The following is a 57,671-nucleotide window of genomic DNA, read 5'->3' as shown; positions in this document are numbered from 1 at the left end:
CGGCGCGCGCGTGCCGCGGGGAGGCGTCCTGCCCCACGAGGGTCCGGGTCCCCTCGTCGAAGAGGTTGCCCCACTTGGTGGCGACGACGACATCGGCCCGCCGCTTGCCGAGGGCCCGGCCGAGCACGCGCTCACTGTGCCCGGCGCCGTAGACGTCGGCGGTGTCGAAGAAGGTGACACCGAGGTCGAGGGCGCGACGGACCGCCCGTACCGACTCGTCGTCGTCGACCTTCCCCCAGCCGAGCGGCTGCCCGCCGGCGTCCTGCCACTCACCGCCGATGGCCCAGCAGCCGAAGCCGAGGGGGCTGACGTCGATACCGCTGCGTCCCAGTGTCCGGATGGTTTCCATACCGGGCGACGCTAGGAGGTGAAGCGCACTTCAGCGCAAGGGGCGTACCCCTGTTTCAGCGCAAGGGGCCGTACTCCTGTTTCACGGGGTTCACGCCTGCCCGGTCTCGAACCGGGAGATCCGGCCGTCGTCGCCGACGGTGAAACTCCAGCGGGTCCGCATCTCGCCCCAGGCGTCGTTGCTGTACCGGGCGAGCAGGGAACGGCCGTCCTCGGACTCCCGGTCGACCTCCAGATGCCCGTGGGAGGAGAAGATCTCACGGTCGATCCAGTCGGTGAGCTCCCGGTCAGAACCGTCGTCCGCCATCGTCGCGCCGGGCGCGAGCAGCGCCAGGAACCCGTCCCGGTCATGGGCGTTGACGGCGGTGACGAAGGCGCGGACGGCCGGGTCGCTGAGTCGGGCGGTCTGAATCGTCATGCCGGCCACCCTCGCACCGCGCACGGGGGGCCGCCACCCGAACGGCGGCGCGGACCGGCCGCCGGGTGTCAGAAGTGCGACGGTGGAAACGCGGGAGGGGATGAATGTCCACAGTTCCAGCCGACTGCACCGGGAGTCTTCGTGACCGCTTACGACCGACGTGATCTGGGCCTGCTGCTGCTCCGGCTGGGCACCGGCGGAGTACTGGCGGCGCACGGCGCGCAGAAACTCTTCGGCTGGTTCGGCGGCCACGGCCTGGAGGGTACGGGCCAGTACTTCGAGTCCATCGGCTACGCCCCCGGCAAGGCGAGCGCGACGGCGGCGGGCCTGGCGGAGGCCGGCGGCGGCGCCCTGCTCGCGCTGGGCCTGGCGACCCCGGCCGCGGGCGCCTCGGCGGCCGGCGCGATGGCGGGCGCGGCGGCCGTGCACACCCCCAACGGATTCTTCAACCAGGGCGGCGGCTACGAGTACGCGGCGGCCCTCGGCCTGACGGCGGCCGGCCTCGCGGTCACCGGCCCCGGCCGCCTCTCCCTGGACCACGCCCTCGGCCACGCGGTCGACCGCAACTGGATGGTCCCGGTGGCCTTCGCGGTGACCGGCCTGGCGACCGCCCTGGTCGTGGGCGCCCGCACCAAGCGGCTGCGCAAGGCGGAGGAGGGCGAACAGCAGGCCCTGTTCGACGAGGAGGCGGCGCTGTACCGCGAGTAGGACGCCCTGTCCCGCGAGGCCGCCGCCATGGCAGGCTGCGCGCATGACCGAGACCACCGCCAACGCCGACCTCTGGCCCTCCGTCGAGGCCCTGCACACCTGGCTGGACACGAACCGCCCGGCCGACGGCCAGGAGGCCCTCCTCCTCCGTATCCTGAAGCTCTCGGAGGAGGTCGGCGAGGTCGCGCAGGCGGTGATCGGCGCGACCGGCCAGAACCCCCGCAAGGGCACCACCCATACGTGGGACGACGTCCGGTCGGAGCTGTGCGACGTGGCGATCACGGCCCTGGTGGCCCTACGAACGCTGACACCGGAGGCACGGGAGGTGTTCACGGCCCACTTGGCGGGGGTGACGCGGCGGTCGCTCGACGCCGGCACGGTGACGGCGACTTCGAGGCACGCTCCGCCTTCGGCACCGCTGTAGCCGCAGGCACGCCCGTCACCCCGGGCAGAGGCGGGGGCAGACGAGTCGGGCTGTACGCCGGGGAGAGTAGTGCGTTCCCCGAGGCTGCGGGCCTCCCACTGCGTCCGTTGCTCAGAAGCCACACGAGATCGCTCTCCTCAGTAGGTAGCGGCAGTGGCTACCACGCCTCCGACCAGCGGGCTGGGTTCACCGTGCCAGACGATGGTGAGCGCGTCCCTGGCCCGTGTCGCGGCGACGAAGAGCAGTGATCGGGCCCGCTTGCACTCCGCCTGGTACCGGGCCGGGTCGGTGCGACGCAATGCCTCCACGGAAGCCCTTGGGACAAGACCCCTTTGCACACCCGCGATGACCATCCGCTGGTATTCAAGCCCCTTGAACCGGTACATCGTGCCGATGTGCACACCCTCGTCACCCCGAGGGCCATCGGCCGTGATTTCGGTGGACACGATGCCGTTCTTTGCCAGCCGGACCGCCACTTGGGTCACCATGTCGTTCGTCGGGACGCACACCGCGATGTCCTCACGACGGATGTCGTGCCAGGCCTTGATCTGCTCGGTGATCGCGTCCAGTTCATCCTCGGAGGAGTCGGTGCGTCGCACCACCGGCTCGCTCCCGTACAGCACCGAGCGGTAGCCGGCCAGGGTCTCCTCGTCGCCGTCCAGATCGTCGTAGCGCTCGTCGCCAAGCACACGGAGGGCGGACTTGAGGATTTCGCGGGTGGTCCGGTAGCTCAGGGTGAGCTTGGCGGAGCGGCCGCGAATGTGTACGCCGAGGCTGCCCAAGGTGACGCGATTGTCATAGATGCGCTGGTGGGTGTCGCCGACCAGGAAGATGTCGTCCGGCCCAGCGGCAACCATGGCCCGCAGCATCTTCCAGTGGGCGGCGGCCAGGTCCTGGGCCTCGTCCACGACGATGTGCCGGTACCGATGCCGCTGCCAGGCGCCCGTTGCCGACTCGGCGTGCACGTTGCCGAGACCACCGCGCTCCTCTTTGTCCCGCGCCGCCGCCTCGATCCGTGCCGTGCGTTCGATCTCCAGACGAGCGGCCCGTTCAGCGACCTGGCGGTGGGTCTCCAGGTTCTTCTCGTCGAGTCTCTGGGTGAACCTTTCGGTCAGCTGCCAGATGTCGGCCCGGTCCGCGCGGGTGATGCTCCTGCCCCGTCCGGCTCGCCGTGCCTTGAAGTATCCGGCCCGGGAGTTGACCGCCTGACCGAGGATGACCTGGGTCCACTCGTCCATCAGGAATTCGGCGTCCCACCTGGTCTCGCCGGTTTCGAGCAGTATCTGCCGCCACTCGTTCAGAGCGCGCGTGTCATCGATACGGCTCTTGACGCTGCCTGGGTCCGCCTCCCGTACCACCCGGGTCGCCACCTGGTCGACGTGCGCGATCTCCACCCGGGCCACGGTCTCGGGGCCACCGAGCGCCAGCAGGCGCGCGCGCAGGTCCGCAGCCAGGTTCTTGTTGAAGGTGGTGAGCAGGATCTGCTTGCTGTTGCCGGGGCCCAGCCTGTCCACGAGGTGCTTCACCCGGTGCAGGGCGACAATCGTCTTGCCGGTGCCGGGACCGCCGCCGACCCGGGCCGGGCCTGAGTACCGGCGGGTCACGAGCCGCTTCTGGGTGGGGTGAAGGAAGACCTTCCATCGTCCGAAGTCACCCTCCTCGATGATGCTTTCGAGGTCCTTGTCCGTCGTGATGACCGTGGTGTCGGTGCGCTCGGCCGCCGCCTGGTAGTCCTCCGGGTCGATGTCGTTGACCTCGACCGGTCTGGTGACCTCTTCGAGAACCTGCTGATACGGGGTGTCGCGCAGCCGCAACAGCACCTCGCCGGTGTGCCGCGGGGCGTACTCGACGAGGCCGAGCAGTTCCTCGTCTGAGGTCAGCCGGGCGACGACCGGGATGAGGGGTTCCGCCACGCCGAGCTCCACGAGCTGTTCCGGCGTGACGTCGGCGAACAGCGGACGCTCCCGCACCGGCTGGGGCGTCGCAGGGGTCGAGCGGGACACCGGCGGGCGTCCCTTGCGCAGCACACCGGACTCGACGATCTCCAGGTCGACGTAGTCGATGCTGCCGGTGACCTGGTTGATCCCGTACGAGAGACGGTCGAGGTTCTCGTACACGTGCCCCCGGTGCTTGACCGCGACCAGCAGCCACTCCGACTCGCTCAGGTGCAGCAGGAGGGCCCGGTAGTCGGCGTTGACGCGCGCGGAGTACAGGCGGTCATGGCCTTCGAGCTGCTTCAGCCGCAGGCTCGGGTGGCGGGGGTTGGCCCGGAAGTCGTGCTGGAACTTGTAGACGGCACCGACGATCGCACGGTCGAGCTTGACGATCTCCCGGTCGGTCTTCTCCAGCAGGCGCAGCGTGACCTTGGTCGGTGCGGCGGGGGTGGGCGTGGTCATCGTTCGTCTGCTCCCGTACGGTCCGTTCCGGCGATACGTCGTGCGAGGTCGGTGGGGTCCCATTGGGGGGCGGTCCGGGCGTCCCAGCCCGCCGTGGCGAATGCCGCGTCGCGGTCGGCCGCCTCGTAGTCTGGGCCGTCGTGCTCACCCGCGGCCAGGACGACGGCCGCTTTCGCGGCGGGCCAGGCCAGTTCGGCCTGCCAGCCGGAGTCGTTCAGCTCGTGGCCTGCCTCGGCCGCTGGTACGCCCATGTCGGCGAGACGGCGGGCGAGGTCGAGCAGCCCCGGTTCCTCCTCGTCGAGGAGGGGCAGAACGTCCTCCCAGGCAGCGTCCCTGGCCACCCGGGGCTGCCCGCCCGCCTGTCCTCCCACGCCCGCGGCGACCGAGAGCTGCGCGGCGTCGAAGAGCGGCAGCTCACTCGCGGCCAGTTGCCGGGCGTCGCCCTCGCCCTCGGCGAGGAACTGGATGAGGTTGCCCCAGTACAGCCAGGCCTGCCAGCGGTGCTGGTGGGCCGCCGGGTCCCTGGTGACGGCCTCGGGGCTGTCGTCCACGACGGCGAGCGCGGTCCAGGCCGCGGCCACGGGGCCCGGCGTCATGTCGACCGCCAGGACGAGCGGGCATCCGCTCGCGTCGGCCACGCGCACCACCTGGACAGGCCCTTGAGCACCGGGCGCGTCCTCCCCGCGAAGGTGCTCGTTGATCCGGGTGGCCGCGTCCTGCACGGTGGTGGCCGTCCGAACCGCTTCCGGCAGCGCGATCAGACCGGACAGGGCGGCCTGAGTGCGCAGTCGCCACCGCCGCAGATCGGGATCGGCGAGGAACTTCAGCAGGGTGACCACCGGGTTCTGCCAGACCGTGTCGCGCAGCTCACGGGGATCGCCGCCGTACTGCCCCTCGAGGACCTGTCCCGCTATCCGCATGGCGTTGTTCTGGTACGGCTCCCAGGCCGGCCGGTCGGAGGCGGCCTTCTCCCCGTCCCAGCGGGCCAGGTCGGTCCAGGTCAGCTGGAACACGATCCAGCCCTCGGCACGGAGGCGGGCCCGGCGGGCCGCGTCCTCGGCGATACGGTTGTGGTCGGCCGAGGCGTGGTACTGGAAGCCGTCGAGATAGACCGCGACGCGCAGGGGTTCGGCGTCCAGCCTGCGGATGACGAAGTCCGGGCGGGTCCAGCCGAGGTCCTCCTGGGGTTTGATCTGCCAGTGGACGACGGTTCGCCCGTCCGGCGCGGTGAGCCTGAGGTCCGTGGCGATGGTGCCGGACGGGTCCTGGGCGTGCCGGACGCTCGCCTGGGTGTCCTTGCGGCGGGCCCAGGCCACGAGGCCTTCCAGGAACCGGGCTTCGAGTTCGCTCTCCACCTGGCGCCCCAGGGGGATCTCATGGGTGGCGGCGACGGGGGCGATCTGCCAGCCCTCGACCGCGTCGCCCAGGACCTCGCGCAGCATGCCGAGCGCTGCCACCCGGCTGACGTGCGCGTACTCAGTGCCCGAGACATGTCGTAGCAGGCAGCGGTGGCAGGCCGCCTTCCCCTCCTCCGTGCAGGGACAGGTGTCGATGCGGTGACGTGCCGCCACGAGGACGTCCCGGAAGGTGGCGGGGTCGGCCAGGCGGTGCAGATAGCCGGTCCCGCCGGGGAGGGTGTCGTACACCACGAGGAAGCGCCGCCGGATCTCGCCGCCGCCGGACTGGTCGGGCATGGAGGCGACGACCGCCTCCAGGTGGTCGGGGTTGCCGCCGTAGGTCTCGGCGATGCCCGCCCGCAGCAGCGCCTTGAAGGAGGACAGCCGCTCCTCCACATGGGTCGTGGCGGCGGGCAGCAGGATACGCAGGGCCTCGGTGTGCAGTTCATGGGCGAGCAGCAGGGAGACATCGCTGTCCGGGCGGCCCCGGCCCCGGAAGCGCGGGCACCAGGGCCGGTGATGGGACCGGTCGGGACGGCGGGCGAGAGACGGGCTCAGGGCGTCCGGGGACTGGTCGGGCGCGGGCCGCCCCTTCGCCGTGGCGCCGCCGCACTGGGTGCACACGTAGAACGGGTTGAGCCGGACGTCCTCGCCCGCGAAGGAGTCGGTGGCCGGGACGTCGAAGCGGGTCTGCCCGAGGTTGAAGGCCCGGACCGCGGCCCGTCGGCTGAAGTCCCAGCCGAAGGTGGCCTGTTGGTGCCGCCACGCGGACTCGATGTCCTCGGTGGGGATGTCCACGGCCGTGACGACCGTGTAGGTGAGCCTCTCGCGGTCGTCGGACTCGTCCCTGACCCGGGCGTCGTCGCGCCGGTCCCGGGAGGTGACGCGGGTGGGCTGGAGCACCCGGTGCAGACAGCCGCGGTCGCCGATGGCGGTGCCGTGGCAGCGCGGGCAGGCGGTCGTGTCGTCCTCGGCCCGGTGCGTGCGGACGTAGCCGCAGCTGGGGCACACCCGCCACACCAGCCACTTGGGGCGTTCGGCACTGCCTATGTCCAGGCCGGAGACCCGGTGCTTGTACCCCTTGAAGTAGAAGAGGTTCCCGGGCGCGTAGTCCGTGAGGGCCAGCCGGGCCGCCCGCTCATGGCTGACGACCTTGCTGTCGTAGGCGGTGGTCCCGTCCTCGCCCTCCTCGGTCCAGGTGAGGGTCGCCTCCAGTTCCGTGCCACCGTCGACCAGGCTGTAGTTGGGCAGCAGGCCGAGGTCGACCAGGGTGCCGTGGGCGCTCTCCCGGCCGATCTCGGCGAACCGGCGGGCGACGGCCGCCCGTTCGGCGCGCAGTTCGCGGTCCTGCCGGACGTGGTCGGGGTCGCCGGCGATGAGCTGGGAGCGGGCCTCGTCGATCGCGGTGAGGCGGCCGCGCAGGTCGGCCAGGCGCTCCTCCCAGGTGGCTGCGGCTCGTTCGACGGCCGGGCGCAGTCCTTCGGTGGCGAAGGAGTGCAGAGCCACGGCTGTCTCCTCGTCCACGGCGGCCACGTCGTCCTCGTCCGTGAAAAGGTCCAGGAACTCCTCCACGAGGTGTGCGCCCCGGGCCAGGGCGGCGTCGGTGAAGTCGTGCAGCCATCCGGTGTCGCCGAACAGCGTGGAGGCCAGTCGGGGCAGCGGGAGAACCTCGGGGGCGCCGTCCTCGTCGGGGCCGCGCAGCAGGCCGCGGGCCGCGAGGTCGACGAGGCGGGCCACGTACTGGCGGCGCAGGATCTCGGCGGCCGACAGGTAGCAGCCCGGCGGGTGGATCTCACCCGCGATCATCTGCCGCGGCTCCTGCAGGTAGTAGAGGTCGCGCGGGCCGCGGTCGACGAGGGTGAGGAGGTAGGCGTTGCCGCTTGAGCGTCCGGCCCGGCCGACCCTCTGCACGTAGTTCGCGGGGCCCTTGGGCAGGGAGGCGAGCACCACGGCCGACAGGGCGCCGATGTCGATGCCGAGTTCGAGCGTGGGGGTGCAGGACAGCACATTGGGGTCGGTGTAGTGGGTGCCGCGCCGGAACTCGGCCTCGACGGTCTCCCGTTCCTTCCGTGTGAGGGCGCCGGTGTGCTCGGCGGTCACCACGGTGTAGGCACCGGTCTCCCGGTACAGGCGCCGGTAGTAGTCCTTGGTGTAGTCGCGCAGACGGGCCACCGACTCGCTGCCGGGCTCGGCGGCGCCTGCGAGCAGTTCGCCGGGGCACTGGTAGCGCGGGCAGGGCTGGCGGTGCCAGTCGTCCAACTGGTCGGGGTGGACCGTCTGCTGCCAGGAGCAGACGGGGCAGCGCGCGTACGCGTCCCCCACGATCTCGTCGGCGAGTTTACGGACCCGGATGTGGCCGGGCTGGAGGCCGTAGACCCGGGTCGCGCCGTCCTTGGCGGTGTGGACGCAGAGGATGCCGGCCTCGGCCAGGCGGGGCAGCAGGGTGCGGACGAACTCGGCGGCCGCGTCACGGGGCAGGCCCAGACAGCGCGTGGTCCAGTCCTGGTACCAGTTCTGTGCCGAGCCGAGGGTGTCGAACTGCGTCTTGTCCTTGGCCCGGTCGAGGAGGAAGGCGGGTGCCGAGATGCCGGGCGGGAAGGCGGGCATGCCCGACGGCCGCCCGCCCCACACCAGCCACCGTCGCACTCCGGCCTCGTCGAGCCAGGGATCGAGCCAGCGGTGGCGTACGGCGCCCCGGATGCGCAGCCGCTCCAGGATGCCGCGGACGTAGCCGCGGAAGCGCTCCTCGTCCGGCACGGTGCCGTCCGGCAGAGCCACCAGAGCCGGAGTCCGCTGGAGCAGGTCCCGGACGATCTCGGTGGCCTGCCCGGGGTCGGGGAGGTCGACCTCGGCCGCGGCTGTGCGGGTCAGTTCCAGGGTGCGGCCCTGGCGGGAGCGCAGGCCGAATTCCAGGACGGCGGCGAAGGACAGCCGCTCGCCGACCAGCTCCCAGGTGGCGCGGCTGCCCTTGCTGCGGCCCGACAGCAGCAGGTCCACGCCGTGGATGTCGTGCAGGGCCGGGGGCGCTACGGCGGCGAGGACGTCACGGTCGACGACCTCGGCCAGACAGTCCGCCACGATGTCGTTGAGCGGCCGCGCGGCCTCCTCGTCCAGTTGGTCCGCCAGCAGGGCGCGCAGGGAGAAGTCGTAGGCCCGGTTGGCGACGAAGCCCGCGCGGTGGGCGGCGTCCTGCACGGAGTCGTTGAACAGCAGCGTGCGCCGCTCCGGGCCGGGCGCCAGCTCACCGCCGGTGAACAGCTGGGTGATGGAGGCGGCGGCCAGGGGGGCGAGTCCGCGGCCGAGGAAGCGGATGGCGTTGCCGGTGGCGCAGTTGGGGCAGCGGTCGTCGGCGGCGGCCTGGTCGTTCATCAGGTCGACACGGACGAACGCGGCGTCCCGGAGCCCCTTGGCGGCATGGACGCCGTAGGCATCGGGCCGTTCGAAGTCCTTGTCGGGGTCGATGGGCCGGATGCGGCCCTGTTCTCCGTCGAGGACGAAGACCGAGCCGCGCCGTCCCGTGTCCTCGGCGGGGGCGAAGGCGGACCGGTGGGCCTCGGCGACCGTGGCGGCGATCAGGGTGCGCACCAGCCGCTTGTCCCTGCTGAGGGATGCCTGCCGGATCTTCGCCGGGCTCATCTCCAGTTCCGCGCGGTCGTGTTCGCGGGAGAGGGCCGCCCAGCCCGACCGTCCGCACTGTCGGCAGTGGACGGCGGGCAGGAAGACGTTCGCCGGCGGCACGGCGGAGTCGAGGGCCGCCGCTGCCTCGGGCTCGTCGGCCACGGGGCCCTCGCCCGTGCCGGTGGACGCCGTCTGTTCCTCTTGGGGCCGGTCCTCGTCCCAGCGGAACTCCGGCCTGGGTCCGATGCCGCGCAGCACGCGCGAGACCGACCGCACCCACTGGTGGACCTCCACCGTCAGCAGCGGTCGCGGCCGTTCCGCCGTGCTGTCCGGGCCCTGCGCCACGGACAGGAGGGCGATGAACCGGGACAGGGCCTGCGCGGCTTCCTCGGGCTGCTGCTGGACGGCCATGCCCCAGTGGTAGGCGTAGCGCGGCAGCGCGTCCATGATCTCGGTGCGGGTCTTGGGCCGTCCGTCGAGGATTTCGAGGACGGCCGCGGTGAGCCGGTGGGTACGCAGGATCTCGCCGAGTTCGACGGGGGTCGGCGGGCGGTCGCGGCGCTCGTCGGGCCGCCGGGTGAAGGCGTCCACGAGGCGGTCCATGGCGTCGGGGTCGCGCAGGGGATCGCCGAGGGTGATGACGTCCTGCGGGGCCGGGAAGGGCAGGGTGAAGTCCGACTTCCCGGCGAACTGCTGGACGGTCATACGGTCCTCGCCGACCACCGAGTCCGGGCCGAACGGCGTGCCGAAGACCTGGGCCGCCACGTCGAGGATGGTGCCGCCGCCCTCCGCCGCCGGCAGGTGCAGGGCCCCCGTCACGGCGGGAGCGCTCTCGCCGAGGGTCGCCGAGGTGGCGACAGGGCACACGTCGCCGAGCGGGCGGCCGGGCCGTGCCTTGCCGGTGGCAGCGCCGAGCCGTCGCATCAGCATGGCGACGTCCGTGCCCTGGGCGCCGTCGTAGGTGTGGAACTCGTCGACCACGACGTAGGCGAGGGCTTCGTCCTGCCACAGCGGGATGTCCTCGGCGCGCTGCAGCAGCAGGTCCAGCATCTTGTAGTTGGTGATGAGGATGTCGGGCCGCCCGCTGCGGATGCGCGCCCGGTCCGTCTGCACGCGCGCGTAGCCGGTGGCGGGCTCGTCGCCGATGTAGAGGGCGGCTGACACGTGGGCCAGACGCGGGTCCCCCAGCTGCTCGTTGAGACGTTGCGCCTGGTCGGTGGCGAGCGCGTTCATCGGGTACAGGAGGATCGCCTTGACGCCGTCGCGACCGGCCGCGCGCTCGCGGCGGCAGTGGTCGAGCACGGGCACCAGGAAGGACTCCGTCTTGCCCGATCCGGTGCCGGTGGTGATCAGGGTCGGCTTGGCGGGCCTGCGCAGGGTGGACAGCCGCTGCCAGGCCTGCGCCTGGTGCCGGTAGGGCTCGAAGCCTTCGGGCACCCATTCGAGAGTCGACTTCCAGGCGTTTCCGGCCGGTTTGAAAGGCGTGCGGATCCGCAGGTACGGGCCGCGGAAGATGCCGTCCCGCTCATGCCGCAGAAAGTCCTCCAGCGCACGCCGTTCACCCTCGTCCGCGAGGGCGAACGTGGTGGTCAGGTATTGCGTGAGGCTGTCCCCGACCTGTTCGGCGGCGAGAGTGGGGCGCACCGGGTGACTCCTTGTCCTGAACGACGGCTGGTACGAAGTCTCCTATACGGCTACGACAGCTCATATGGCGCGAACCAGCAGGTCGGCCGGGATGCCGGCGACCGGCGGCGGTTCCCGGTCCCCCTCGTACCCGAGGTGCACCTCTTCCCGCGCGCGGGTGAGGAGTACGTAGTACGTCATGCGCAGCGCGGCCGCCCCCGGGTCGCCGCTGTCGGTGTGGACGTCGGGCACGAAGACGCTGTCGAACTCCAGCCCCTTGGCGCTGGCCCGGCTGATGACGCGGATCCCCGGCCGCTCCAGGTCGAGGGTGCGGTGGCGGCCCTCGGCGGCGGCACCGACGTACACCTGGGAACGCAGCCGGGGCGCGATGCGCTCCAGGTGTTCGTGCAGGGCGAGTTGCTGCCGTGTCGTGCGCAGGACCACGCCGATGGTGCGCTGCGGATGCCGTTCGGCGTGCGCGACGAGCTGGGACACCAGGGCACGCTGGTCGGCGTACCGCCACAGCCGGGGGACGGGCCCGGTACGGGACGGCAGGGGCGGCGGGGTGGCTCCGGTGTGGAAGCGGGCGGCGAGGGCCGCGACGGGCCTGGTCGAGCGGTAACCGGTCGTGAGCTCGTGGCGGGCGCAGTCCCGCAACGCCGTGCTGATCTCGTCGAGGGTGGACTGGGTGTCGGTGATGCGCTGGCACTCGTCGGCGAAGACGGTGACGGGAACGCCGAGCAGTCGGCACAGCCGGTAGAAGGGGCGGGGCAGGTCCTGCCCTTCGTCCACGACGACGGCGAACGGCTCGCCCGGCTCCTCCACCGCGGCGAGGGCGAACAGTTCGGACCAGTCGAACCAGTCCTCGGCCGCCTGCGGGGCTCCTTCGCCGGTACGGGCCCGGTGCCAGGCCTGGATCCACGCGTGCACGGTGGAGATCTCGACGTCGCCGTGGGCCGCCAGTGTCTGGCGCAGCAGGTTGGACCGGGTGAGCAGATGGACCCGTACGCCGGTGAGGGCGAGCAGGCCGGCGCGCTGGGCGGCGAGCACGCTCTTGCCGGAGCCCGGCGGCCCGGTGACGAGATGGTGTCCCTCGAACGGCAGGTCGCGCAGCAGGTCCTGCTGTCCCTCGCTGAGGTCCAGGTACGTCAGCGTCACCGGTCGCCGTCCTCGATCTCCCGGACGGCGAGCTGCCGGGCCACCGTGATGACGTCCTCGAAGTAGCCGGGGACGCCTGCCCCGCCGACGAGAAGCACCCGGTCGAGCAGCGCGTTGCCGGTCTCGCAGCTGGTCTCGGGCAGCAGACAGCAGGCGTGGCAGGCCGCGCGGTTGAGGTTCGCGTAGCCCTGTCCGCTGTGTTCCGCGCACAGCGGGTCGGCGGAGCACCAGGCGGCGGCCTCGGTCAGCCGCAGCAGGGTCTCGGCGAGCCGGGGCGGCTCGCCCTGGCGGACCAGGCCGCCGAGGGTGCCCTCGGCGTCCCCCGCGGCGGTGTAGACGAGAACGCCCGCCTGCGCGCCGCCGCCGGACCGGGCGTACACGCGCTCGCGCAGGGAGGCTGTGGAGTACCCGGACTCGAAGGAGAGCTGCCGGACCAGGAGGTGCGCGAGCGTGTGCAACAGGATGAACCGGGGCAGGAGTTCGGGCCCGGTGAGGGCTTCGAGCCGGTCCTTCTGGAAGGCCCGGTCGAGGTCGTCCCGGAGCCCGCGCACCCGGTCGCGTACGTTGCGGTCCCGCTCCCACGAGGCCAGTCGGCGCTCGTCGAGGGCCAGGAAGACACCCTCACCGAACACTTCGACAGCGGGCAGCCAACGGGCCCGTCGGCCGGTGTCCACCGGGACGAACCTGGCGGTCGGGGTGACCCGGCTGAAGCCCTGGATGGCGCGCACCTCACGGAGCCGCTCGGCCACGACCACACGCGCGACCTTGTCCCGCAGATCGACCCATGGCGCCTCGGTGTCGTCCTCAAGCCCGAGCCCGGCCTCCCGGATGACGAAGTCCCGGGTGGGTTCCGGCGCGGGAGCGATGAAGGCGGCCCATTCCTCGCTGCTCAGGTCCGGATACACCACTCGGTGGGGGTGTTCGCCGGGCCCGTCGGCCGGAGCGCCTGTCTCCTCCGCGAGCAGGGCGTCGAGAAGGGCGTCATCAGCTCCCGTGTCCTCGGTGATCATCGATCGGATGAGCGGGGCGCGCGGGCCGTCGGGCGCCTTGCACAAAGCGAGCCACATGTCGTGGAGGCGGACCTGTTCGGCGAGTTCGCCGTCCGTGGCGGACTCTCCGTTTTCCGGGATGTCGAGGGCCGAGTGGACGACGGGGTAGTACAGGTTGCCGGCGGTGCGCTGGACGATCTGCACGGGCCCCGGGCAGTCCTTGGCCGCTTCGCTCCGCCGCTGCCACGGGTTACGGCCCGTGCACCGCATCCGCTTGGCCCCGAGGACGTCGAGCAGGTCCCGGGACGCGTCACGGCAACCGTCGGCCGTGCACGCCACCGACAGGGCTTCCAGGCCGGTCGCCCGCTCCTCGTACCGGAACCGCAGGTGGTCGCGGTCGGGACAGGTTTCCCGCTGCTCCGGGGTGAGTTCGGAGTGCGCCCAGTACCACCAGTCGACGTCACCGAGATGGCCCGACGGGCAGATCTGGACGAACCGCATCGGGGTGAGCTGCCGTTGTGGCGAACAGCTGCGGCAGCGCGGCGGCTGGCCGGGCCGCTCGTCGGCCACCCTCCAGTGCGTCATACGCCGGCACGCCGGGCAGAACAGCCAGGCGGGGAAGCGGATGTACGGCGGTCCTGCGGCGTCCGGGATGTCCCAGGCGTCGTGCGGGGCGGGCGGCGCCGCCCGGAAGCCGCTGACGCCGAGGCGCGCGGCGAGCCGGGGCGAGGAAACGGCCTGATGGGCGCGGGGCCAGTCGCCGATGCCCGCGGCGACGAAGGACTCGCCCTGGACGTCGAGGACGGCTCCCACTCCGAAGGGCACCACGGTCTGTGCCTGGCGCACCCGGCGGCGGCTCATGCGTCGGCTCCCTTCACCACGACCTGGCATTCCCGGTCGACGTTGCGCATGGAGTGCGGGGTCTCCCACAGCCCCCCGCCGCGGTCGAAGTCGCGCAGCAGGTTGTGCTGCCCCTTGCCCTGGGTGCGGTAGTGCAGGCGCTTGCCGTCGCTCTGCGCCTGCCGCGCCGCCTCCTGCCAGTCCTGGAACAGCCGGAAGAGGTCGTCGCGGACCCCGGGCGCCGCCTCCGGGTCACTGCGCCGGACCCATTCCACGAGCCGTTCCGCCTGGGTGCTCACGTCGGCGACCCGGTCGAGGACGTCACCGGCCGCGTCCTCGGCGCTGAGCCCGAGGCCGTGCCGCACGAGCACCACGAGGGCCGCGTGCAGGGCGCGTCTGCGGGAGGGCACGGACCAGGGCGTGACGGTGGTCGGCTCGACGTGTCGGTAGAGGGCGGCGTGGTACGTGCCGAAGGTCTCGTAGTGTGAACGGTCGCGCGGCTTGGTGGCGTTGAGGAAGGTCACGACGAGTCCGGACACGCTGTGCCGTCCGACCCGGCTGGTGGCCTGGATGTACTCGGCGGTGGCCTTGGGCTGGCCGAGCATCAGCATCAGGGCGAGGCGCTTCACGTCCACGCCTACGGAGAGCATGTTGGTGCAGGGCAGCAGGGAGATGGCCGCCGGGTGGTCCCAGGGCTTCTCCAACCGGTCGAGGACGAGGGGCTGTTCGCTGCGGTCCAGGCTGCTGGTGAGCTCCTGCACCTGCCCTTCGGTGAGCACTCGCCGCTTGGCGACCGGGCCGATGCCGCCGAGTTGGGCGGGGATGTCGTCGGCCGCGGCGGTGACGGTGCGGCCGAGCTCGCGGAGGCTGTGGTGGTAGGCGACGAGGGTCCAGTAGTCGTCGCGGTGCTCCTCGGACAGCTGCAACGGCCCCTGGAGAAGCGTGGCGGCGGTGGCGACGGTGGCCCGACCGGCGGTGTGCCCCTGTGCCATGACCCCGACGTACAGACGGCCGGGCCGTTCGGTGTCGGGCTCGGCGAAGTAGGAGGAGCGCGCGTCCAGGCCGGCGGGCGGGAAGAGCTGCACGGGCCGCCCGTACAGTCTGCGGACCTGTTCGCCGGAGCGGCGGATGGTCGCCGTGGAGGCGACGATCTTCGGACCCTGCTGGGCGGGCGAGCACAGTTGCAGGATGGCCGCCTCGTACAGCCCGACGGTGGTGCCGAGGGGCCCGGTGAGCAGGTGCAGCTCGTCCTGGATGACGAGGTCGGGCGGCAGCGCGCCGCCGCGGCCGAAGAGCCGTCCGGCGTCCCGTTCCCAGGCGAGCCTGGCGAACTTGTCGACCGTGCCGAGGACGAAGGTCGGGGGCTTGTCATAGAGGTGGGCGTCGACGACGGCGACGGGCAGTTCGTCGTGGAAGGCGCAGTCGTCGCGGGGGCAGAAGAACCGGAAGGACGAGGCACGAGCGTCGATGCCGTAGTCGGAGCGGTCCGGGGACTTGCGTTCGGGCACGATACGGGTGCCGCACCAGGGGCAGCGGTCGAGGATGAAGCGGTCGTCGGGGGTGGCGGCGGCACGCACCTCGTCGAAGGCTTCCACGGCCGACTGGTATGAGTTCGGAGTCGTCGCCTCGCCGACCCACAGCCCGATGGAGAACCGCTCACGCCCGAGCGCCACCGGATCGGTCCGCCTGAGGCGTTCCAGGGCGCATACGGTGGTCGCGGCGCGCTGGAACTGCTGGGTGGTCAGCAGCGACAGCGTGTACCGGCTCAGTACGGCGGTCCCGCCGCCCGAGGTGCCGCGCGGCCGGAGCCTGCGCAGGACCATCACGAAGGCGGCGAGCAGCAGATACGCCTCTGTCTTGCCACCACCGGTCGGGAACCAGATCAGGTCGACCGTCTCCCGGTCGGGATGCGTCGGGTCGGCCGCGCCTTCCACCGCCATGAGGAAGAAGGCGAGCTGGAAGGGCCGCCAGGCGGCTGCCGGGTCGGGGGCCGGATCCAGCTGTACGGCCGCACCTCGGGCGTGCCGCTGTCCGGCCTGGTCGGGTTCGCTGTGCCGCATCTGGAGCGCCATGGCGGCGTTCGCGGCACGGAAGGCCCGCCGCAGGTCCTCGTTCTCCTCGGCGCACAGGGCCTGTACGCCGGTTTCCATGCGTTGCACGGCGGTGCTGATCCGCTCCAGGATGCGCCGGGCAGCGGGCCGGGCCGAGGAGGGGACGTCCGTGGCCCACTGACTGTCGCACCAGTCGCGGTAGCCGTCCACGAACTCGGCAAGTTCTTGGTGGAGTTGAGGAACGGGGAGCGTGTCGTCGGCGAGCCGCTCCAGCAGCAGCACGGGTGCCCGCGGTCCCGCTGCCCGCACCGCGGGCACCTCGGTCTGCGGCATCACCTCGGCGTGGACACGAGTCACCCGACCGTCGCCCGTGCGCTCCTCCCGCACAGCGCAGCCATGGCCGACCGCGTAGGTCTCGACGTGCCGGTACTGGAGGCGGAGTTCCTGCTCCTCCTCGTCGCGACTGGCGAGCCGGACACCGGGGTACGGAAGAACCTCCCCGTCGACCGGCTCGACTTCGAGCCCCACCTGGAACAGCATGCTGTCCCACTGCCGCTCACGCTCGGCGGCGCTGAGGGACTGGCGGGGCGCACGGGCCGTGTTGACGAGGGCGACCGTGACCAGTCTGCCGTGTCCGAACGTCCGCCATGTCACCCGGATCTCACCGCGTCCGTCGAATACGAGGGCGCCCGGCTCCCCCGGCTTGAAGGAGCGCGGCTCGGCGGGAAGCGGGATGCGCTGCCAGCGGCGCCGGCCGTGCTCGTCGCGCTCGGTGAGATAGCGGCCGCCCTCGGCCGTGACGCGGAGTTCGGCGGCTGTGGTGAACAGGGACAGACCGAGAGACGAGGGAAGCCAGGAGTTCGCCTCGGGCACGGGGTCGTCCCGTTGGGCGGTGTCCTCCCGCTGGTCCTCCGCGCCCGGCGCGTCGAGCACCTCGGCGGAGAGCGTCAGCTGCCGGTGCAGGTCGGCGTCCTGGGGATAGAGGGTGCCCATCAGGTACAGCCGGTCGGGCGGGGAGGCCACCGTCTCGTGCTCGCCGCGGGCCGGTCCGACGAGCTGCGTGCGTACGAACGTGACGAGTTCTTCTCTGGGTCCCATGACCCCCGCGTCCCCCATGCTGCCCCCTGGTGACCGAACGTACCGGTCCACAAGATCGTATCGGGCATATGCCGGACGACGCGCGCCGGATCGGAAAATCGCTCACATCCAGCCACGCGCGATGAACACAGCGTTCCCGCATCACAGGACCGATTGTCAGTGCCCTGTGCCACAGTCTCCTCATGACGGCGGACGCACCGGGCACCCGGGGGAACAGGGTGCGTGAACTGCGCGGCACGATGACGACGTTGCTGGCCGATCTGCACGCCCGCGCCCGCGGCGGCCGGGTGGTGGAGGAGGACTTCAGGGCGGTGACGGCGCCGCTGGGGCTGGATGCCGAGGGTTTGAAACGGCTGGAAGTGGCTTTGGCACAGCAGGGGTTGGTCGTCGAGCGGGCAGCCGCTCCCACCCTGGAGAGGGTACGGATCGTCCGGGTCCTGGGGCTCGCCCGCAAGTACGTCGCGGCCGGCCTGGTTCCGGCTCCCGCGTTCGCCGGACTGGTGTCGCTGTGCGGACTGGACGCCGCCGAACGGGAGTTGCTGAGGTCGGCCCTGCGTGGCGAGGGGGTGGCGATCGGCGCGATCCCGGCTCCTCGGCGGGCCGAGGCCGCGCAGACTCCGGAACGGGCCGAGACCGGCGAAGAACCACCGGCGGAGGAACTCGGCGACGAGGGCCGCGTCCTCACGGACCTGGACGCGGCGATGGCCGCCGCGCGGTCCCGCATGGATGAGGACCGTTTCCGGCACACCGCGTGGAAGACGCTGCTGACCGCCGAGCAGGAGGTCGGCCTCAGCGTCCTCCTCAAGGGCGGGCCGGAACACATCGACCACAAACCGGAGGAGACCGACCTTGCGGCCCTCCCCGTCACCGACATCCGCCGCCGCGCCTACGAGACCCTGGTCATGCACAATGTCCGCCTCGTGCACAAGCTGGCGCAGCGGTTGCAGGGCCAGGGTCTGGACTACGAGGACCTGGTGCAGCACGGCGTGCTCGGGGTGATGCACGCGGCCTGCCTGTTCGACCCGAGCAAGGGGTTCAAGTTCTCGACGTACGCGACCTGGTGGGCCCGGCAGGCGCTGGAGCGGGCGCTCGGCAACGAGAGCCGGCTGATCCGTATCCCGGTGCACCTGCACGAGAAGGTGCGCAAGGTCGCGATCGCCGAGGCACGGCTGGCCTCCCAGGGGCAGTCCCTCTCCGCCGGCGCGGTGGCCGTGGCGGCGAACCTCACCGTGGCCGAGGTCGACGTGGTGCGCCGGATCAGCCGGCCCACGGACTCCCTGGACCGCGAGATCGGCGACGGGACGCATCTTGGTGAGCTGGTGGCGACGCTGCATCTGGCCCCCACGCCGGAGGAGGTGCTGTATCCCAAGTACTCCCGGGAGCGTGTGGAGGAGTTGCTGGCCCGTGCCTGCCTGACCGAGCGGGAGGCGGACGTCATGCGGCGGCGCAGCGGGCTGGTGGGCGGCGAGCGGCAGACGCTGGAGGAGATCGGCGAGGAGTACGGTGTCTCGCGCGAGCGCATCCGGCAGTTGGAGACCCGGGCCCGGGACCGGTTGAAGACGGTGCTGGCGGGTGGGGTCCCGGAGCCTCGGGGCAGGCGGGGGCGGAAACGCACGCCGCAGGCACGCGAGGAGGCGCCTCTGACTCCTACTCCCCCGACATCATCGGCACCGCTCGCGCATACCGCTCCGGTTGTGACCAGGGCCAAGCGGCCGAAGGTGCCGGAGGGTCAGGAAACGCTGTTCTGAGCCGACCGACCTGCGTCTTTCACCGCAACGCCCTTGAGGCATCACGGTTCCATTACATTCAGCGAGAACTCTAAAGGTCCCCCTCTGGAATCCACGGTGAGGACAAACATTACTTGTCTTGATTCCGGCGGACCCGTCTACAGCGGCGGCAAATGCGTCAAGGACAAGCTCGAACAGGAAGACGTCACCCGAGTGAGCCTGCCTCTCCCCGACGACGTGGACGCGAACCTCGGCAGGGTCCGCTTTCGTGTCACGCCGAAGGGAAGCACCAGTCCCGAGATCGACGCTTCCTCCGACGTGAAGCTCACCCGCCAGTCCGACGGCTGCGGTGGCGGCGCCTACAACCGGGGCCTCGCCTTCACCAAAGAAGGCGGGCTGACCACGAAAATCCCGTCAAGTGTGACCGCTGCCTGGCGTGATCACCTCCAGGCACTGGCCTCACCTTCCGAATCCTCCTGACACACGCGCCCCTCCACAGCCGGCATCCGGCGGTGGAGGGGCGCTCATCAGTCCAACACCCCACCGCGCTTGCGGCCCGCTACCTCCTTTGCCGCATCGCGCCCCTCTGATGCCGCTGACCGAGGGATGCGCGGCCTTCCACGCGGGTCAGAGGTCCGGGCGGATCTTGCTGCCGATATGCGCGAGCCGGATCGCCCGCTCCTCCGGGACCAGGCGAAAGTGGATGCGGCCCATGCCCGGGGTGAAGCGGGCGTGCAACTCGAAGAGGCGCCGCTCGCCGTCGAGGTCGGTGAAGCGGCAGACCTCTCTGCGCGTCTGGCTCTCCGGAGTGACCTTGGTCTGCCATTCCGGTTCGTGTCGCGTCGCCGGGTCCCAGAGGGCCACCGCCGCCTCCAGCCGCTTCAGGCATTCTCGTACGGGCACGACCCAGCCCGGGTCCAGGCCGGTGAGGTGGCCTTCGGTGCGGGGCAGGAACTGGAGGTGCGGGTAGAGATCGGCACGGTGTTCCCAGATCCGGCGGCCGCTGCCCGCTCTCGCGAGGCGGGTTTTCAGGATCCAGTCGCGATGGTCGTCGACGTGGGTCTTCGCGGAGATGTGCCGGACCTCGACCGAGGCCTCCTCGAACTGCATTGATCCGTCGTCGAGTTCGACGAGTTCGCGGCGTTCGAGAGGGACCGATGACGGAGTCCACTCGGGTGCCACCGCGAGGCTGACGGCGATGCCGTCCATGAAGTGCGCGGCCCCCAGCCCCAGGACGTTCTCGGCCTTGTGGCGGTATTCGAGATGGCCGTCGGCGTCCGGGGCCGGGTAGACGCTCTTGACCGGAGACCTGTTCTGCAGAGCCCGCAGGCGCCGCCACCGATCGCGGTTCTTGGGATCGTCGAGGAACCAGTCGCCGATCGTGTACCCCTGGGCGATCTCCAGCGACTCCCGGGCGACCTCGCTCACCAGAGCCGTCTCGTCCGGGTCCTCCTTGACGACGGCACGCACGGCCTCGACGAAGTCGGCCATGGCCTCGTTGACAAGTAAACGGTCACAGGTCGTCGCCCACGACCGCTCGTTCAGGAACAGCAGCGGCACGCTCTTCCTCCCCCCTTGAGTCGATGCCCTGTCAGTCCAGCAGCTGGTCGAGCGAGTTCTCCCACTCGTCGAAGAACCCCTGGGGCCACTGGGCGAGCATGCCGTCCTTGTCGATGCCCGGAGTGATGACCTCGGCGCCCGAGCCGTTGCCGCGGAAGAAGTGGATGACCGTGTCCTCGGGCCGTAGCGCCTCTTGCTTGACCGCGATCCGCACGCCGTTGAGGACGTGGTCGCTGTGTGTCTCGACGATCAGCTGGGCGCCGGCGGCGGCCGCGGCGGAGATGAGGGCCGCCATCCTGGTCTGTCCCTTGGGGTGCAGATGAGCCTCGGGGTTCTCAAGGAGGATCAGGCTGCCGGGGGTGGCGGTGAGGCAGGCGATCACGATGGGCAGGGCGTAGGTCAGGCCGAACCCGACGTTCGTGGGGCGGCGACGGCGGGTGGCGTTGATGCCCGCGGTGCCGCCGAAGCCGTAGGAGAGGCGGACGTAGTCGGTGCCCTCGATGGCGTCGGCCTGGAGGTTGACGCCGGGGCAGAGCTCCTGCATCCAGGCGACGGTCTGATCGCGGAGTTGGGGTGAGGAGGCGTCGGGGTGGCGCAATGGGCCGTCGGCGACCTCTGTCTCGCCGTAGTGGCGAAGGAAGTTGACGGTGTGTTCGCCGCGTACGCCGAGGAAGCCCCGGTCGATGGCGACCTGGCGGGAGCGTGGATAGGTGACAGCGGGCGTGATGCGGTCGGCGTGCAGGTACTGGAACGGAGCGGCGACGAACGGCAGGGTTCCACCTCTCACCCGCATCCGCATCACGTCCTCGTCGGGCTCTTCCGGATCGTAGAGACCGACGAACTGGAACGGCTCACCTGCGTCGACCAGGAATCCGACCGCGGGACCGCCGACGTCCGGGAGGTCGTCCGCGGGGCCGAAGTCGTCGTGCAGGACGTCTCGCGCACTGCCCAGCTCCACCAGCTCACCGTTGAGCAGCAGTCCCTGCGCACCGTTGTCGACCGACTGACGCAGCAACGCGAGAGCCTGCAGAACACTGCTCTTGCCGGAGGAGTTCAGGCCGGTGAGGAGGGTCAGTGGTCCCAGCGGGAGTTCGAGGCGGCGGAACGCCTTGAAGTTGACCAGGGTGAGTCGGGTGATCACGGGCGCGTGTCTCCGGGTTCGAGGAGGTCTTCGAAGAGTTCCTGTACGGCCTCGAAGCGTTTCCGTACCTTCTTGGGGTCACCGGTGGCCACGGAGATGGACCGCTCGAACTCGGAGTCCTCCATGAGGTCTGCGAACGCTTCCAGAACGTCCAGCTGCCTCAGCCTGTCGTACTGGACCGGGCCGAGCACGGCCAAGTTGACCGCGATGGTCTCGAACAGGGCCTTGTTGATGGGCGACTTGCGCTGCTGGCCCGAACGGTACTTGCGGAAGGCATGGATACCGAAGATCGCCTCGGCCACCGTCATGGCACTGGTGAACTCATGCGCCAGACGAGCCACTCCCTCGGCGTCGAGGCGGTTGATGCGATGCATGGCATCTGCCAGGAACCAGTCGAAATCGCCGGCGCGGTAACCCTCCGGAGCTGTCAGCCGGAAGGCCATGAAGCGCAAGACCATCTCGCGGTCGGCCATCCGGTCCCCGACCACGCTGTGGCCGGTGGCGCTGCGGAACGCCTCGGATTCGGCGAGTCCGGCGAGGAGGGTCCTGGCCCGGCCCGGGATCAGCGCGTGCCGGATCTCCTGCCGGGTGAGGGGTTCGCCACCGGTGTTGATCCGGGCGAAGATGTTGAACATGACCGGCTCGGGGGTGCCCCGCCGGATGACGTGAACGACGACCTCGGTCTCACGCAACCGGATCTGGAGCTTGCCGGAGAGATCGTCGAGGCCCGCTCGTGTGAAGTTGTGGAGGTATTCCAGACCCGACAGCTTCAGCGGTGACGCGTCGACCAACCCGGCGTCGAAGAAGCGTGCGATAGAGGTCAGGCGCTGAATGCCGTCCACGATGACCCAACTGCCGTCCCTTTGCTCGGCCGCGTAGAAGGACGGGATGGGGATGCGCAGGAGCAGCGACTCGATCAGGCGGCTCTGCTGGACGTCCGTCCAGATACCAGCCCGGCGCTGGAAGTCGGCGGCGAGGTCGATCATGTCGTTGCGGAGCCGGGAGAGCAGCAGGTCGACCGTGGTCGTGCGGGTCTCGATGTCGATCTGCTCGGGGTCGAAGGGCGCAGTGATCCGATCGGCGCCCTCGTCGGTGTCCTCCCGTTCGATGTCGGTCACCTGGCCGTCGGAACTGGTCTCCCGGGCAAAGAAGTCATCCAGGTTGAAGCCGTCGTCCCCCGTCCCCACCCGGTACCGCTCGTACACCGACCGCCGGTCCCGTGTACGCCCCTGGCTGCTGTCCTCCAGCCCGGCCATGTCGTCTCGTCGCCCTCGCCTCGTGTCGTGCCCGGTCATCGCTCGGTCCTGGTCGTCTCTCACCCTACCGGCCGTGATCCCGCGGTGACGGATGAGTGCTCGGCGCACTGCGGGCAGGGGTCGGGTGGGACGGGCACCGGGTGGCGGCTCGGCTCATCGTCCGTCGCCGTCGGCCCGTTGTCACCGGTGGACGGACCACCGACGAGAAGTTCCCGAGCGCGGTGCAGGGCTTCCCGGAGCGGCGGGCAGACCAGGGCGACGCTCGCCAGCCCAGCGGCCGCCAGTAGCTCCGAGACGGCTCCCCCGCCGGGGAAGAGGACCGCCCCGGCGAGCAGGCCCACGGCCACCGCCAACTTGCCCGCGCCTGCCAGCAGGCGGCTCCGGAGGGGCTCGGCCGCGGTGGCCGCCGCGTCCGGTTCCGGTGCGTCCGCGAGGAGCGCGGCGTCGATGACCACCAGGCTGTCGCGCTGCCCACGCGGACGGCAGCTGTGCCGCAGGGCGCCGGAGACCAGCAGGGACAGATCGCGTACGGCGGTGTCGCGGTCCGCTCCCTCACCGAACAGGTAGCGCTGGTCGGCGTCGGTGAGGGCGGCGATCAGCTGTTCCGTGTTCTCGCCCACTCGCGCGCGGACGGCGGCGGGCATCCGGCGGGTCGTGTGCCGCGCCTGGGCTCGCAGGGCTTGGCACAGACGGCCGAAAGCCCTGCCGTGGGCGTCGAGGGCCGCGTCCTGGGTGCGGCGACCGGCCGGCCGGAGCAGCATCTCCAGGAAGCGGATCGCCTCGACCGTGACGGCGCCGCCCGCGTCGGAGACCGTCGCCGCCCGTTCGTCTGCGGCCATGAGCGCGATGGAGACGGCACCGAAACCGGCGATGGCGGCGAACATCCAGAAAGGCGTGACCGTGGTGGTCCGGGCGAGCGATGTCGCCCACCAGAAGGGAAGCACCACGGCCAGCAGGGGCACCGCCTGGAGCAGCACGGAGACACACCGACCGACGACGATACGGTGCCACCGGTCGACGAGCTCGACCTTGTCCGGCATACCCTCCGCCGGTACGCCTCTCCGCTCCAACTCCCCGAGCAGCGCCTCGACGCGCCGCTCGCCGGCACCGCGCCGGATCCGCCGCACGCCGGGTATCCGGTAGACCCCGCCACCCAGCACCCGGGAGCGGCTCCGCCACAGCACGGCGATCCACACGGCCTCGAAGAAGGTCCACCAGCCCCAGAAGAACGACAGGTTCCCAAATTCCGTCCGCGTCATGACGAACAGCGTGGCAGACCCCACTGACAGTCACTTCAGGGCGACGTCGCACCAGACGGTCTTGGTGTACGGGTCTCCGCAGGTGGTTCCCCAGTGGGTGGAGAGCGCTTCGACGAGGAGGAGGCCCCGGCCGTAGTCCTCGTCCGGGGAGGTCGGAGGGAGGGTGCCGGGGGTGGGAGGGCGGCTTTCGGGGCGGGGGTCCGTGAGTTCGACACGGAGCGTGGCGTCCTCGGGGTGGAGGGTGAGGCGGAGGCGGAAGTCCCGGCCCCTGACCCGACCGTGCAGGGCCGCGTTCGTGGCGAGTTCAGAGACGAGGAGGGTGGCGATGTGGTTGGCCTCGGTGTCGTACGGCCAGCCCCAGGTGTGGAGTTGCTCGGCCGCGAGGTGACGGGCGAGGCGGGCGCCTCTCGGGGTGGCGGAGAGGCGGATGGTGAAGTGGTGGGTGGGGTCGAGGGGTTGGGTGGGGTCGGAGTGGGGTGCCGTCGTGGGGGCAATATCGGCGTTCATGTCACTCAGCGTGGTCGGCCGACTCTACGCTGACCAGTGACGACGTCAGTACGCAGCGTCGCTGTCCGGGTGCCGTCAGGCTCTGTCCGGACGGTGTGGCGTTACGCGGTGCGCTGGCGGGGAGTTGGGAACGGGCGGCACGTGGAGGTGTCCGGGCATGGGTGTGACGGGGCAGGGGCCGCAGCAGAACGGTGACGGGATGGAGCCGTACGGCGCCGATGACGAGGAGTCGGCTGCGGTACTGCGGACGGTGGGCAAGATCCTCAAGGCGTGCCGGGAGCGGAAGGGTCTGACGCAGGCCGAGTTGGGGGCGGCCATCGGGTACAGCGAGGAGCAGGTGTCCTCGGTGGAGCGGGGGCGGCGGGCGCCGAGTGCGAAGTTCCTGGAGGCGGCCGACCGGGTGTTGGACGCGGGTGGGTTGCTCGCTGGGCTGAAGAAGGATGTGGAGGAGGCGCGGTATCCGAAGAAGGTGCGGGATCTGGCGAAGTTGGAGGGGGAGGCGGTTGAGATCTGCGCCTACGACAACTCCGTCGTCAACGGGCTCTTGCAGACCGAGGAGTACCTGAAGGCGGTGTTCGGGTCGCGGCGGCCGGCGTTCTCGGAGGAGGAGGTGGAGCGGCTTGTCGCTGCGCGGTTGGCGCGGCAGGGGATCCTCGACGGAAACGGGATGATCCCGGCCTTCAATTTCGTGCATGATGAGACTGCCCTGCGTCGGCCGGTCGGAGGCAAGATGGTCTTGCGCCGACAGCTCGAACAGCTGTTGGAGATCGGGCAGATGCGGAACGTGGAGATCCAGGTGCTGCCCATGGACAGCGAGGAAAACGCCGGTCTCGACGGCCCCTTCCATCTGCTGCGGCTGAAGGAGGGCACCACAGTGGGGCACAGCGACGTCCAGCTGGTCAGCCGACTGATCTCGGACCGCAGGGAGATCCAGATCCTCGAACTGCGCTATGGGATCATCCGGGCGCAAGCCCTTACTCCCCGAAAGTCGCTGGCCTACATCGAGAAACTGCTTGGAGAGACATGAGCCTCAAGCCCCTGGCCGGTGACGGCACCGAACTGGAGTGGTTCAAGAGCAGCCACAGCAATCCCGACGGAGCTGCCTGCGTCGAGGTCGCTTGCACCCCCGGGACCTTCCACGTACGGGACTCAAAGCGCACGCAGGGCCCTCAACTCACCTTCGGTGCCGAGCAGTGGGCCGACTTCGTCTCGTACGCCGCAGATCACTGACGTACGACGTGCTGACGCCCCGTGTCCGGTTCCGTACCGGGCGCGGGGCGTCGACGTATCCCGGTCAGGTGGACGGCGGAGTCCACTTGCCCTGGTCGATGGCCTCCTGGAGTCGCGCCGAGAAGTAGGCGTGTGCCTCCCTCATCTCGGCCTCGCGGTTCGCCTTGTAGAAGGGGGGCGTGTAGCCGTCCGGCGAGTCCTTGCGGTCGCCGTCGAGGTGGGCGCGGAGTTGTGCGTAGTGGTCCTTGGTCTGACCGTGGCCGTAGGTGTAGCGGTCCCCGGCGATACGGCGCCCCTCGGCGTCGAACCAGGTGACGGCATCAAAGTCCTGCATGATCGGGAAGCGGGCCTTGTACATGGCAACCAGCGAGTCGGCGTCCACGCCCAGCCATACGGCGACCAAGGCGTCCAACTCGACCAGGGCGGCCCGGCGTGCGCGTTCGGTCCGCAGGGCTGTGTTCCGGGTCCACTCGGGGCCCACGTCATGCAACGGCTCCAGCTGGGGCCAATCTCTGGCCCAGGACTCGTAGCCTGGCCAAGTCGGGTCGTGGAGCTCGGACCAGAGAGCCGCGTAATGCCCGGTAAGGCAGTTGAGCCTAAGCGTGCGCAGCAACAGCGCCGATGCGAGGGGATGTTTCGCAGACGGGGCGGGAAGCCGCCCAGCCTGGGCTACATCCAGGTTCCGTACCCGCGTCGTTCGCAGTAGATAGTCTACTGGAATCGACGCCCAGAAGCCTGCCGCGAGCGCGGTCATGCGGTTGCTGCCAAGGTACATACTGCGCATCCCGTGAATATGCGCAGGCCCGGGCGGAATGATCGCTTCGTACAAGCTGCGCTCCGTGTCAGGGGCGATCATCATTCGCCACGCCACGCGATAGAACTGCGCATACGCCTTCGTCGACCGCCCCACAAAGTACCGATCGACATCACCGGCATCGACCTCGTCCTCCCGCACCCCCCGAGCCTCAGCCAACACCCGCCGTGCCTCGGCCGCCGCCTCCTCAGACGCCCGCAGCCGCGCCAGTCCGCCCCTGTCGAGCCACTGGTCCTGCCTCTCCGCGTACTTCTCCGGCGTCGCAACGCGCACGTACTCCGTCTCCGGCACAGCGTCGTCGCCAATCACCAGGTGGTTGAGGCCGAGTACCTCACCGCCCCCCTGACTGGGCTGCTTGAACAGCGGGTTGGCAAGCCCGAGTTGAGGCCCCTTGAGAATGACGTCGTCCCACTTCTCGGGCCGGAAGACCGACCCGTCGGCCTTCGGAAGGTTGTAGTCGATAAGGCCTTCCTTCTTGGCACCGCTCTCATGGAAGCCCGATGAGATCTGCGGATTCAGCGCCCCCAACCTCAGCGGATAGTCCGCCAACGCCTCGATCGCCTTGCCCTCCGCCACGCTCACCGGCGACAACAGCCGCCCCTGCTCGACCGGTTGCCCCTCGTCCCCGGTCAGCCGCTGCCACTGCTCCAGCGTCTCCCGGTCCACCCGAATGATCCGCTTCTTGTGCGCCCTCTCGTCCCACGTGTCCCCGAACCGAACCCCCGGATCCGGCCCCGAGCCGTCGTGCTGAGCAGACAGCCGCAACGCGTCCACCGAGAACAGCCACGACAGATGATCGAAGCCGATCTCGCCCTCAGGCCCGTACACGTGCACGCCAAAGTGGCTGGACCGGCCGACCGGCGGCGGGAAGAAGCGGTTGCCCGCGTTGACGAAGTCCCCGTGCACACGTAGCCGCTTGTAGGCGGCCCCACGCAACTGGGCCTCCTTGTCGCCGCTGAAGTGTGAGTCGGGATGGATGAGCCCGACCGTGCCCACACGCCCTGCATGCGCCCACGTCTGACACATGAACGCTCGATACAAGTCGGGCTGCGTGCCCGTGAGCAGCGGATACGCAACCGGCGATCCAAGCATGGCCACCACACCCATGTTGGAGGCGAGTTCAGCCGCCAAGTAGGACCCGACCTCGGCCCGCTCGGTCAGCTCAGCTCGCCGCCGGTCCTTCTCCGCCTTGGCCGGCTTCTCCTGGAGCACGAACCAAGGCTCGAACTCGGCGAGGAGAATGTCCTCCTCCCACCTGGGCCGCACCCACGGCGGATTCCCCACCTGCACATCAAACCCCCCGACCGCCCCCGCGAAGACATGCGCGAACTGCAACTCCCAGTGGAAGAACCCCATCCCCCCGTCCGCCCCGACGTCATCCCGGTCCTCGCTTCCGGCCACGTCCTCCACCGTGTCCAACCACGGGAACCGCGCCTTCAACCGGAACGGCGAGTCCATCCCCATGAACCCGTCGAGCTTCACCTCGTACTCCCGCAGCGCCTCCAGATCCCTGAAGTCGGCCACCAGGGAGTCCGCCGGCATGTCCTTCGCCCCGAGCGCGCACTCCAGGAAGTCGATCCAGTCGTCCAGCGTCGCGAGGGGAATGACCTCGCGCCGTCCCTTCGGCTTACCGGGCGTCTTCTTCCGCGCCGGCTTCTTGTCCTCCGCGTCCGCCCCGGAAGCGGCCTCCCCCATCGCCAGCTGCTGAGGAAGCCCGTCGTCGAAAAGGCTGTCCTTCACCCAGAGCTGATCCCCGGGTGCCGGACCGGTGGCCGCCTCCTCCACCGGCGCCTCCTCCGACTCCGACGCCGGCTCTTCACCCCCGGCGTCGCCACCAGCGTCGTAGGGCACGACCTCCGGACCGACCAGCTCCCCCACCCGGTCCAGAGGCCAGAACCACAGCGCGCACCACACGTCCATGACCATCTTCAGCCGCCAGTACGGCGTCCCCGGCCGCGTGAGGTCGCCGTACACGACCTCCTTCGGCACCGCGTGCTCGGGATGGTCCAGCCAGTCCGCGCCCCAGACATCGATCTCGCGCGAGATCTCCCGCTCGGACTGGTTCAGCCGCTCGACCACCAGTTTCCACAGGAACTCGGCCCGCCGGGCGACCCCTTGGAGCCGCCGCCGCTGCGTCACCGTCTTCGGTGCGCGCTGGATGCCGGACCGCCACTTCTCCATCCGCTGGACGGCCGCCTTGTCCAGTTCCTCGGCGATCTTCCTGGACTTGGCGTCCCCGACGACCGCGCCCCACCCCAGCGCGGGCAACAGGAAGTGATGGACGGCACCTTCAGGCAACTCGCCCTGCCTGAAGGGGAGTTCCTTCGGGGCGAGGGTGTCCTTCTTCGACAGCCACTTGCCCTTGCCCAGCGCGTCCTTGTCGTAGATCTTCCGTCCCGCTCCGACAAGGGAGTTGCCGCGCCGCAGGTGCAGACCGAACCACGGCGCCTGCATGCCGGGGTGCATGGTGTTGAGCCAGAGCGAGACCTCCGCCAGTTCCACCGCCGTCGCGTTGAGGTCAACGCCGTACGCGTTGTGCAGGGCGACGTAGGCCTTGACCTTCTGCAGCTCGGCCAGTCTCTGGTCGGGCTGGATGTCCACGCCGGTCTCGGCCTGGCGCCGCTTCAGGTACTCGGCGGCGACCTGGTCGATCGCCTCGTTGAGGAACGCGCCCGAGCCGAGGGCGGGCTCGCAGATCTTCCACCCGAGCAGATCGCGCGCGGACGTCACCTCGCCGTTCTGGTCGAGGCGGTGCTTGAGGGCCAGTTCGACCGTGACCTGGGTCAGAGAAGGCGGGGTGTAATACGACGCCGTGTTCTCGCGGTCTCGCCCCGCCAAGCGGTAGACGAACGAACCCGGCGGGTACTCGGCCCGCTCCGTCAGGCCGGTGTCGTCGTTCTCCCGCTGGACGAACACCTCGTTGGGGTAGTCGTTGGCCCGGGACTCCGGGATCATCCAGCTGCCCTTCGACGCGTCGCCGCCCTTGGCGACCTCGAAGAGGGTCTCGCGCGCGATGAAGCCGGTGTAGGACATCAGGCCCTCGTACACGGCACCGAGCTGGTTGATGCCGAGCTTGGCGTAGGAGATGAAACCGCCCCGCTCGCCCTTGCGGCCCTTGGTGAGCATCAGCCGGCGCAGCACCTTGTGGAGGGTGGCGTTACGCAGCCGGGTGTCGAAGGACTCCGGTCCGGCCGACGGGTCGTCCTCGTCGTACAGGGGGTTGGGGACCTTCGGACCGATCAGGCGGATCGCACCCGGCTCGAACAGGTCCGAGCGCAGGGGTTCGAAGCGCAGGCCGACGTCCTCACTGCGCCGGGCCCGCCGTTCCCGTTCGAATCGGCGAGCACGCAAGGCGAGTTGAGCCTCAGTCAGATCCTCACCCGCCGCCGTGGGTTCGGCTGCCTCCGCCGCCTCCGCCTCGCGGTCCGCCGCCTCCGCCGCCCGGTCCTCCTGCTCGGTGCCGTACGGACGGTGGCCCTGGTTCACCATGCGGGTGAGCAGGTCGATCGACTGGTAGAGGTGGAAGCCGTCGCGGGCCGTGGGGCCGACGAGGTCGCGGACGGCCAGGTCGCCGAGGCGCTGGAGGCCGTAACCCGCCCCGTACTCGGGGTAGTCGGACGGGAGGATGCCCAGCTCCGGGCGGGCCTCGGCGTACAGCAGGAACAGGATCCGGTACAGGTAGCGCAGGGACTCTCGTGTCAGGCGGCGGGCGAGGCACTGCGGGTCGTCGAGGTCCGCCGCCGCCACCCCCTGTCCGGGCTCGGCCAGGCGGTCCAGCACGGCCTGGGCGATGAGTTCGACCGAGTCCTTGAGCCCCTCGCGGAGCTCCGTGGAGACGCCGACGGCGTGCTTGCCCGACTTGGAGACGAGATCGTCGAGAGGGTTGATGCCGCCGGTCTCCGGGACGCGGAGCGAGTCCGCGCCGAACAGGGCGGCGATGGTGTCGAGTTCGCCGCCGGGGCGGTCGTCCCGGCGTTCCAGGGCGGAGTCGAGGCTGACGGCGAGGTAGCGGCCCTCGCTCCAGGCGGTGCGGTCGGCGAGAACGACGACACCGCCGACCAGGATCAGGACGTAGCGGGGCGGTTCGTCGGCGGCGAACAGGAAGCGGACCAGGGTGTCGGCGTCGGTCAGCGGCTCACCCTGCGGGATGTCGACCGGGTGCAGGAGCCGGCCAGGGCCCGCGGGGTCACGGGCGGCGTCCGGCTCGGCGGCCCAGCCGCAGGCGATCGCGACCAGGCCGGGTTCGGCGTGGGCGACCTCGATGTCGTAGGTGCGGCCCGCTCGTTCGACGGTGAGGGTCGCGGGGGCCGGGGTGTAGCCGAGGGCCCGCAGGACGCCGTCGTGGAGTTCGGCGACCACCTTGATCCAGCGCGGGTCGTCGTGCGTGCGCCAGCCCGACTCGTCCTCGGGGGCGTCGATCTCGGCCTGGGCGCGCTCGGCGAGGAAGGCGCGGTCGGCGAAGTACGAGGTGCGCAGGCCCCGTACACCCTGGCGGGGCGTGAGGACGCGCGGCTCGTCCGACGGCTTCTTGTTCTCCTCGGCCTCGTGTTCGGCCCAGCGGGCGAGCAGTCCGTCCTTCGCCTTGAGGTCCTTGGGGAGAACCTCGGCAAGGTAGTGGGCGGAGAAGTAGTCGCCGTGGTTGACCAGCGAGTCGTACGTCACGTCGAGGACCGTTTCTACGGGTGGCTTGGGAGAGGGGCCGGTGCCGGTCAGGCGTCGCGGTCGAGGACGGCCAGGACGCGCAGCAGCGGGCGGCCGGTGGCGGAGAGCTTGTCGGCCAGTTCCGTCTGGTGGCGGATGGTGTCCGCGACGATCCGGCCGGGCAGGAGGGACTGCTGCTGCCAGCGGCCGAGGCGGGCTCGGTAGTCGTCGAGCTGGGCGCTGATCTGCTCGGTCCAGGCGTCCTTGCGCTCCTCCAGGTGCTCCCGGGCCGCCGCCACCGCGGCCGGGACCAGGGCCTGGAGAGCGGGGAGATGGCGGGGAGGGGCCGGGTTGGCCATGTCGGGGCCCACGCCCGCCTCCGCCAGGGCGTCCGGCATCGACACCACCTCGAGGGCGCCGGGCAGGCCACGGACGGCCATCCACTCCACAACCGTGGGGCGGCCGAGCCTGTTGGAGTAGATGCCCTGGACGAGGAAGGTCGGGCCGGGCGCTTTGGGGGTGAGGAGGACCGGGGCCTGCTGGCGGCCGAGCTGCACGAGGACCTTGTCCACCAGCCACTCCACCAAGGGGTGGATATCGGTGAGGTAGCCGATGGCGGGCCAGCTGGAGCCGGACTTGCCGCGGGCCTCGTCCAGGCTGTGCTGTCCGAGGCCGCGGTCGAAGGTGACCAGGAGGCGTTCCTTCAGCTTCTGCTCCCGCAGGTAGTCGGGGGGCAGGATGTCGAGGCGGTGCAGGAGGTCGGGGGCCTTCGCGGTGGCGAGGCTGAGGTAGGGGGCCGGCTCGCCGCGCGGGCCGGTGTGACGGTGCTCGGAGAGGTCGAGGGCGTCGTGCGGGTGCTCGTCGTAGACCTCGTCGAGGGCCGCCCGTACGAACGCCTCCGTGTCGCCACCGAACAGCGACGGGACCTGCGCCTTGGGCACGGGACGGTGCTCGGGCAGGACGGACGGCTGGGAGAAGAGCGCGGTCAGCGGGTCGCCGGGGGTGGGTGAGGCGGCGAGGGACTCCTCCACCGTACGGCCGGCGAGGAGGTCCTTGATCAGGCGGCGTTCCTCCTCCTCGGCCCGGTAGAGGCCCGTGACCGCCTCCGCGGTGCCGTCGAGGCGGTAGGCCTCCTCCTCCCGTTCGAGGAGCTTCTCGGCGACCGTACGGTCGTCCTTGGCTCCCTCGGTCGCGGAGCGCAGGATCAGCGCCCGGAAACGGGGGCTGTGCTTCTGGCCGTAGCGGTCGATGCGGCCGTTGCGCTGCTCGATGCGGATCAGCGACCAGGGGATGTCGTAGTGCACGAGGTCGTGGCACTGGCGGTGCAGGTTGACGCCCTCGGAGGCCACGTCGCCGGTGAACAGCATGCGGACGGGGTCGTGGGCGAGGCCGAAGGCCTCCACTACGGCCATCTGCTCCTTGTCCGACAGACCGCCGTGCATGACCTTCACCGCCTGCCGCGCCTGCTGCTCGGTGAAGCCGAGGCGGGCGGGGACGACCTTGGCGAGCCACTTCAGCGTCTCGACGCGTTCGGAGAAGACGACGACCCGGGTGGCCGAGCCGGGCCGGACACCGATGTCGGTGAGCTGCTCCACGAGCGCGTCGAGCTTGGCGGAGTCGCCCTGCGCGCCGGACTCCCCGATCGCCGACGTCAGCGCGAACAGGCGCTCCAGAGCCTGGAGTTCGGTGGCGATACGGGTGGCCGCCGGGGTGCCGGGGGCCGTCTTCGCCGCCTTGTCGGTCAGGGTGTTCCTGCGGGTGGTGACCGTCTTGGCGAGCGCGCGGTGGGAGGAGAGGAAGGCCTTCAGGAGCGTGTACGGGAAGAGGCGGTCCTCGGTGAGCGCCGTACGGCCGGACGTCGCGGTGCCGAACTCGGTGGAGGTGTCCGGCGCCGGGATCCAGTGCTCGGTGAGCTCCGCGAAGATCCGCTCCTCGGCGTCGGTCGCGGTGCAGGGCACGGAGACGGTGGGATCGCGGTCGGCCCACTCCTTGCCGATCTGGTCGCGCACCTCGGGGTGGACCTTCGTACGGCGGATGAAGAGGTGACCGAGGTCGTTCTCCGCGTCGTAGTCGTTCGGGTCGGCGATCGCCGCCGGGTCGAGGAGGCTGATCAGCTCGGCGAAGGACTTCCCGTCGCCGTTGTGCGGGGTGGCGCTGGCCAGCAGCAGGGCGTCGGTGTTGGGGGCGAGGACGCGGGCGAGGGCGTTGCGCTGGCTGCCGCGGTTGATGAGGTTGTGGGACTCGTCGATGACCACCGCGTCCCAGTGGATCTTCTCCAGGTGGTGGCGGTACTGGCCGATGTTCTTGAGGGTGTCGACGGAGACGATGACCCGCTTGTAGTGGGTGAAGGGGTTGCGGCCGGCCGGGATCTCCCGCTGGATGCGCTGGATGCCGACCGAGTCGAGGCGGATCAGCGGGATGGAGAAACGGGTCCACAGCTCGTGCTGGAACTGCTCCAGGACGTGCTGCGGGGTGACGACGAGGATGCGCTCCCCCCGGCCGCGGCGGATCAGCTCGGCCAGGGTGAGACCGATCTCCAGGGTCTTGCCGAGGCCGACGACGTCGGCGATGAGCAGGCGGGGACGCAGGTTGGCGAGGGAGAGAGCCAGTTCGGCGGGGCGCTGCTGGTAGCTGAGCGGGTCGACGAGGAACCGGTCGGCGAGCGCCAGGCCGCGCTCGGTCTGCGGGAGCGGGGTCTTGCGCAGCAGGGCTTCGAGGAAGAGACGGCTGCGGCGGAAGTGGTCGGTGGGGTCCTCGACCAGCTCGGTGTCCTCCGGGTCGAGGAGCCTGACCTCTTCGCCGGCCAGACGCTCGATCTCGGTGAAGAAGACGGCCGTCTCGTCGCGGACGAACTCCGAGACGCCGACCGCCTCGATCTTGGCGCCGTCGCGGCTCGGGGTGACGTTCTTCACCAGCCACTCCTCGTCCCGTACGAGGATCTGGGCCCCCGGCGGGAACCTGGACTCCGAGACGTCCGGCTGGTGGGTCACGCTGCTGCCTCCGCGTCCTGCGCACTGTCGTACGGGAAGTGGTCGAATACCGCGCAAGTCTTCCACGGCGGATGCTGTCCGTGCAGGTCGCTGCGGGAACCGAGCCTCCGGCCGGCTACCGACTACCGACATGCGGCTGTGCCGCGGGGCCGTGATGTGCCGTCGATCGTCGGCGGCGCCGTGGCCGGTCATGCCCGCGTGACGCAGCCGCATACCGGCACACCGCCCCGCTCCCCTTCACGGGCGCCGCCGAACCGCAGCGGCTCCGTCCGGCCTGGTCGGACCGGCCTCGGGCGCCCGGTCGGTCAGCGGCCTGCGCCGCGGGCCGGAACGAAGGCAGCCTCCTTGGCGTAGGCGGAGCGCAAGGCCTCGGCGACATCGTGGGCCGTGGCGGCGTCCGGAGTGCGGCCGCGGGGGGTCCGGGGCCGCGAGACGACAGGGCGCGGGGCCGGCGGGACGGGGGCATCTGCCTTCACCGGAACGTCTGCGTAGTCGGTGTCCGGCTGTTGCTCCGCGGGCGGCGCCACCGGATCGACGATCGTGGGCACATCCTCGGCGATCGGTCCCGGAGGCGGCACCAGTCGGCCGTCGGCATGCGGTGCCGTCCGCGCGATCAGCCGTTGCCGGGCCTGCCGGGCGGAGACGCCGGAGCCGTTGAGGACCGCCACCAGTGCGCCGGTGACGTCCGGGAGGGAGGGGCGGTCGGCCGGGTCGAAGGCGAGCATCGAGGAGACGACGGGCGTCAGTTCCGTGGGCAGCCCTGTCAGGTCCGGGGCCTGGTGCGGGTCGCCGATCCGGGCCGCGACCGCGAGCCAGTTGTCACCGTCGTACGGGTAGTGGCCGGTGGCGGCGAAGAGCAGCACCACGCCGAGTGCGTACACGTCCGCCGCCGGAGTCAGTCGGTGAGTGCCCTCCGCCTGCTCGGGCGGCATGCACAGAACGCTGCCGACCACGACACCCGTCGCGGTCAGTGTCGTACGGCGTTCCGCCAGCACCGCGAGGCCGAAGTCGATCACCTTGGGGCCGTCGGGGCCGAGCAGGATGTTCTGCGGCTTGAGGTCCCGGTGCAGGAGCTGGGCCTGGTGGACGGAGGTGAGTCCCTCGGCGAGCAGCGCGCCGAGGCTCGCGGTCTCGACGAGCGGGAGCGTGCCGTGGTCGCGGACGTGGCGCAGGAGGTCGGGGCCGGGGACGTAGTCGACGGCGAGCCAGGGCTGGTCGGAGAGCGGGTCGGCACCTGCGAAGGCGGCGACCCGGGGACCGAAGACCTTCCTGAGGTTCTCCACTTCGAGGACGAACCTGCTGCGGGTCTCGGTGTCCAGAACGGACGCCTTGATGACCTTGACGGCGACCTGCTGTCCGGCGGGTGACTCGCCGAGGTACACCCGGCCCATACCGCCGGAACCGATATGGCCGCGCAGCGTGAAGCCCCCGATGTGGGTGGGGTCGTCACTCCTCAGCGGTTCCACGGCGTCCTCGCTCCCCCTCGGCGTCTGGCGCGCGGCCCGCGCATTGTCCATGCCGGCCGTAACTCTCCCCAGCGGTATGTCCCGCCACGCGGTGCAGACTACCCAACGATCAAACAGGGCGACCTCCCATCCGAGGACGCCCAGAACCTCGAGAAACACCTGTGTGGCCAGAAAGAGTCACACGCCGATCTCTCCGCCGTAGAGGGCCTGGATCACGCGGGCGCCCTCCACGGTTCCCGACTCGCCGACGCAGCAAGACATGGCTACCTGCGTGGCTGCGTACGTCGACGCACGATCCCGTCTGAACCGGTGCGGACCAGGGTCCAGCGAGACCCACCCATACATGGAGAAGGCCTCTGATCTCCGTTTCTGCTGATCGGAAGCCCTGAGCGGCAGACGAGTCGGGCTGTACGCCGGATTTTGTCGCCGGGCGGCCTCGCGGCCGGCCGGGAGACGGCCATCCATCTAGGGCCGGCGTTGCCGCCGGCCTCGTGCGGTCTACCCGCGGACTCGGGCGGGCAGCCCTCGAACGTCCGCGCAGAAGCGCCTTTCATATCCCGAAAGGTGTTTCCTTTTGACCTTGCTCCAGGTGGGGTTTACCTAGCTGCCCAGGTCACCCTGGGCACTGGTGGTCTCTTACACCACCGTTTCACCCTTACCGGGGACCGAGGTCCCCGGCGGTCTGTTTTCTGTGGCACTGTCCCGCGGGTCACCCCGGGTGGCCGTTAGCCACCACCTTGCCCTGTGGAGTCCGGACGTTCCTCGGGAAGCACCCCGAAGGGGACCTCACGCGGCCGTCCGCCCGGCTCGTCTGCCGTGTCGGCCATGTTACCCGGCGGGGACCTCGCCTCGTTCCGGCCGGGGGGCCGAACCCTGCGGCGGGGCCGGCATCCCCGCGGCGGGGTCCGTTCGGGCCGCCCGGCCCGCCGTCGCCAGGATCGAGCCCGCCAGGATCAGGGTGAAGGCCACCGCGATGCCCTTCGTGAACGGTTCGTCCAGGAACAGCGCGCCCGCCGCCACGGCGATCGCGGGGTTGACGTACGTGATCACGGTCGCCCGGGTCGGGCCCGCCTCCTTGATCAGCTCCAGGAAGGCGACGAAGGCCACCGCGGTGCAGATGACGCCCAGCGCGGCGAGGGCGGCCAGGACCTGGGCGGAGGGCAGGGCGGAGGGCCAGGTCATGGTGGCTCCGGGGGCGTAGACCAGGGCCGCCAGGAGGAGGCAGGGGGCGGTGAGCTGGAGCGTCGGGACGTTCTTCAGGTGGCGGGCCGCGATGAGGGGGGCCGTCGCGTAGCCCACCACCGTCAGCAGCACCTCCGCCATGGAGCGCGCGTCGCCGCCCGTCAGGTGCGGGACCGTGAGGACGCCGACGCCCGCCAGGCCGAGCGCGAGGCCCGTGAGCCGCCGTATCCCCAGGCGTTCCGTGTCGCCGAAGAAGCGAGCGAGGGACACGCCGACGATCGGTACGCCCGCGATCAGCAGGCCGGCCGTCGAGCTGGACAGGTGGCGTTCGGCGTCCGTGAGCGTGAACCAGGGGCCCATGATCTCGATGCACGCGAAGGCCAGCATGGGGCGCCAGTGGGTGCGGAGGGTGCGCATCAGGCCGCCCTGCCGTATCGCGAAGGGGAGCAGGAGCGCGGCTCCCAGCGCACAGCGTGTGAACACCACCATGGACGGGGACAGCGGGGCGTCCACCGCCACTTTGATCAGCAGGTAGGGGATGCCCCAGACCACTCCCATCAGGGAGAACAGGAACCAGCCGCGTGCAGTCATGGCAGCAGTGTCGGCCGCCGTCTCACCCGGCGTCTTGAACGCTGTTGCGGTACGCCGCCGGGGTCACGCCGAGGACGCGGCGGAACCAGCGGGTGAGGTGTGCCTGGTCGGCGAAGCCGACGAGGGCGGCGACCTCGGCGGGGCGCAGGCCGGCCTCCAGGAGGCCACGCGCACGGTTGACGCGGTACTGGGCGAGCCAGGCGTACGGCGGGATGCCCATCGTCGTACGGAAGGCGCGCAGGAGTTGGTAGCGGGACAGGCCCAGGTCGGCGGCCAGGTCGGCGAGGGAGGGCGGGGCGAGGAGTTCGTCGGCGAGGCGGTCGCGGACGGTGTGGGCGAGGCGGTCGGCGCCCGGGACCGCGTCGGGGGTCGCGCGGGCCGTGGAGTGGCGGCGGGCGAGGGCGGTCAGCAGCCACGGGAGACGGGACTCGGTCTCCAACGGGTCGGGGCAGGCGCTGAGTTCGGTGTGCGTGCGGCGCAGGGCGGCGGCCAGTTCGGGGTCGTCGAGGAGCGGCTCGCGGAAGTGCGGGACGCCGTCGAGGACGCCTTCGGCGAGCAGGCCCGGGGCCGCGTACACGGCGCGGTAGGCGTAGCCGTCGGTGGTGGTGCCGGGGCCGCCGGTGTGCATCTCGCCGGGCGCCAGTACGACGATGGAGCCGGGCCCGGTCCGGACGTGGCCGCCCCGGTAGTCGATGATCTCGGAGCCGCCGACGCAGACCCCGATCGTGAACTCCTCGTGGGCGTGCGGGGCGTAGACGTGCCGGTCGAAGCGCGCGGTCAGGAGATCGAGCGGGGGTCCGCAGCGGCCGAGCCGCGCCCTCGTCCACAGTGCCTGTTCGCCCACGTGACTCCCCCTTGTGTGTGTCTCTGGGGACCTAACGCGGGCGACTTCAGCAAAAGTCCGAGGTGTCGAGGTCGAACGCGAACGGCTCGGGGAGGGGGAGTGCCTTGCCGAAGGGGAGGGTGCTGAGCTGGCGGTAGTCGCCTTCCTCCGGATCGCTGAGCAGCGTGATCTGGGAGGTCTCCCGGTCCACGAGAAGGTGGAGCGGGATCCCGCCGCGGGCGTAGCAGCGGCGTTTGGCCTCACGGTCGGCCTGGGGTTTGGTGGAGGTCACCTCCAGCACCAGCGCGACGCCGTCGCAGGGCATCCAGGGGTCGGCGCCGCGGTAGAGGCGCAGTTTCCTCGGAGCGAGCGTGCCGTCCGGGATCACGTGGTTTCTCGGACAGCCAGCGCCGCTCCTCAGTTTCAGCCCCTTGTTCCCCGAGAACTGCATGTCTGTCCGGGACTGCCGATACACCTGGTTCATGATCAGCTCGATGTAGTCCTCGTGGTCCCCGTCCGGCGGCGGTGTCACAACGATCTCTCCGTCGATCAGCTCGGCCCGGAAACCCTCCGGGGTCTCCAGGGCGAGGAAGCCCTCCAGCAGGACTTCCGCCTGGGTGAGCGGCTCATGGGCCATGGCAGTCATGTCACGCCCCTCCTTCGGTCGCTCGCCAGAGTGGGACATCGGGAGATCACCTGTCCGAGAGATCGGATTCGTTCCCTCGATCGTGGCACACGACCACCCCCGGGAGCGCGTGCGGGAACGAAGGCGCACCTCGTGGTTCCGGGTCCGGACCGGGTGCGCCGTACGCTGTCCCGGAGCCCGAACCGAAGGAGATCCCCGTGCTTGTCCTGCTGCCGCCCTCCGAGGGCAAGGCGTCCTCCGGCCGCGGCGCCCCGCTGAAGCTGGAGTCGCTGTCGCTGCCCGGGCTCCACCGGGCGCGCGAGGCCGTGGTCGAGGAACTCGTCGAGCTGTGCGCGGGCGACGAGGACAAGGCGTGCGAGGTGCTCGGGCTGAGCGAGGGACTGCGCGGTGAGGTCGCGAAGAACACCGCACTGCGCACGGCGGGCACCCGGCCGGCCGGGGAGATCTACACGGGGGTGCTCTACGACGCCCTCGGCCTGGCCTCGCTGGACACCGCGGCGAAGCGGCGGGCGGCCCGGTCGCTGCTCGTGTTCTCGGGGTTGTGGGGCGCGGTCCGGGTGACCGACCGGATCCCCTCCTACCGCTGCTCGATGGGCGTACGGCTGCCCGGTCTCGGGGCGCTGGGCGGGCACTGGCGGGCGCCTATGGCCGAGGCACTGCCGGACGTGGCGGGGCGGGGGCTGGTGCTGGACCTGCGGTCGTCCGCGTACGCGGCGGCGTGGAAGCCGAAGGGGGAGGTCGCGGGGCGGACGGCGACCGTCCGCGTGCTGCACGCGCCGACCCGGAAGGTCGTCAGCCACTTCAACAAGGCGACGAAGGGACGGATCGTGCGCAGCCTGCTGTCGGCACCGGCCGCGCCCGAGAACCCGGCCGAGCTGGTGGAGGCGCTGCGCGGTCTCGGGTACGTCGTGGAGGCGCAGGCGCCCGGGCAAGCGGGGAAGCCCTGGTCGCTGGACGTGCTGGTCACGGAGATCCATTGACCGACCGCTGACCACTGTTGCAGCATGCGCAACGTTCGTTGCGCCTGTTGCACAACCCGGGCACGATGAGGCCATGGCCTCACCGCTGCCCTCCGCTCCGCGTGCCCGCGACGCCTCGGTGCTGGATCTCGCGCCCGTCGTGCCCGTGGTCGTGGTCGAGGACGCCTCCACCGCCGTCCCGCTCGCCCGGGCCCTGGTCGCCGGCGGGCTGCGCGCGATCGAGGTGACGCTGCGGACGCCCGCCGCGCTCGACGCGATCCGGGCGATCGCCGGCGCGGTGCCGGACGCGGTGGTCGGCGCGGGGACCCTGCTCACGCCCGCGCAGGTCACCGAGGTGGTGGCCGCCGGGGCACGGTTCCTGGTGAGCCCGGGCTGGACGGACGTACTGCTGACGGCGATGCGGGCGTCGGGGGTGCCGTTCCTGCCGGGGGTGTCCACCGCCTCCGAGGTGGTGGCACTCCTTGAGCGCGGGGTGCGGGAGATGAAGTTCTTCCCGGCCGAGGCGGCGGGCGGAACGGCGTATCTCAGGTCGCTGTCCGGGCCTCTCCCGCAGGCCCGCTTCTGCCCCACCGGTGGCATCGGCCCGGGCAACGCATCCGACTACCTGGCGCTGCCCAACGTCGGCTGTGTGGGCGGTACTTGGATACTCCCCGACGACGCGATCGCGGCCGGGGACTGGGCGCGCGTCGAGCGCCTGGCCCGCGCGGCGGCGGCTCTGGGGGCGGACCCTGACCGGCAACCTGGCGCCTGAGAGGCGCCGTCCTCAGCGCAGGTGTGACGTGTCGTTGAGGAGGCGGACGCTCGCGTTGCCGTCCGCGTAGTAGGCCACCGCCGACAGGGCGGCCGCCGAGAGTTCCATGCGGAACAGGGACTCGGGCGGGGCGCCGAGGGCGAGCCGTACGAACGTCTTGATCGGTGTCACATGCGTGACCAGCAGGACCGTGCGGCCCGCGTACGCCGCCAGCAGTCTGTCGCGGGTGGCGGCGATCCGGGTGGCGGTGGCCGCGAAGCTCTCGCCCCCGCCGGTCGGTTCGGCCTCCGGGTCGGCCAGCCAGGCGTTCAGGTCGTCCGGGTGGCGGTCGCGCACCTCGCCGAAGGTGAGCCCTTCCCACGCCCCGAAGTCGGTCTCGCGCAGGCCGTCCTCGACGGCCACCTCCAGGCCGAGCCGGGCGGCGACCACGGCCGCCGTCTCCCGGGTCCGGGTCAGGGGCGAGGACACGACGGCCTGGATCGTGCCGCGCCGGGCCAGCGCCGTCGCGGCCCGCTCGGCCTGCTCCCGGCCGACGGCGGAGAGCGCGGGATTGGTGCCGCCGCTGCCGGAGAACCGCTTCTGGGGGGTCAGCGGTGTCTCACCGTGCCGGAGCAGCACGAACGTCGTGGGCGCGCCCAGATCGGCGGGGGCCCAGCCGGCGGCGGGGGCGGGGGCCCGTCCGGGCACGGGGGTGGAGCTGGGCGCGGCTACGGCACGAGCGGCCCGTACGTCGGCTTGGGCAGCGGCGCCGGTGTCGGTGCCAGTGTCGGTGTCGGTGCCCGCCCCATCCCCGGTTCCGGTTCCTGCAAGCGTGCTGGTCTCCTCGCCGGCCGCCCCGGTCCCCGGGGCCCCCGGCGTTTCCGTCAGGCGGCCGCCCGCGAGTGCCGCCCGGGCCCGTGCCGCGCCTGCGGCCGCGTCTCCGGGTGGGCCCGCGGGCTCGGGGGCCGCCGTTCGTCCCGGAGAGGCCGGCCTCGCCGCCGCCGTGTCGAGTTCCGCCGTCGACGCCGACGCCGACCACTGTTCGCCGCGCTTGCCCGCGTCCATCGCCTCGTTGGCGAGACGGTCGGCGTGCTTGTTCAGGGCGCGCGGGATCCACTCGTAGGTCACCCGGGACGAGGGGAAGACCCGGCTCGCCTCCGCGGCCAGGGGCTTCATGGCGGGGTGTTTGATCTTCCAGCGGCCCGACATCTGCTCGACGACGAGCTTGGAGTCCATCCGGACGTGGACCGCGGCGGACGGGTCCAGGGCGTGGGCGGCGCGCAGGCCGGCCAGCAGACCCCGGTACTCGGCCACGTTGTTCGTGGCGACGCCGATGTACTCGGCCGCCTCGGCGAGGGTCTCCCCGGTCGCCGCGTCGAGCACCACGGACCCGTAGCCCGCGGGCCCCGGGTTGCCCCGTGACCCGCCGTCGGCCTCGACGATGAACTCCCGCACCGCCCGCGTCCCCTACAGACCGGACTCGGAGGTGCGCACCAGGATGCGGCCGCAGTTCTCGCAGCGGACGACCTTGTCGCGCGGGGCCGAGCGGATCTCGTTGAAGTCGGTGATCGCCAGTTCCTGGCGGCAGCCCTGGCAGGTGCGCTGGGACAGCTTGGCCGCGCCGACGCCGTTCTGCTGCGCGCGCAGCTTCTCGTACAGCTTCAGCAGGTCGGCCGGGATGACGGCCGCGACGACCTCGCGCTCCTTCGTCACCGAGGCCGCCTCGCCGTCCAGCGACTCGAAGGCCGCGTCCCGGCGGGCGGTCGCGTCGTCGATCCGGCCCTGGACCGAGCCGACCCGCTCGGTCAGCTCGGCGGCCCGCTCCTGCGCGGACTCCCGGCGCTCCATGACCTCCAGGACGACGTCCTCCAGGTCGCCCTGCCGCTTGGCGAGGGAGACGATCTCGCGCTGGAGGTTCTCCAGGTCCTTCGGGGAGGAGACCGCGCCGGAGTCCAGGCGCTGCTGGTCGCGGGCGGCGCGCTGGCGCACCTGGTCCACGTCCTGCTCGGCCTTGGTCTGCTCGCGGGCGGTGTCGCTCTCCTCGGTCTGGGCGGCCACCAGGAGGTCGCGCAGCTGGGTCAGGTCCTTGGTGAGCGACTCGATCTCGGCGTGCTCGGGCAGCGACCTGCGCTTGTGCGCGAGCTGCTGGAGACGGACGTCGAGTGCCTGGACGTCGAGGAGGCGGATCTGGTCGGCGGGCTCGGCGTTCAGTTGGGGGCTCCCATTGCGCTAGGAATCGGGGCGGAGGCCGCGTGGGCCGTCCAGGGGTCGGTGACCGTCTTGGAGACGTGGACGCGAAGTCCCCATCCGTTCCGGTCGGAGATCTCGTCGAGCTGGGCGGCGGCCAGCTCGCACCAGGGCCACTCGGTGGCCCAGTGCGCCGCGTCGAGCAGCGCGAGAGGGGTGTGGGCGCGATCCGCCGTGAACTCGGACACCGGGTGGTGGCGCAGGTCCGCGGTGAGGAACGCGTCGACGCCGGCCGCCCGTACGTGGTCGAAGAGGCTGTCGCCGGATCCGCCGCTCACGGCGACCGTGCGGACCGGTGCCTCCGGGTCCCCGGCGACGCGGATGCCCTGCGCGGTGGCGGGCAGCCGTTCGGCGGCGCGGGCGGCGAACTCCCGGACGGTCAGCGGGTGGTCCAGCTCGCAGATCCGGCCGAGGCCCCGGCGGCCCTCGGGGTCGGTGGCGTCCGGCACCAGCGGCCCCACGACGCGCAGGTCCAGGGCACCGGCGAGCGCGTCGGAGACGCCCGGGTCGGCCCGGTCGGCGTTGGTGTGGGCGACGTGGAGCGCGATGTCGTGCTTGATCAGGGTGTGGACGACACGGCCCTTGAAGGTGGAGGCGGCGACCGTCGTCGTGCCGCGCAGGTACAGGGGGTGGTGGGTGACGAGCAGGTCGGCGCCCAGCTTCACCGCCTCGTCGACGATCTCCTGGACCGGGTCGACGGCGAACAGGACCCGGGAGACCTCCTGGCCGGGGTCGCCCACGACGGTGCCGACCGCGTCCCAGGACTCGGCCCGCTCGGCGGGCCACAGGGTCTCCAGCGCGGTGATGACTTCAGACAGACGGGGCACGGGTGAAAGGCTACCTGGCCGTTCTCCGCCGCCGCACCGCCGCTGCACGGTCCCGCGCGGGTCCGCCCCGGCCAGCACAGCGGCCTCCGTTTCCTCAGGCGAATCGTTCCTGGGCCACCCTTATGTGTGAAGTGACCGCCTGCCGGTCCCCCGCCTGTGCGTACGAAAACTAGCTTCGTCGCCGGAGGTGACCGGACGATGACGGCCTGTGCGATGGAATCTGCGGCGGACCACGGGGAAGAGGCCGCGCGGGCGGGGCGCACCGATCCGGCGGACGGCGCGGACCTGGCGGCCCGGACAGGGTGTGCCATCACGGCGGACGGCGCGTACGCGGCCCGCCTCGCGCTGGCCGGCGACTCCTGGTTCCCGGAGCGCTGGACGCTGGACGGACCCGAGCCGTACGCCGTGCCGCTGCCCGGCAACCAGCCGGAGGAGCCCGGCACCGAGGTGCAGCCGATGCGCGACGGACGCGTCCTGATCCGCCGCCTGGCCGGCGGTCGGCACGCCTTCTCGCTGCTCTACCCGACCGGGCCGGACACCGGCGAACTGCTCCTGGGCGCGGTCGAGTGCCCGGACCCCGGCAGCCGGCTGCGGCTGCTGCCGCCGGCGCCCTGCGGGGAGAAGGCGTACGCCCTCGCCGTGGGCCCCCGGTCCAGCGCCGTGTGGCTGGTGGCGGGCGGCGCCTTCGGCCCCGAGCACGTGGCGGAGATCCCGGGCCGCTGCTCGGGCGGGGTGTGGCTGGACCGGACGGGACGGATGCTGGCCCTGGACCGGGAGGCCGGCGGCCGCACCAAGACGGTCGTGGTGGACCTGGGGCGGGGCGGCGAGATGTCCCCGCTGCTCCAGATCACCGCGGACAGCGACGACCGGCTGCTCCTCGCCGACGCGGACAGCGGGCTGCTGCTGATCCGCTCGGACGCGCCGTCGCCGGGTCATGACCGGCTGGGCTGGGGTGTCCTGGGCAGCTCGCTCCCGGTGCGTTTCCCGGAGTGCCTCCAGGTGGCCGGCTGCGCGGTGACGCCGTTCGCGATCCAGCCGGGGCAGGTGCTGACGCCGGAGGGCTGCGCGGTGGCGCTGCGCGTCGACGGCCCGGCCGGCAGCTGGCTGGGTGTGTGGCGGCCCGACCAGCGCCGGATGCACCAACTCGCCGCACCAGCGGGCTGGTTGGCGGGCGCGGGCCTGTGGACCACGGACGCGGTGCTCCAACTGCCCTGCGCCACGGCCGAGACGCCCTGCTCGGTGGCACGGCTGGCGGGACCCTTCGGGGAGCCGGGCGACACCGGCGGAACGGGGGCCGCGGGGGGAGCGGGTGGCGCGGGCGCGGGGGGTCCGGTCGGCGGCGGTACGGTCGTACGGGCGGGCGCGGGGGCGTCTTCTCCGGTGCCGGGCGAGCCGTCGGAGCCGGGGCCCGCGGTGCCGGTCGCGCCGCGTCCCGTGCCCCTGCAGCAGGCACCGCTGGGACGTCTCGTAACGAAGTAGTGCCGGTTGGTGCGGCCTGCTGGATTCGGCCGGTGGGGAGCTGGATAAAATCGGCCCGCAGCAAGAAGGATCATGTTGACGGGGTGAAATCTTCCGATGAGCGACGTAAGCACCATGGAGCCGCTGTCCACCGAGAGCCGGGAGGACGCCGGCCACGGCCGGCACCGGGGACCGGTCTCGGTCCACGACGGCGAGGCGGCCGGCCACGGCCGGCACCGCAAGCCGAACGAGGACGCCGAGGCGGCTGCCTGACGGTACACAGGAATCAGGTCCACAGGAAGAGGCCCGCGCGTCGGCAGACACGCGGGCCTTTCCCGTACCCCCTCGACTCCCTTTCCCGTAACCCTCGACTCCCGCGATCCCGCGCCCGCCACCGCCGCTAACCGCGTCGCAGTCCCAGCACCTCCACCGCCCCGAACGTCTCCCCCGCCGGCCGCTCCGCGTAGTGCGGGGTGAGCAGGGCGTCGAGTTCGTCGTAGGTGAAGGTGTCCTGCTTGCTGTCGAACTTGGCCTGCACCCGCGGCCGTTCGACGATCGCGACCATTCCGCCGTGTACGACGAGCAGTTGACCGTTGACGCGGCCGGCGGCCGGTGCCGCGAGGTAGCCGACGAGCGGGGCGACGTGCTCGGGGGCGAGCGGGTCGAGCCCGGCCTCGCCGCCGTCGCCCTGGGCGGTCCGCCCGATGCCCTCGAAGACGTCCTCGGTCATCCGGGTGCGGGCACGCGGGCAGATCGCGTTCGCCGTCACGCCGTACCTGGCCAGCGCGAGGGCGGTGGACGTGGTCAGCCCGACGACTCCGCCCTTGGCCGCCGCGTAGTTGGGCTGGCCGGCGGAACCGGCGAGGAACGCCTCCGAGGAGGTGTTCACGATCCGCCCGTACACCGGCCCCCCGGCCGCCTTGGACCGCTCGCGCCAGTGGGCGGCGGCGAAACGGGTCGTGTTGAAGTGGCCCTTGAGGTGGACCCGGATCACCGAGTCCCACTCGTCCTCGGTCATCGAGAAGACCATCCGGTCGCGCAGGATGCCCGCGTTGTTGACCAGGATGTCGAGTCTGCCGAACTCCGTGACCGCCAACGCGACCAGTTCCGCGGCCTGTTGGTGGTCGGCCACGTCTCCGGTGTGGGCGAGGGCCTTCCCGCCCGCGGCGCGGATCTCCTCGGCGACCTGTTCGGCTGGCGCGGCGGAGGACTCGCCCGAGCCGTCCCGGCCGGGCTGCCCGTAGTCGTTGACGACGACGGCCGCGCCGAGCCGGGCCAGCTCCAGCGCCTCGGCCCGGCCGAGGCCCCGGCCCGCGCCGGTGACGATCGCGGACAGCCCTTCGAGTGGCAGTGACATACGCGTCCCCAGGTCTCGGTGGTCAGATCTCGATGCAGGTGCGCAGGGCCGCGCCCGTCCGCATCTGGTCGAGGGCCTCGTTGATCCCGGCCAGCGGCACCCGGTGCGTGATGAGGCCCGCGAGGTCGATGCGGCCGGCCCGCCACAGCGCGATCGTCCGCTCGTAGGAGCGCAGGACGTCGCCGCCGCCGTACATGGACGGCAGGATGCGCTTCTCGTCGAAGAACAGCTCGAACATGCTGAGCTGGAGGAAGTCGTCCAGGGCGCCGGCGCCGACGACGACCAGGGTGCCGCCGCGCCGGGTGTTCTCGTACGCCGTGCGGGCGGTGGCGGAGCGGCCCACCACCTCGAAGACGTAGTCGAAGCCCTCGCCGGCGGTGATCTGCTGCTTGGCGTCGGCCAGTTCGTCCGGGGACACGGCGTGCGTGGCGCCGAACTCCAGCGCGGACCCGCGGCGTGAGGCGACGGGGTCGACGGCGACGATCTCGGCGGCGCCCCTGAGCCGCGCCCCCTGGATCGCGGAGATGCCGACGCCGCCGCAGCCGATGACGGCGACCGAGGAACCGGCCTCCAGGTTCGCGGTGTTGAGGGCGGCGCCGAGCCCGGTGGTCACCCCGCAGCCGATGAGGGCCGCGATGTCGAAGGGCACGTCGTCCGGTATGGGCACCGCGCAGCCCGCGTCGACCACGACCTCCTCGGCGAAGGTGCCGGTGCCGGCGAAGCCGAAGAGGTCGCCGCCGGGGCGCCTGAAGTTGGGGGTGCCGGCGTTCATGAAGCCGGCCAGGCACAGTTCGGTCTGGCCCCGCCGGCACGCGGGACACGCCCCGCAGGCGGGCAGCCAGCAGACCACGACCCGGTCCCCGGGCTTCAGGTTCCGGACGCCCTCACCGACCTCGGTGATCTCGCCCGCGCCCTCGTGCCCCGGCACGAAGGGGGCCGGCTGCGGCAGCACCCCGCTCATCGCGGAGAGGTCCGAGTGGCACAGCCCGGAGGCCCGGACCCGGATTCTCACCTTGCCCGGGCCGAAGCCCACCGCCTCGACGTCGTCGAACACTTCCAGCTTGTCCTGACCGATCTCGTTCAGTACGGCTGCGCGCATGGTGCGGCTCCCCTCAGCGGTGTGCCCGACGCGGGCGGTCGGCGTCGTCCGGACGGTCTGGGTGGTGCGGGCGGTGGTCGGCGCGGTCCGGGTGGTGCGGGGCGTGACGGTGGTGCGAGGCGTCACCGTGGTGCGGGGCGTCACCGTGGTGCGGGGCGTCACGGCGCCCCAGGACGGGCTCAGGTGTGTTCGACGAGGGTGTCGGCGAGGACGGGCGCGTCGTCCCGTTCCACGGCGCTCACCGCCACCCGGACCACGCCGTCCCCGCCCCACATGCGGATGCGCAGGGTCTCACCCGGGTAGACCACCCCGGCGAACCGCGTGACGTACCCGCGCACCCGGTTCACGTCGCCGCCGAGCAGCGTGTCGACGACCGTCTTGAGGGTCATCCCGTACGTGCACAGCCCGTGCAGGATGGGCCGGTCGAACCCGGCAACCTTGGCGAACTCCGGGTCGGCGTGCAGCGGGTTCCAGTCGCCGGAGAGACGGTAGAGGAGGGCCTGGTCCTCGCGGACCCGCCGCTCCACGACCCGGTCGGGCTCGCCGACGGGCGCCTCCAGGCGGGCCGACGGCCCCCGGTCGCCGCCCCAGCCGCCTTCCCCCCGTACGAAGATCTGCGCGTCGTTGGTCCACAGCGGGCCGTCGCCGTCGGCGACCTCGGTGCGCATGACCAGGACGGCCGCCTTGCCCTTGTCGTGGACGGCGGCGATACGCGAGGTCGCGGTGCCCGTGCCCCGCACCGGGATCGGGCGGTGGACGGCGAGGCTCTGGCCGGCGTGCAGGACGTGCGCCAGGTCGACCTCGACACCGGGCATGGACAGCCCGCCGATCACGCCGGGGGAACCGGCGCCCGCGACGGTGGCGAAGCTCGGCAGGACGTGCAGCCGGGACTCCAGGGTGTAGCGCAGCTCGTCGGGGTCGGTGGCGGGGACGCCCGCGCCGATCCCGAGGTGGTAGAGCTGGACGTCCTTGGTGGTCCAGGAGATCTCGCCGGACCGGGGCTCGGCGGCGACGGCCTTGGCTGCGTCGATGGGCATGGGGCTCCTGTGGGCTCAGAGACCTCGGCGCGGCCGTCCGCACCGTCGGTCGCACCGAGGTCGTCACGGGCCGATCTAGAACGCGTTCCAGTCCGGCGCCCTCTGTATAGCCCAGCGTCCGGCAGTTGTGAAGACTCCTGACGGAGTGTCAGCTCAGCCCGCGGCGGGCGGCCACGGCCGGCGCCGGCGGTGACATTTGTCCTGCCGGAGTCCGTACAACCGCCTCTGCCGCGCCGCGCCCCCGGTCCGTACCGTCGTCTTCATGACAGCGGGGAGCGCGGAACGAGACCGCGAGCGGGAAACGGGGAGCCGGGACATGAACCTGATGCGGAACACCGCCTGCCAGGTGCGCGAGTGGCGAGCGGCGCAGGCGCGGTGGAAGGCGGACATGAAGCGGTTCAAGGCCGGGCAGAAGGCCGCGCGGGTGAACGGCAGGGTGCCCGAGGACCCGGGGCCGCCCCCTACCGGCTTCGCGCTGCTGCCCTGGCTGCTGATGGGGATGGGCTCGTTCTCCAACCTCTACCAGGGTGAGACGCCCAATCCGTGGATCGGCGCCCTGGGGCTGCTGACCTTCAACTCGCTCTACGTCTACGTGACGTTCCGCGCCTTCGTGAAGCAGACGCGCCAGGCCACCTCGACCCGGGTCGCGCTCGTGCTGATGGGCCTGGTCACCTGCGGGCTCGCCCTCGGGTACGGCGGCAGCTGGCTGTACTTCTTCCCCCTGCTGGGCCTCGCCACCGGCGCGGTCATGCGGGGGCCGTGGCTCGGCCGGACCGGGCTCGCCCTGACCGCCCTCGCCGCCGCGGTCTCCGTGTTCCGGGCCGGCTGGGACGCGGTCAACGTCGCCTACGGCACGTTCCTGTCCACGATGGTCACCGCGGCGATCCTGTCCCTCGCCGAGGCGGTACGGGAGCTGCGGGCGGCCCGCGAGGAACTGGCCCGGCGCGCGGTCGAGAAGGAACGCCTGCGCTTCTCCCGGGACCTGCACGACCTGCTGGGCCACACCCTCTCGGTGATCGTGGTCAAGTCGGAGGCTGCCCGCCGGCTCGCCGCCCGCGACCTGGACGCGGCGCTGGTCCAGATCACCGACATCGAGTCGGTCGGCCGCCAGGCCCTCACGGAGATCCGCGAGGCCGTGACCGGCTACCGCGAGGGCAGCCTCACCACCGAGCTCGACCAGGCCCGCTCGGCCCTGTCCGCCGCGGGCGTCGAGCCGGTGGTACGCCAGTCGGGACCGCCGCTCGCCCCGCAGACCGCGGCGCTGCTCGGCTGGGTGGTGCGGGAGGCCGTCACCAACGTCGTACGGCACAGCGGCGCGGCCCACTGCGAGATCACGGTGTACGGGGAGGCGGAACACGTACGGCTGACGGTGACCGACGACGGCGCGGGCGCCGGGCCCGTCCCGGCGCGCGAGCCCGGAACCGCCTCCGGCGGCACCGGTCTGAAGGGGCTCAGGGAACGACTCGCGGCAGCGGGCGGCAGCCTCACGGCCGGCCCGGGCCCACGCGACGGCTTCGTGGTCACTGCGGAACTCCCTACGGACCCGACGGACCTGCCGGACTTGACGGACCACGCGGCACCGGTCGCCCCGGTGGACCCGGCCGACCCGGTGGAGCCGACCGCCGTGGTCGGTTCCGGGCAGCCGGTGTGAGCGGGAGGGCGCGGGTTGCCCGTCCTGCCCGGCGCCGGGCCGTCCCGCGGCCTACCCTTGCGCCGTGAACGACGAGATGCCCCGGGACCACCGGCCCGCCAAGTCCATCAGGGTGCTGCTCGCGGAGGACCAGGGGATGATGCGGGGCGCGCTGGCGCTGCTGCTCGGCATGGAGCCGGACATCGAGGTCGTGGCGCAGGTGGCGACGGGGGACGCGATCGTGGACGCGGCGCTGCTGCACCGCCCGGACGTCGCTCTCCTCGACATCGAACTGCCGGGCAGGAGCGGTCTGGACGCGGCGGCCGACCTGCGCGAGGAGGTCCCGGACTGCCGGGTGCTGATCCTCACCACCTTCGGGCGGCCCGGTTATCTGCGCCGGGCGATGGAGGCGGGCGCCGCCGGTTTCCTGGTCAAGGACGGGCCCGTGGAGGAGCTGGCCGCGTGTGTCCGCCGGGTGCTGGCCGGAGAGATGGTGATCGACCCGGCGCTCGCGGCGGCCGCGCTCAGCGCGGGTCCCAATCCCCTCACCGCCCGTGAGTGCGACGTGCTGAAGGCGTCGGCGGACGGCGCGACGGTCGCCGACATCGCGGCCCGGGTCCACCTGTCGGAGTCCACGGTCCGCAACTACCTGTCCTCCGCGATCGGCAAGACGGCCACCCGCAACCGCATGGAGGCGATGCGGGAGGCCCGCCGGCAGGGATGGCTGTAGGACCCCGGACCGCGGTCGGTCCCGGCGGTCGGCTACCGGCGGTGCGCGAACGCGCGGGTGAGAGCCCTTTCCCCAAGAGAAGACAAAGAAATCGTTAGTACGCCAAAGCATCGGAATAGTTGCCCGGGCGCACAGGTTCAGCTTGCACGTATCCCCTAGGGATGCCCATGCCCCTCTGATCGTCCCCGGCCTGGAGGCCCCCGCCCATGACGCACACGCCGACCGAACGGCCCACCGGCAGAGCGAGCGGGACCGTCGTCCCGGTGCTCGCCTTCGCGGGCATCGTCGTCGCGGTGATGCAGACCCTGCTCGTCCCGGTGATCAAGGACCTGCCGCAGCTGCTGGACACCGCGCCGAGCAACGCCACCTGGGTCCTGACCTCGACCCTGCTGTCCGGCGCCGTGGCCACGCCGATCATGGGGCGCCTCGGCGACCTCTACGGCAAGCGCCGCATGCTGATAGCCAGCCTCTCGGTGATGGTGGTCGGCGCGCTGGTCAGCGCCTTCACCAGCACCCTGCTCCCGATGATCGCCGGCCGTACGCTCCAGGGCTTCGCGATGGGCGCCATCCCGCTCGGCATCGGCCTGATGCGGGACATGCTGCCGCGCGAGAAGCTCGGCTCGGCGATGGCCCTGATGAGCTCCTCCATCGGCGTCGGCGGCGGCCTCGCCCTGCCGCTCGCCGCCCTGATCGCGCAGCACGCGGACTGGCACGCCCTGTTCTACGGCGCCGCCGGCCTCGGCGTCCTCTCCATCGCCTTGACCCTCCTGGTCGTACCGGAGTCCCCGATGCGGGCCGAGGGCACCTTCGACGCCCTCGGGGCGGTCGGCCTGTCCGCCGGTCTCGTGCTCTTCCTGCTGCCGATCACCAAGGGCAGCGACTGGGGCTGGACCTCCGGCACCACCCTCGGCCTGTTCGCCGCCGCCGCGGTCGTCCTCGTCCTGTGGGGCGTGATGGAGCTGCGGATCAAGGCCCCGCTGGTGGACCTGCGCACCACGGCCCGGCCCGCGGTGCTCTTCACCAACCTCGCCTCGATCATGGTCGGCGTCTCGTTCTACGTCGTCTCGCTCGTCCTGCCGCAGCTGCTCCAGCTGCCCACGTCCACCGGTTACGGCCTCGGCCAGTCGATGGTCTCCGCGGGCCTGCTCGTGGCACCGCTCGGCCTGACGATGATGTTCACGGCGCCCGTGTACGCGCGGCTGTCGGCGAAGTACGGCCCCAAGGTCACCCTGATCCTCGGCATGCTGATCATCGCCGTCGGCTACGGCGCCGGCCTCGGCCTGATGAGCGCCGCCTGGCAGAGCCTCGTCATCGCGGTGGTCCTCGGCGCGGGCATCGGCCTCGCGTACTCCTCCCTGCCCGCACTGATCGTCGGCGCGGTCCCGGCCTCGGAGACCGGCGCGGCCAACGGCCTGAACACCCTGATGCGTTCCATCGGTACGTCGGTCTCCAGCGCCGTCATCGGCATGGTGCTGGCCAACACCGCGCACCACGTGAACGGCGTCGCGATCCCGACCATGCACGGCTTCCGGGTCTCCTTCCTGATCGCGACGGGCGCGGTCGCCGTCGGTCTGCTGATGGCGCTGCTGCTGCCGCGCACCCGTCCGGCGACCGGGCCGCAGCCGCGCGCCAGCAGCGAGGAGGACGCCGCCCTGGAGCGCGCGGCGGAGGTGCGGTGGGGGTCCCCCCGGTCGAGCGAAGCCGAGACCGGTGGAGGGTTCCGCGGCCGGGTCCTGGACGCCGGCGGCTCCCCGGTCGCCCGCGCCAACGTCACCCTGATCGACCGCCGCGGCCGCCAGGCGGGCGCGACGCTCTCCGCGGAGGACGGCAGCTACGCGCTCGCCGTGCCCGCCCAGGGCCCGTACGTCCTGGCCGCCAAGGCCACCGGCCACGCCCCGCTCGCCTCGGCGGCGACCCACGCGGGCGACGACAGCTTGGTCGACCTCGACCTGTCCCTGCCGAGCCAGACCGTCTCCGCCTGAGGCGTCCGCGCCCGCCGGGAGGTCCGGGCGTAGCCGCCCGGTGCCCTCGGCACCCGCACGACCCGCACCCCCTGTCGCCCCGGCGGCCGGGGGTGCGGCAGCATGGGCGCCGGACACGCACCCCCACGCCCGCACCCGCGCGCGTACGACCGAGAGGACCCGCATGCCCGCGGCACCCGCACCGGAGATCATGGCCGCGTTCGAGGCGGCGAAGGGGTTCATGCCCGTCGGTGAGGGCCTCGCGCTGTACGCGGCGGCCGTCGAGGCCGGCGGGCTCGGGCTGCCGCTGCTGGAGGTCGGCACGTACTGCGGGCGCTCCACCGTCCTGCTCGCCGACGCGGCCCGCGCGGCCGGCGTCACCGCCCTCACCGTCGACCACCACCGCGGGAGCGAGGAGCAGCAGCCGGGCTGGGAGTACCACGACCCGGAGACGGTCGACTCCGCCCTCGGGCTGATGGACACGCTGCCCGCCTTCCGCCGGACGCTGCACACGGCGGGTCTGGAGGAGCACGTGGTCGCGCTGGTCGGGCGCTCGCCGCAGGTGGCGAGGGTGTGGGGCACCCCGCTCGGTCTCGTCTTCGTCGACGGCGGCCACACCGACGAGCACGCCACCGCCGACTACGAGGGCTGGGCACCCCATGTGGCCGACGGCGGCCTCCTCGTCATCCACGACGTCTTCCCGGACCCGGTGGACGAGTTCACCGGACAGGCCCCCTACCGCGTCTACCTCCGCGCCCTCGACTCCGGCGCGTTCACCGAGGTCTCGGCGACCGACTCGCTGCGCGTGCTGCGGCGAACGGGGGCGGGGATCTGAGGGCGCGGTTAGAGTCGCTGGCGTGTCGTACGTAGGCCCGGACTTCGATCCTCCCCAGCCCCGCCGTTCCCGGCTCCGCCCGCTGGCCCTCGCCCTCGCGGTCCTGGTGCCGGGGGCGTTGACCGGGTGGGTGGTGTACGACGCGCGGGACGGCTCGGGCAAGGACCCCGGCAGCTCCGTCGGGGCTCCCCGCACGTCGGCCGGCGCGTCCGGAACCCCCGGCGATGACGCCCGGGGCGGCGACGGACGGCCGAGCGGGTCCGCGAACTCCGCCGCCTCCCCGAAGCCGGCGGCCACCGTGCCTCGGTCCTCCGCTCCCGGCGCCCCAAGTCCCCTCAAGGGGATGGTCGTCGTCATCGATCCGGGCCACAACCCCGACAACTTCCGGCACCCGGCCGAGATCAACCGCAAGGTGGACATCGGCACGAACCGGAAGGAGTGCGACACCACCGGGACCTCCACCAACTCCGGTTACAGCGAAGCCCGGTTCACGCTGGACGTGGCGCACCGGATGCGGACCCTGCTGGAACGGCAGGGGGCCACGGTGAAGCTCACGCAGGACGGCGACCGGGCGTACGGACCGTGCGTCGACGAGCGGGCCCGCATCGGCAACAGGGCGCACGCGGACGCCGTCGTGTCGGTGCACGCGGACGGCTCGGCGCCGGGCAACCGCGGTTTCCACGTGATCCTCCCCGGCTCGCTGGACGCGGGCGGCGCCGACACCCGCTCGATCGTCGCGCCCTCCCGCGACCTCGGCGAGCGCGTCGCCGGCAGCTTCGTCCGCGTCACGGGCAGCGCGCCCTCCAACTACGTCGGCGACGGCACCGGTCTCGTCACGCGGAAGGACCTTGGCGGTCTCAATCTGTCAACGGTTCCCAAGGTGTTCATCGAGTGCGGCAACATGCGCGATAGCAAGGACGCGGCACTGCTGACCAGTGGTGCCTGGCGGCAGAAGGCGGCGCAGGGGATCTCTGAGGGAATCGTGAGTTTCCTGCGCGGGTAGTGGTTCACGCACTGATCCCGGCTTACGGCGTGATCGTGCGGACGATAGGGTCGTCCGTGCGGTAAGGGGCCACTCCCCGCGCTTCACATTGGGGCCTCACGGCGACATGGTGACAGCGACGCCTCCAGCTATGCCGACGACGAGACGACTGACGAAGGACCTGAAGTGAATATCCGCTCCCTCACTCGAGGCGACGGCGTGGTGATCGGAGCAGCGGTATTGCTGTTCATCGCGTCGCTCCTCGACGTTGCCAGCTGTGACGGTCCGAGCAACTTCTGCGACGCCGTTCCGAACGCCTGGGGCCTGCAGCTCGGACTGGGACTCGGCACCTACATGGCCGGTGTGATCGGTGCGGCCCTCTTCGTGGCCGCCCACCTCCTCGCCCAGCCGCGCAAGGTCGCGGGCCTGGACCTGGGGACCGTGGGTGTCGCCCTGACGGCCGCAACCGCCTGGACGCTGCTGTGGTGGACGATCGACGCGGACGGAGCGGGCATCGGCCTGATCCTCGGCCTGATCGCCGCTCTCGCCGCGGCCGGAGGCGCCATCGCCACCCCCCTCGTCCCCGCCCTCCAGGCCCCCCTCGTCCCCGCCCCGCGTCCCGCGGCTCCGCAGCCCTACGGCGGTCAGCCGCAAGGTGGTTACGGTTACCCGGGTGCCCCGCAGCCGGGTCAGCAGGGACAGCCCGGGCAGCCGCAGGCGTTCGGCGGGCAGCAGCCGGCCGGGCAGCCCTACGGCGGTCAGCCGCAGCAGGCGCAGCCGCCGGCCCCGGAGTTCTCGCCGTTCTGGTTCGCCGTGCCGGTGCCGCGCGCGCTGTTCGCGGAGGACGGCTCGTCGACGCCGATCGCCGAACTCGCTCCCGGTACCTGGTACCTGGCGGTCGAGCAGCGCGGTCAGGCGCTCGTCGCGCAGACGCAGGACGGCCGGCGTGGCGTGCTCCAGGACACCTCGGGCATCCAGCGCGGCTGAGTCCCGCGCCCGTTCCGCACGGCCGGGGCAGCGGCCCCTCTCCCTTCCGGGCGAGGGGCCGTTGTCGTACAGTCGCAGCCCCCACCCCGTACCTGACCTACCGTCAGACCAGTGGAGGCGTCATGCGGCTCGGGCTCGCACTCGGCTACTGGGGGCGCGGCCCCTCCGCGGACCACGTGCCGCTGGCGCTGGAGGCGGAGCGGCTCGGCTACGACTCCGTGTGGACCGCGGAGTCCTGGGGCTCCGACGCCTTCACGCCGCTGACCTGGATCGCCGCGCGGACCTCGCGGATCGGGCTGGGTACGGCGGTCGCGCAGATGGCGGCCCGGTCGCCGACCACGACCGCGATGCACGCGCTGACCCTGGACCACCTGTCCGGCGGCCGGATGCGGCTGGGTCTCGGCCTGTCGGGTCCGCAGGTCGTGGAGGGCTGGTACGGCCGCCCGTTCCCGAAGTCGCCGCTGACCGCGACCCGGGAGTACGTCGATGTCGTACGGCAGGTCCTGCGGCGGGAAGGGCCCGTCGAACTGGACGGCCGCTTCCACTCGCACCCTTACCGCGGCGAGGACGGCACGGGGCTCGGCAGGGCGCTGAAGCCGATCACCCACCCCCTGCGCCCGGACCTGCCGATCCTGCTCGGCGCGGAGGGGCCGAAGAACGTCGCCCAGACGGCCCGGATCGCCGACGGCTGGCTGCCGTTGTACTGGTCGCCGAGCCGGCCCGAGGTGTACACGGCGTCCCTGGGCAGCCTGCCGGACGGCTTCCTCGTCGCCCCGATGGCCCGGGTCACCGTCTGCGACGACGTCGCCGAGGGCCTGCTGCCCGTCAAGGCCATGCTCGGCTTCTACATCGGCGGCATGGGGCACGCGGCACGCAACTTCCACGCCGACCTGATGGCACGGATGGGGTACGAGGAGGAGGCGCGCCGGGTGCAGCGGCTGTTCCTGGAGGGCCGCCGGGAGGAGGCCGTCCTCGCGGTGCCGGACGCGTTCGCCGACGAGATCTCCCTGGTCGGCCCGCGCGAACGCATCGCGGAACGCCTGGAGTTGTGGCGCAGTGGACCGGTCACCGACCTGCTCGCCCTGTCCCCCGACCCGCACACGCTGCGGGTGCTCGCCGAGCTCAACTCCTGAGCGGCCGACGGCAGGAGGCCGACACGGGACGGTCCTCACCAGAAGATCGCCAGCGCCTCCAGGGTCGCCTCGCGGGTGTCCTCCGCCGGCCGGCGGTTTCAGGAACACCCGCATGTCCAGCGTGCAGCAGGAAGAGCTGGCGCCCGAGCCCCTGGGGCTGGACCGTCGGCGACGGTGGTTGTCCCCGAACGGCCTCGGATCGAACACGGGGTGAACGCGACGCGTGGGAACGGGTGGGAAACCACGGGAGAGGGACGAGGAACCCTCCCGGTTTCAAACACGGATTCGGGGCCATCCGAAAGGCATGTCCCCTTATCGCAGCGGCTCCAACTCCGCAGGAACGGTCATCGCGGTGGTCGCGGACATCATGGCCGTGATCCTCGGACTGTGGATCCTGATGTATCTGCTGGACGCCAACCGGGCCAACGACCTGGTGCAGTTCGTCCACAACGCGGCAGCCTGGCTGGCCGGCTGGTCGCGCGACCTGTTCACCTTCGACGAGGCCTGGGCGCGGGTCGTGGCGGGTTACGGTCTGGCGGCCGTGGTCTACCTGTTCATCGGCCACGCCATCGCCAACCGGATGCACCGCCACTGACCGGACACGCCGGCCACCCGACGACGACCGTCGGAGGCCGGTCCGCCGAACACTCACCGATGGCCGGCGCGTGACGGCCGCCGGCCGCGGGGGGGGGGGGGGGGGGGGCGCCCCGGGGGGGGGGAGAGGGGGGGGGGGGGGGGGGGGGGGGGGGGGGGGGGGGGGGGGAAGAGCCGGGGTGG

General features: G+C 71.6%; 42 protein-coding genes and 1 other RNA gene (1 of these 43 only partly in view). 18 read left to right on the top strand and 25 right to left on the bottom strand.

Going from position 1 to position 57,671, the window contains the following annotated elements:
• Positions 1-349: the beginning of an aldo/keto reductase gene (locus tag AC07AZ_RS09585; protein ID WP_478845563.1), read on the bottom strand. It extends 638 nt beyond the left edge of the window; the window shows 349 of its 987 coding nt (coding positions 1-349); it begins with the start codon at positions 347-349; the stop codon falls past the left edge of the window.
• A gap of 90 nt (positions 350-439) precedes the next feature.
• Positions 440-766, bottom strand: coding sequence for a nuclear transport factor 2 family protein (locus AC07AZ_RS09580; RefSeq protein ID WP_478845561.1), 327 nt, complete (start codon positions 764-766; stop codon positions 440-442).
• A gap of 141 nt (positions 767-907) precedes the next feature.
• On the opposite strand from AC07AZ_RS09580, the gene AC07AZ_RS09575 reads away from it, so the two are divergent.
• Positions 908-1,474, top strand: a complete 567-nt coding sequence (locus AC07AZ_RS09575; RefSeq protein WP_478845559.1) for a DoxX family membrane protein — start codon at positions 908-910, stop codon at positions 1,472-1,474.
• A 43-nt stretch (positions 1,475-1,517) separates the two neighbouring features.
• A complete protein-coding gene (locus tag AC07AZ_RS09570; protein WP_478845557.1) occupies positions 1,518-1,898 on the top strand; it encodes a MazG-like family protein in 381 nt (126 codons plus the stop codon).
• Between the two features lie 137 nt (positions 1,899-2,035).
• On the opposite strand, the gene AC07AZ_RS09565 is transcribed toward AC07AZ_RS09570, so the two are convergent.
• Genes AC07AZ_RS09565 through AC07AZ_RS09545 form a run of 5 tightly spaced genes read right to left on the bottom strand, consistent with a single transcriptional unit; the run spans position 2,036 to position 17,068 of the window.
• Positions 2,036-4,294 carry a UvrD-helicase domain-containing protein gene (locus AC07AZ_RS09565; protein WP_478845555.1) on the bottom strand — a complete coding sequence of 753 codons (2,259 nt, stop codon included), beginning with the start codon at positions 4,292-4,294 and terminating at the stop codon, positions 2,036-2,038.
• A complete protein-coding gene (locus AC07AZ_RS09560) occupies positions 4,291-10,953 on the bottom strand; it encodes a DEAD/DEAH box helicase (RefSeq protein WP_478845553.1) in 6,663 nt (2,220 codons plus the stop codon). The genes AC07AZ_RS09565 and AC07AZ_RS09560 overlap by 4 nt, the downstream gene beginning before the upstream one ends.
• Before the next feature lie 60 nt (positions 10,954-11,013).
• Positions 11,014-12,090, bottom strand: a complete 1,077-nt coding sequence (locus tag AC07AZ_RS09555) for an AAA family ATPase (RefSeq protein ID WP_478845551.1) — start codon at positions 12,088-12,090, stop codon at positions 11,014-11,016.
• Complete coding sequence (drmB, locus tag AC07AZ_RS09550) at positions 12,087-13,940, bottom strand: DrmB family protein (protein WP_478845549.1); 1,854 nt, start codon at positions 13,938-13,940, stop codon at positions 12,087-12,089. The genes AC07AZ_RS09555 and drmB overlap by 4 nt, the downstream gene beginning before the upstream one ends.
• Positions 13,937-17,068 (bottom strand): helicase-related protein, encoded by a 3,132-nt coding sequence (locus AC07AZ_RS09545; protein ID WP_478845547.1) that lies wholly within the window; start codon positions 17,066-17,068, stop codon positions 13,937-13,939. Before AC07AZ_RS09545 ends, drmB begins: the two co-directional genes overlap by 4 nt.
• Positions 17,069-17,250: 182 nt before the next feature.
• Between AC07AZ_RS09545 and AC07AZ_RS09540 the strand changes: the two genes are divergently transcribed.
• A complete protein-coding gene (locus AC07AZ_RS09540; protein ID WP_478845545.1) occupies positions 17,251-18,816 on the top strand; it encodes a sigma-70 family RNA polymerase sigma factor in 1,566 nt (521 codons plus the stop codon).
• A 96-nt stretch (positions 18,817-18,912) separates the two neighbouring features.
• Positions 18,913-19,275 (top strand): hypothetical protein, encoded by a 363-nt coding sequence (locus AC07AZ_RS09535; RefSeq protein ID WP_478845543.1) that lies wholly within the window; start codon positions 18,913-18,915, stop codon positions 19,273-19,275.
• Positions 19,276-19,422: 147 nt separating this feature from the next.
• On the opposite strand, the gene AC07AZ_RS09530 is transcribed toward AC07AZ_RS09535, so the two are convergent.
• The 5 genes from AC07AZ_RS09530 to AC07AZ_RS09510 are packed head-to-tail and all read right to left on the bottom strand — an operon-like array spanning position 19,423 to position 24,518.
• Positions 19,423-20,355 (bottom strand): hypothetical protein, encoded by a 933-nt coding sequence (locus AC07AZ_RS09530; protein ID WP_478845541.1) that lies wholly within the window; start codon positions 20,353-20,355, stop codon positions 19,423-19,425.
• A 31-nt stretch (positions 20,356-20,386) separates the two neighbouring features.
• Complete coding sequence (locus AC07AZ_RS09525) at positions 20,387-21,496, bottom strand: AAA family ATPase (protein ID WP_478845539.1); 1,110 nt, start codon at positions 21,494-21,496, stop codon at positions 20,387-20,389.
• A complete protein-coding gene (locus AC07AZ_RS09520; protein ID WP_478845536.1) occupies positions 21,493-22,752 on the bottom strand; it encodes a GmrSD restriction endonuclease domain-containing protein in 1,260 nt (419 codons plus the stop codon). Before AC07AZ_RS09520 ends, AC07AZ_RS09525 begins: the two co-directional genes overlap by 4 nt.
• Positions 22,753-22,811: 59 nt before the next feature.
• Positions 22,812-24,011, bottom strand: a complete 1,200-nt coding sequence (locus AC07AZ_RS09515; protein ID WP_478845534.1) for a hypothetical protein — start codon at positions 24,009-24,011, stop codon at positions 22,812-22,814.
• A gap of 30 nt (positions 24,012-24,041) precedes the next feature.
• Complete coding sequence (locus AC07AZ_RS09510; RefSeq protein WP_478845532.1) at positions 24,042-24,518, bottom strand: ATP-binding protein; 477 nt, start codon at positions 24,516-24,518, stop codon at positions 24,042-24,044.
• Positions 24,519-24,675: 157 nt separating this feature from the next.
• Here AC07AZ_RS09510 and AC07AZ_RS09505 point away from each other — a divergent pair, with 157 nt between their 5' ends.
• On the top strand, positions 24,676-25,545 hold the full coding sequence (locus tag AC07AZ_RS09505; RefSeq protein WP_478845530.1) for a helix-turn-helix domain-containing protein: 870 nt from the start codon (positions 24,676-24,678) through the stop codon (positions 25,543-25,545).
• Positions 25,542-25,748 carry a DUF397 domain-containing protein gene (locus tag AC07AZ_RS09500; protein WP_478845528.1) on the top strand — a complete coding sequence of 69 codons (207 nt, stop codon included), beginning with the start codon at positions 25,542-25,544 and terminating at the stop codon, positions 25,746-25,748. The genes AC07AZ_RS09505 and AC07AZ_RS09500 overlap by 4 nt, the downstream gene beginning before the upstream one ends.
• 64 nt (positions 25,749-25,812) lie before the next feature.
• Here the strand turns inward: AC07AZ_RS09500 and AC07AZ_RS09495 are convergent, their stop codons facing one another.
• The 7 genes from AC07AZ_RS09495 to AC07AZ_RS09465 all read right to left on the bottom strand — a co-directional run bounded on the left by AC07AZ_RS09495 (position 25,813) and on the right by AC07AZ_RS09465 (position 38,901).
• Positions 25,813-31,224 (bottom strand): DNA methyltransferase family protein, encoded by a 5,412-nt coding sequence (locus AC07AZ_RS09495; RefSeq protein WP_478845526.1) that lies wholly within the window; start codon positions 31,222-31,224, stop codon positions 25,813-25,815.
• A 47-nt stretch (positions 31,225-31,271) separates the two neighbouring features.
• Positions 31,272-34,193 (bottom strand): SNF2-related protein, encoded by a 2,922-nt coding sequence (locus AC07AZ_RS09490; protein ID WP_478845524.1) that lies wholly within the window; start codon positions 34,191-34,193, stop codon positions 31,272-31,274.
• Between the two features lie 305 nt (positions 34,194-34,498).
• Positions 34,499-35,710, bottom strand: coding sequence for a serine/threonine-protein kinase (locus AC07AZ_RS09485; RefSeq protein ID WP_478845522.1), 1,212 nt, complete (start codon positions 35,708-35,710; stop codon positions 34,499-34,501).
• Positions 35,711-36,052: 342 nt separating this feature from the next.
• An RNA gene (gene rnpB, locus AC07AZ_RS09480) (RNase P RNA component class A) lies at positions 36,053-36,469 on the bottom strand.
• Positions 36,470-36,487: 18 nt separating this feature from the next.
• Positions 36,488-37,432: a DMT family transporter gene (locus tag AC07AZ_RS09475; protein WP_478845520.1), complete on the bottom strand. Its 945-nt coding sequence runs from the start codon at positions 37,430-37,432 to the stop codon at positions 36,488-36,490.
• A 22-nt stretch (positions 37,433-37,454) separates the two neighbouring features.
• Positions 37,455-38,276 (bottom strand): helix-turn-helix domain-containing protein, encoded by an 822-nt coding sequence (locus AC07AZ_RS09470; protein WP_478845518.1) that lies wholly within the window; start codon positions 38,274-38,276, stop codon positions 37,455-37,457.
• 46 nt (positions 38,277-38,322) lie between these two features.
• Positions 38,323-38,901, bottom strand: coding sequence for a Uma2 family endonuclease (locus AC07AZ_RS09465; protein WP_478845516.1), 579 nt, complete (start codon positions 38,899-38,901; stop codon positions 38,323-38,325).
• 197 nt (positions 38,902-39,098) lie between these two features.
• Between AC07AZ_RS09465 and yaaA the strand changes: the two genes are divergently transcribed.
• Together yaaA and eda are read left to right on the top strand one after the other, a co-directional pair.
• Positions 39,099-39,881: a peroxide stress protein YaaA gene (yaaA, locus tag AC07AZ_RS09460; protein ID WP_478845514.1), complete on the top strand. Its 783-nt coding sequence runs from the start codon at positions 39,099-39,101 to the stop codon at positions 39,879-39,881.
• Between the two features lie 73 nt (positions 39,882-39,954).
• Complete coding sequence (eda, locus tag AC07AZ_RS09455; RefSeq protein WP_478845512.1) at positions 39,955-40,632, top strand: bifunctional 4-hydroxy-2-oxoglutarate aldolase/2-dehydro-3-deoxy-phosphogluconate aldolase; 678 nt, start codon at positions 39,955-39,957, stop codon at positions 40,630-40,632.
• A 12-nt stretch (positions 40,633-40,644) separates the two neighbouring features.
• Here eda and AC07AZ_RS09450 read toward each other — a convergent pair whose 3' ends face one another.
• The 3 genes from AC07AZ_RS09450 to AC07AZ_RS09440 are packed head-to-tail and all read right to left on the bottom strand — an operon-like array spanning position 40,645 to position 43,685.
• Positions 40,645-42,066 carry a bifunctional RNase H/acid phosphatase gene (locus AC07AZ_RS09450; protein ID WP_478845510.1) on the bottom strand — a complete coding sequence of 474 codons (1,422 nt, stop codon included), beginning with the start codon at positions 42,064-42,066 and terminating at the stop codon, positions 40,645-40,647.
• 12 nt (positions 42,067-42,078) lie between these two features.
• The gene (locus AC07AZ_RS09445) at positions 42,079-42,822 is read right to left on the bottom strand and encodes a zinc ribbon domain-containing protein (protein WP_478845851.1); all 744 of its coding nucleotides are present in this window, start codon (positions 42,820-42,822) and stop codon (positions 42,079-42,081) included.
• Complete coding sequence (locus AC07AZ_RS09440; RefSeq protein ID WP_478845508.1) at positions 42,819-43,685, bottom strand: Nif3-like dinuclear metal center hexameric protein; 867 nt, start codon at positions 43,683-43,685, stop codon at positions 42,819-42,821. The genes AC07AZ_RS09445 and AC07AZ_RS09440 overlap by 4 nt, the downstream gene beginning before the upstream one ends.
• 198 nt (positions 43,686-43,883) lie before the next feature.
• Here AC07AZ_RS09440 and AC07AZ_RS09435 point away from each other — a divergent pair, with 198 nt between their 5' ends.
• Positions 43,884-45,164, top strand: a complete 1,281-nt coding sequence (locus AC07AZ_RS09435) for a hypothetical protein (RefSeq protein ID WP_478845506.1) — start codon at positions 43,884-43,886, stop codon at positions 45,162-45,164.
• A 96-nt stretch (positions 45,165-45,260) separates the two neighbouring features.
• Positions 45,261-45,416 (top strand): hypothetical protein, encoded by a 156-nt coding sequence (locus AC07AZ_RS09430; RefSeq protein WP_478845504.1) that lies wholly within the window; start codon positions 45,261-45,263, stop codon positions 45,414-45,416.
• 127 nt (positions 45,417-45,543) lie between these two features.
• Here AC07AZ_RS09430 and AC07AZ_RS09425 read toward each other — a convergent pair whose 3' ends face one another.
• The 3 genes from AC07AZ_RS09425 to AC07AZ_RS09415 form a co-directional block, all read right to left on the bottom strand.
• Positions 45,544-46,500 (bottom strand): 3-oxoacyl-ACP reductase, encoded by a 957-nt coding sequence (locus AC07AZ_RS09425; RefSeq protein WP_478845502.1) that lies wholly within the window; start codon positions 46,498-46,500, stop codon positions 45,544-45,546.
• Positions 46,501-46,522: 22 nt separating this feature from the next.
• Complete coding sequence (locus tag AC07AZ_RS09420) at positions 46,523-47,599, bottom strand: Zn-dependent alcohol dehydrogenase (RefSeq protein WP_478845849.1); 1,077 nt, start codon at positions 47,597-47,599, stop codon at positions 46,523-46,525.
• A 179-nt stretch (positions 47,600-47,778) separates the two neighbouring features.
• On the bottom strand, positions 47,779-48,636 hold the full coding sequence (locus AC07AZ_RS09415; protein WP_478845500.1) for a MaoC/PaaZ C-terminal domain-containing protein: 858 nt from the start codon (positions 48,634-48,636) through the stop codon (positions 47,779-47,781).
• A gap of 316 nt (positions 48,637-48,952) precedes the next feature.
• On the opposite strand from AC07AZ_RS09415, the gene AC07AZ_RS09410 reads away from it, so the two are divergent.
• From AC07AZ_RS09410 to AC07AZ_RS09375, 8 genes are all read left to right on the top strand, one after another.
• Entirely contained in the window at positions 48,953-50,287 is a 1,335-nt protein-coding gene (locus tag AC07AZ_RS09410; protein ID WP_478845498.1) for a sensor histidine kinase, read from the top strand.
• A 76-nt stretch (positions 50,288-50,363) separates the two neighbouring features.
• Entirely contained in the window at positions 50,364-50,996 is a 633-nt protein-coding gene (locus AC07AZ_RS09405; protein WP_478845847.1) for a response regulator, read from the top strand.
• Between the two features lie 206 nt (positions 50,997-51,202).
• Positions 51,203-52,978, top strand: coding sequence for an MFS transporter (locus tag AC07AZ_RS09400; RefSeq protein ID WP_478845496.1), 1,776 nt, complete (start codon positions 51,203-51,205; stop codon positions 52,976-52,978).
• 163 nt (positions 52,979-53,141) lie between these two features.
• The gene (locus tag AC07AZ_RS09395; protein WP_478845494.1) at positions 53,142-53,792 is read left to right on the top strand and encodes a class I SAM-dependent methyltransferase; all 651 of its coding nucleotides are present in this window, start codon (positions 53,142-53,144) and stop codon (positions 53,790-53,792) included.
• A 22-nt stretch (positions 53,793-53,814) separates the two neighbouring features.
• The gene (locus tag AC07AZ_RS09390; RefSeq protein WP_478845492.1) at positions 53,815-54,795 is read left to right on the top strand and encodes an N-acetylmuramoyl-L-alanine amidase; all 981 of its coding nucleotides are present in this window, start codon (positions 53,815-53,817) and stop codon (positions 54,793-54,795) included.
• A 165-nt stretch (positions 54,796-54,960) separates the two neighbouring features.
• Positions 54,961-55,761: a hypothetical protein gene (locus tag AC07AZ_RS09385; protein ID WP_478845490.1), complete on the top strand. Its 801-nt coding sequence runs from the start codon at positions 54,961-54,963 to the stop codon at positions 55,759-55,761.
• A 122-nt stretch (positions 55,762-55,883) separates the two neighbouring features.
• Complete coding sequence (locus AC07AZ_RS09380; RefSeq protein WP_478845488.1) at positions 55,884-56,894, top strand: LLM class F420-dependent oxidoreductase; 1,011 nt, start codon at positions 55,884-55,886, stop codon at positions 56,892-56,894.
• Between the two features lie 304 nt (positions 56,895-57,198).
• Positions 57,199-57,489, top strand: a complete 291-nt coding sequence (locus AC07AZ_RS09375) for a hypothetical protein (RefSeq protein WP_478845486.1) — start codon at positions 57,199-57,201, stop codon at positions 57,487-57,489.
• The last annotated feature ends 182 nt before the right edge of the window (positions 57,490-57,671 follow it).

This window comes from Streptomyces sp. NPDC043878 (assembly GCF_056435735.1).
The sequence above is the reverse complement of the archived record's forward strand: the minus strand, read 5'-3'. Positions and strand labels throughout refer to the sequence as shown.

Excerpts from the sequence above, each read along its gene's own strand:
- AC07AZ_RS09580 (WP_478845561.1), bottom strand. The coding sequence starts at position 766 with ATGACGATTCAGACCGCCCGACTCAGCGACCCGGCCGTCCGCGCCTTC.
- AC07AZ_RS09570 (WP_478845557.1), top strand. The coding sequence starts at position 1,518 with ATGACCGAGACCACCGCCAACGCCGACCTCTGGCCCTCCGTCGAGGCC.
- AC07AZ_RS09565 (WP_478845555.1), bottom strand. The coding sequence starts at position 4,294 with ATGACCACGCCCACCCCCGCCGCACCGACCAAGGTCACGCTGCGCCTG.
- drmB (WP_478845549.1), bottom strand. The coding sequence starts at position 13,940 with ATGAGCCGCCGCCGGGTGCGCCAGGCACAGACCGTGGTGCCCTTCGGA.
- AC07AZ_RS09545 (WP_478845547.1), bottom strand. The coding sequence starts at position 17,068 with ATGGGACCCAGAGAAGAACTCGTCACGTTCGTACGCACGCAGCTCGTC.
- AC07AZ_RS09540 (WP_478845545.1), top strand. The coding sequence starts at position 17,251 with ATGACGGCGGACGCACCGGGCACCCGGGGGAACAGGGTGCGTGAACTG.
- AC07AZ_RS09520 (WP_478845536.1), bottom strand. The coding sequence starts at position 22,752 with ATGGCCGGGCTGGAGGACAGCAGCCAGGGGCGTACACGGGACCGGCGG.
- AC07AZ_RS09515 (WP_478845534.1), bottom strand. The coding sequence starts at position 24,011 with ATGACGCGGACGGAATTTGGGAACCTGTCGTTCTTCTGGGGCTGGTGG.
- AC07AZ_RS09510 (WP_478845532.1), bottom strand. The coding sequence starts at position 24,518 with ATGAACGCCGATATTGCCCCCACGACGGCACCCCACTCCGACCCCACC.
- AC07AZ_RS09505 (WP_478845530.1), top strand. The coding sequence starts at position 24,676 with ATGGGTGTGACGGGGCAGGGGCCGCAGCAGAACGGTGACGGGATGGAG.
- AC07AZ_RS09500 (WP_478845528.1), top strand. The coding sequence starts at position 25,542 with ATGAGCCTCAAGCCCCTGGCCGGTGACGGCACCGAACTGGAGTGGTTC.
- AC07AZ_RS09485 (WP_478845522.1), bottom strand. The coding sequence starts at position 35,710 with ATGGACAATGCGCGGGCCGCGCGCCAGACGCCGAGGGGGAGCGAGGAC.
- AC07AZ_RS09475 (WP_478845520.1), bottom strand. The coding sequence starts at position 37,432 with ATGACTGCACGCGGCTGGTTCCTGTTCTCCCTGATGGGAGTGGTCTGG.
- AC07AZ_RS09465 (WP_478845516.1), bottom strand. The coding sequence starts at position 38,901 with ATGACTGCCATGGCCCATGAGCCGCTCACCCAGGCGGAAGTCCTGCTG.
- eda (WP_478845512.1), top strand. The coding sequence starts at position 39,955 with ATGGCCTCACCGCTGCCCTCCGCTCCGCGTGCCCGCGACGCCTCGGTG.
- AC07AZ_RS09435 (WP_478845506.1), top strand. The coding sequence starts at position 43,884 with ATGACGGCCTGTGCGATGGAATCTGCGGCGGACCACGGGGAAGAGGCC.
- AC07AZ_RS09430 (WP_478845504.1), top strand. The coding sequence starts at position 45,261 with ATGAGCGACGTAAGCACCATGGAGCCGCTGTCCACCGAGAGCCGGGAG.
- AC07AZ_RS09425 (WP_478845502.1), bottom strand. The coding sequence starts at position 46,500 with ATGTCACTGCCACTCGAAGGGCTGTCCGCGATCGTCACCGGCGCGGGC.
- AC07AZ_RS09420 (WP_478845849.1), bottom strand. The coding sequence starts at position 47,599 with ATGCGCGCAGCCGTACTGAACGAGATCGGTCAGGACAAGCTGGAAGTG.
- AC07AZ_RS09415 (WP_478845500.1), bottom strand. The coding sequence starts at position 48,636 with ATGCCCATCGACGCAGCCAAGGCCGTCGCCGCCGAGCCCCGGTCCGGC.
- AC07AZ_RS09410 (WP_478845498.1), top strand. The coding sequence starts at position 48,953 with ATGAACCTGATGCGGAACACCGCCTGCCAGGTGCGCGAGTGGCGAGCG.
- AC07AZ_RS09405 (WP_478845847.1), top strand. The coding sequence starts at position 50,364 with ATGCCCCGGGACCACCGGCCCGCCAAGTCCATCAGGGTGCTGCTCGCG.
- AC07AZ_RS09400 (WP_478845496.1), top strand. The coding sequence starts at position 51,203 with ATGACGCACACGCCGACCGAACGGCCCACCGGCAGAGCGAGCGGGACC.
- AC07AZ_RS09395 (WP_478845494.1), top strand. The coding sequence starts at position 53,142 with ATGCCCGCGGCACCCGCACCGGAGATCATGGCCGCGTTCGAGGCGGCG.
- AC07AZ_RS09380 (WP_478845488.1), top strand. The coding sequence starts at position 55,884 with ATGCGGCTCGGGCTCGCACTCGGCTACTGGGGGCGCGGCCCCTCCGCG.
- AC07AZ_RS09375 (WP_478845486.1), top strand. The coding sequence starts at position 57,199 with ATGTCCCCTTATCGCAGCGGCTCCAACTCCGCAGGAACGGTCATCGCG.